The sequence below is a fragment of the Streptomyces sp. NPDC050418 genome (assembly GCF_044458745.1).
Taxonomy (GTDB): Bacteria; Actinomycetota; Actinomycetes; order Streptomycetales; family Streptomycetaceae; genus Streptomyces.
The window spans coordinates 229,038-286,708 of sequence record NZ_JBITIG010000011.1 but is presented as its reverse complement, the minus strand read 5'-3'; the positions used below and the strand labels follow the sequence as shown (position 1 = coordinate 286,708).

Below are 57,671 nucleotides of genomic sequence, written 5' to 3'. Positions count from 1 at the left end.
GCGGTGCTGCTCATCGTCTGCTCGGCGCTGGCCGCCGGGCTCGGGCTCGCGGGTCTGGCCCGGCGCGATCTGCCGGAGCGCCGCTGGCTGGTGCTGACCGTCGTCTCCGTCGTCCTGGTGACGATGGCCGGATACGGGGGTGCGTTCGGCGCCCCGTTCTCCGAGACCTTCCAGGGCTGGCTGGACGGCTGGCTTGTGCCGTTCCGCAACATCTACAAGTTCCAGACCGGTCTCGCGCTCGCGCTCGTGCTCGGTCTGATGCACCTCGTCTCGGTGGCCGCGACCTCCCGCGGCGCCCGTCCGGTCCGCGGCCGGCGCCTCGCGCCCGCCATCGCGGCGGTCCTGGTGCTGCCGGGTCTGGCGCTGCCGTATCTCAACGGGAACATCCTGCAGCCCGGTTCGTTCCGCGAGCTGCCCAAGTACTGGCAGGCGACGGCCGACTGGCTGGAGAAGTACTCGCCGGACTCGCGCGCCCTCGTCGTCCCCGCCACCGCGCACGGCATCTACACGTGGGGCTCGCCGATCGACCAGCCCCTCGACGTGCTCGCCGACTCGCGGTTCGCGCAGCGCGACTACGTGCCCTTCGGCCAGCCCGGCAACCGGCGGGCCATGGACGCGATCGAGCAGGCCCTGATGACCGGCGGCCAAGTGCCCGGTCTGCAGGACTACTTGAGCCGCGCGGGCCTGCACTACGTGGTCGTGCGCAACGACCTCGACCCCGACCAGGTGGGCTACGTCCCGACGGCGACCGTCAAGCGGACCCTGGAGGAATCCGGGTACGAGCGCGTCACCGGGCTCGGACCGCAGACCACCGGCGGACGCATCGCGGACGACACCCCGGTCCAGGTCGAGGGCCTGTACCCGCGCAGCCGCGCCGTGGAGATCTACCAGCCGTCCGCCGCCGCCGAGCGGCCCGGACAGGCGGGGCTCAAGGCGGCCGCCAACACCGCGGTCGTCAGCGGCGGTCCGGAGGCACTGCTTCCGCTGTCCGCCGACCCGGCGATGCGGGACCGCCCGGCCGTCCTGGCCGGCGACAACCACCCCGGCGTGGGCGAACCGCAGCTCCAGGCCGTGGGTGACGGGCTGCGCCGCGCCGACACCCGCTTCGGCCTGGTGAACAACAACACCTCGTACACGTACACCAAGGACGAACGCAACCACAGCGGAAGCCTGCAGGAGCCCGGCGAGGAGCCGCGGCAGATCCTGCCCGCGGAGGGCGCCGAGCACCAGACGACGGCGGTGCTGCGCGGCGCGAAGGAGGTCACGGCCTCCTCCAGCGGCAACTGGTTCTTCTATCTGCCGCAGTACGACCCGGTGAACGCCTTCGACGGCAACCCGACGACCGCGTGGGCCGAGGGCAGCTCCGGCGAGCCCGAGGGCGAGTGGCTGCGGGTCGCGTTCGACGGCGAGCAGGCGATTCCGGGCTCGATCAAGGTGACGCCGCTCGCACAGAACGGTGTGCGGGCCGCGCCGACCCGTGTTCGGGTGGAGACGGACGCCGGTGACAAGGTCAGCACGCTGAAGCCGGACGGCTCCGAGCAGGAGATCGCCGCGCCCGCGGGTACGGCGAGTTGGCTGCGGATCACGGTCCTCGACGTCGAGGAGGCGCGGCCGGGGCTCTCGGGTGCGGGCTTCTCCGAGGTCACGATCCCGGGCGTCGAGGTCCACCGGATGCTCCAGCTGCCCGCGGACTCCGCCGATGTCCAGGCGGCGGCCACCACTTACTCGCTGCACCGTTCCTCGGACCCGGGCGGTCTCGCGCCGCTGTCCGCGGAGGCGGGCCTGAACCGGCAGTTCAAGGTCGCGACGCCCGGTGAGCACACGCTGAAGGCGCGTGCGGTCGCCGTGCCCGGCGAGGCCTACGACAAGCTGCTCTACGAGGTCGCGCCGGAGCAGAAGCAGCAGATCATCGCGTCCGCGGACTCCACGGCCGCGCTCGGCCGCGGTCTGTCGCCGCGCAACCTCACCGACGGTGATCTGACGACGGCCTGGATCGCCGGTGACTCGACGGTCCTGCACCTGAAGTGGCCGAAGAAGCAGGCGATCGACCAGATCGTGTTCGCCGCGGCCGGCGGTCTGTCCACGCGGCCGGTGAAGGCGGAGATCAGCTCCCCGGACGGTGCCACGACCGTGAGCATCGACGAGAACGGCTGGGCCCGCTTCAACGCCATCACCACGGACCGTCTCGACATCAAGATCACCGAGACGGCCCCGATGACGGTCCACAACCCGCTCGCCGACGAGAAGCTGCAGCTGCCCGTCGGTCTCACCGAGGTCTATCTGCCGGCCCTCGACGCCTACCGCACGAAGCAGCCCGACCCGGACGAGCGCTTCGAGCTGGCCTGCGGCAAGGGTCCCGAGCTGACCGTCGACGGTGTCCGGCAGCGGACCGCCGCGAAGGGGTCCGTGAGCGACCTCATGGAGCGCCGTCCGATCGAGGTCACGCTGTGCGGGGCCGAGGAGGGTGCGGCGGGTTCCGCCCAGGACGCGGGCCTCGACCTGAGCGCGGGCACGCACCGCGTCCAGGCCGGTGACGACGGTGCGCTCGCGATCACCGATGTCACGCTGACCCGCGGCACGGTCGCCGAGCCCGCCTCGGACGAGGGCACCCTGGCCGTCAACGACTGGGCGGGCGACCGCCGTTCGGTGACGGTCGAGGCGGGCGCCGCCTCGTATCTGACGATGTACGAGAACTTCAACGACGGCTGGAAGGCCACCCTCGACGGCGAGGAGCTCTCGCCGGTCCGGCTCGACGGCTGGCAGCAGGGCTTCCTGGTGCCCGAGGGCAAGAGCGGCACGATCCAGCTGGAGTTCGAGCCCGCGAAGATCTACGAGATCGGCATCATCGCGGCCGGTGTCGCGGTCCTTCTCCTGGTGCTCGCGCTGGTGATCTGGCGCCGGGACCCCGAGGAGCAGCGGGCCCCGCAGTCGCCGCCGGCCGCAGGGCTTGTCCTCGGCACGGTGGTCCTGACGCTGGTGGCCGCGGTGATCGCGGGACCGTTCGCGCTGCTCGTACCGGCGCTCGCGCTGGTCGCGTGGTGGCGGCACGCGCTGCTCGTCCCGATCGCGTTCGTGGCGATGGCGGGCGCGGGAATCGCGGCCTGCGTCGGGGCCGGGCAGGCGGCGGTCGCGGACGAGGGAGCGTTCTCGCCCGCGGCGCAACTCCTGGCGCTGATCGCGCTGTTCGCGGCTCTTGTGAGCGTCGGCGGCGACAACGAACGGGGACGTACGGCCACGGCCGGAGCGGATCCGTACGCGCCCGCGGGCTATGCGGCGGGCGGTTCGGGTACGACGCTGTCCCTGGGTACGCAGCCGCCGGCCGCCGCGCCGTACGCCGCGAGCCCGACGCTGTCGGCGCGTGGTCCGGGCGTGCTCGGACCGCAGCCCGACGAGGAGCGGCCGACGTTCCGGCTGCCCCGGCGCAGGCGGACGAGTGGGGAGTCGGCGGGGATGGGTGCGGCAGGGGTCTCCGGGGCGGCCGCCCCGGGCGCGCCCGATGCCGGTGCGGGCGAGGCCGCCTGGCCCTTGGACATGGGCTCCCCGCAGACGGAACCGGCGGCGCCCGCGGCTCCACCGGGCTCGGCCCCCACGGGCTCGGATCCGTCCGGCTCGGATCCGTCCGTGTTCGAGGCCGAGGGCTTCGCGTCATCGGAGGCCGCCGCCGAGCCCCAGGCTTCCGACCCGCTCGCGAAGGGCACGCCCGCGTACGGGACCGGCCCTGACCTCGTCGTACGGCCGCTGCCGACCGGCGAGGCGCCCCCGGCCGACACGCCGCCGTCCGACGCGATCCCCCCACAGGGCGGCGACGATCCCCGCGAGACCCGGGACGCGGCCCCGTCGGACAGCGCCGGGCCCAACGACACTCCCCCGTCCGACGAAGCCCCACGCGACCGTCCGGAGGACCGATGACAGCAGTGCAGCAGCCCGCTTCGCGACCCGCGGCGGGGCGTCCGCGCCGGGTGCCGTTCCCGGTGGTGGACGAGGTCGCGCGGCACTGTCTGCAGGAGGAGGAACCAGAGACCGTCCACATCGAGGTGCATCTGCCGGGCCTGCCCGACCGCGAGCGGCTGCGGGAGGCCTTCGTGGAGGCGCTGCGGCGGCACCCGCGGATCCTGATGCGGGAGGCGGCGGGGCGCTGGTACCGGCGGCGCTACGAGTGGGAGCTGACGGACGCGCCGGACGTACCGGTGGTGAGCTTCCCGCCGGCGGGTCCGGACGCGCTCAAGCACGCGCGCGTACGGGCCCTGGCCGAGGCACCGCCGCTGTCGCAGTCGCCTCCGGTGCGCCTGGAGATGGTCGCGGATCCCGAAGTGGCGGGCGGGAGCGTGCTGTTCCTGACCATCAACCACACGGCGCTGGACGGGCCCGCATGTCTGCGGGTCCTCGCGACGGCGGCGGAGGCGTACGGCGGCCGGGACAACTCGCCCGCCGCGCCGCCCGTCCGTACCGAGAGCGCCGCCGCCGCGCCGGTCGGGATGCCGAGCAGCTGGTCGCCGCCCGCGCATGTCGCGGCGGGCAGTCCCGAGCCCTCGCCCGGCAACGGCATGCTGGTCGCCGACCTTCCGGTGCCGCGCCGCGACAAGGGCGTCCCGTACACGGTCAACGACCAGTTGATGGTGGCGACGGCGCTGATGATCGCGCACTGGAACCGCGAGCACGGCAAGGCGCCGCGGCCGATGCGGATCACGATGCCGGTGGACGACCGCCCGCGTGACGCGGGGATGCCGATCGGGAACGGCACCCGGCTGGTCGAAGTGCCGTTTGCGGCCGCCGAGTTGGACGCGTCCCGTATCGAGGAGCTGCTGCGCCTGACCTCCGAACGGACCCGCGCCCTGAAGTCCCTGTCCCGGCCCCAACTGGGCCACGGAGCCACCCTGTTGACCGCGCCGGTCGTGCCGGTGGCGTGGCGGGCCGCGGTGACGCGCGGGCTGCGCAAGGCCGTCGGACCGTGGACCTCGACCACACTGCTCAGCAACATCGGCCGTATCCCCTACCCGCTGGACTTCGGCGACGCGGGCCGCGCGAACGCCGTCTGGTTCTCGGCGCCCGCGCGCATCCCGCGCGGCCTGACCGTCACCACCGCGTCCACGGCGGGCCGCCTGCACGTGGCCTTCCGCTGGTCGAAGACCCTGCTCGGCTCGGGGGACGGGGCCCATCTGCGGGACCTGTTCGAGCATTATCTGCACGCTACGGAACCGGGGCGTGAGGCGTCATGACACCACCGTCGGCCGACACCACGGCCCGTCCCCAGTTGCGGGACTTCTACGAGAACCCGTCCGTCCCCGTCGCCTCCGGCGATGCCCGCAGTCTGCGCCAGGCACGGATGCTCGCCGCGGCCCTCGGCCCGGCCCGCTCGGCCCCCGCCACCGTGCTCGACATCGGTTGCGGCGACGGCTCCGCGGCCCGCACCGCCGCACCGCTCCTGTCCGGCCACCGCGTCATCGGCGTCGACTGGTCCCAGGACGCGCTGCGCCGCGCCCGCTCCCTGATGTCGGACGTCGTGCGGGGCGAACTCACCGACGGCGGCCTGCCGTTGGCGGACGGCTGCGCGGACGCGGTCCTGTTCAGCGAGGTCATCGAGCACCTCGTGGACCCGGACGCGGCCCTCGACGAACTGCGCCGCGTCCTGCGCCCCGGCGGGCATCTGATGCTCTCCACGCCGAACCTGGCCGCCTGGTACAACCGCGCCCTGCTTCTGGCCGGGGTCCAGCCGGTGTTCTCGGAGGTCAGCCTGCGCGGCATCCACGGCCGCCCCGGCTCGGAGGTCGTGGGCCATCTGCGCCTGTACACGGCCCGTGCGCTGCGGGAGTTCCTCACGGCGTCCGGTTTCGAGGTCGTACGGGTGGCGGGCGCGCCCTTCCACGGTGTCCCGCGGCCGTTGCGCGCCCTGGACCGGGCGGCGTGCCTGGCTCCGTCCGCGTCGTCGATCCTGCTGGTGCATGCGCGTAAGCCGGGAGGCTAGCCATGTGGTGGGGGGTGGCTGCGGCACTGCTCGCGAACACGCTCTACAGCGTGGGCTTCGTCCTGGAGAAACGCGCCCTGACCGCCATGCCGTCCCTCTCCATCCAACAGCCGTTCCGCCTGCTCGCCCACGTCCTCAGCAGCCCGCTGTGGGTGGGCGGCGCGGTGGCGCTCGCGGCCGGGTTCGGCGCCCAGCTGATCGTCTACCGGACCCTGCCGATCGCCGCGGCCCAGGGCATCTTCGTCTCGGGCCTGGTGATCCTCGTGATCCTCTCGGCCCGGCTGCTCGGCGAACGCACCTCCGGCCGCGAACGCTGGGCCCTGGGCGCGATCCTGGGCGCGCTGCTCATGGTCGTGCTCTCCCTCAAGGAGGGCGCGGACAAGGTCGGCACGCACGCTCCGGCACTGACCGTCGTCGCCGTCTGCGTCCCCTCGCTCGCGGCGGGCCTGTGGCTGTACGCGGCGGTCGAGGGCCGCGCCCGCAACCGGCACCGGCTCCCGACGAGCGGCGTCGAGTACGGGGTCGCGATCGGGCTCCTGTACGGGGTGAGCTCGCTCGCCATCAAAGGCGTGTCCAGCCATCTGCTCGCCGCCGACGGCCGGCGCTTCATGGACCGTTTCCTCGACCTGCTCATCTCCCCGTACCCGTATCTCCTGTGCTGCACGGGCGTGTTCGGCCTGATCATGTCCGCGGCGGCGCTGCAGCGCTCGCGCGCCTCGCTGATCGTGCCCGTGTGCACGATGGTGACGTCGCTGTTCACGGCGGTCCTCGGCACGCTCGCGTACGGGGAGCCGCTGCCCACGGATCCGGTACGGCTCACGCTGCGGCTCGCGGGGACGGGGCTGGCCGTGGTGGTGCTGCTCGCGCTGCCTCGGCATGACGAGGAGGCGGGGGGTCCGTCGGCGGACGAGGTGGCCGCGGAGCCGCAGCCGGGCGAGGCTCCTCCCGTAGCCGAGGCGGCCGAGGCAGCCGAGGCGGCCACCCCGCCGCCTCCCGCCCCGAAGCCCGCACCCGACACCACACCCGACGCCACACCGGAGGCACCCTCCCCGCGCATCACCCGCCGCCCGCCACCACCCACCACCCCCTCGGGCCGCACCATCGGGACGCACCTGCCCCGCAGGATCCCGCCGCCCAGCACTCCCCCGCGCACCACACTCCGTACGCCCCTCGACAACCGTCGCAACCCAAGGAGTTGACCTTGAAGATGACCCCCGAAGACCCGCTCCTGAAGATCCTCGCGTGCCCGCTCGACAAGGGCCCGCTGCACCTCCTCACCGCCGAGGAGGCCCTCTACAACCCGCGGCTGCGGCTGCGCTACCCGGTCCTCGAAGGCATACCGCAGCTGCTGCCGTCCTCCGGCGAACAGGTCGCGGACGAGGAGCACGCCGATCTGGTCCGACGGATCGAGGCCGCGAAGGAGACGAAGGAGGCCCGATGACCCTCGCCGCACGCGTCGGCCCACTGCTCCCGGAACACGTCGTGGGCCGCATCGCCCAGCTCCTCTACCCACGCTACGAGCCCGAACTGGCGCACCTGGACGACTACTTGCCCCGAGGCTGCCGTACGGCCGTGGACATCGGTGGCTGGTACGGACCGTGGTCGCGGCGGCTCGCCTCGCGGGCCCGTGACGTCGTCACCATCGAACCGGTCCCGCATCTCGCCCGCACCCTGCGGCGGATCACCCCGCCCAACGTCCGGGTGGTGCAGGCCGCGACGAGCGACCGGCCCGGCACCGCGCGCCTCTGGTTCCCGGAGGGCGACGCGGGCACCCGCGGCCTGTCCTCCCTGATCCGCCGCGACCTGCACACCCACGGCGTGGACGTCTCGTGCGTCCCGCTCGACGACCTGGAGCTGAGGGACGTCGACTTCATCAAGATCGACGTGGACGGCAGCGAACTCGCCACACTCACGGGAGCATCCCGGACCCTCGCCCGTGACCGCCCGGCCCTCCTCATCGAACTGGAGGCCCGCATCCAGCCGACGGCCCCGATCATCGACCTGCTCGCCGGCCACGGCTACGCGGGCTGGGTCCTCCCCGAGACGACCTGGCTTCCCCTCAGGGACTTCGACCTCACCACCCACCAGGAGGCGACGTCCCACGTCGCGAGCCACGGCCTGCTGCGCCGCGCGCTCCCCTTCCCGGGCCCGCGCTACGTGAACTCGGTGCTGTTCCTGCCGGAGGGCCGCCGCCCGAGCCCGGCCCGCCTCCCGACGGCCACGCTCCGTCCGCACGGGTGACGTTCCGTCCCCACAGGGGCCGTCCCCGTCCCGGCCGATGAGTTCCGACCGATGAGTTCCGTGCCCCACCACGGTCCTCCCTTGTACAGGGATCCATGCCTCCATGCCCCATGGGTACACGGAAGGACCACCGCACCATGACCGACCAGAAGACTGCGCTGCCGCCCATCGTGGACGCCAAGACCTGGCAGACCGAACTGGACGCGTTGCGCGTACGCGAGAAGGCCGCCACCCGCGAGCTCGACGCGATCGCGGCCCAGCGCCGCCGCCTGCCGATGGTGGAGATGCCCGACTACACCCTGCAGTCGGCCGAAGGACCCGTCCGCCTCGTCGACCTCTTCGACGGCCGCTCGCAGCTCATCGTCTACAACCACATGTGGTTCCCGGACAAGGAATGGCAGTGCCCGGGCTGCACGGGCTACACCTCCCAGTTCACCCGCCTGGACTTCCTGGCCGCGCACGACGCCCGCTTCGTGATCGTCACACAGGGCCCCATCGACGAGGCCCTGGCGTACAAGGAGCGCGTCGGCAACAAGATGACCTGGTACTCCACGGCCGACAGCCCCTTCGGCGCGGACGTCGGCGCCCCGCCGGGCGCGGGCTTCGCGGTCAACGTCTTCCTCCGCGACGGCGACAAGGTCTACCGCACGTGGCACACGGACGGCCGCGGCACGGAACAGCTCAGCCACACCTTCGCCCTGATCGACGTCCTCCCGTACGGCCGCCAGGAGGAATGGCAGGACGTCCCGGAGGGCTGGCCCCAGTCGCCGACGTACAGCCGGTGGCCTTCCTCGAAGGAGATCGCGGGGTGGTACGGGGAGGGCGCCTCCTAGTCCGAGGACGCCCCGCACGCGTATGCCACGAATGCCGTCCAGCCGGCGGGGGTTGTGGTCAGCTGGGCGGCTTCGGGCTGCTTGGAGTCGCGGATGTGGATTGCGTGGGGGCGGGCGGCAATCTCGATGCATTCGCCGCCGCCGCCACCGCTGTGGCTCGACTTGAACCAGACCAGTTCTTCGGTGGTGTTCATCGCTCGCCCAGTTTCCTCTCGATCAGAGCCCGGGACTCACTCGGGGTGAGGGCCATCGCGCGCATGATCCCATAGCGATCCACGATCAGCCTGACCTCCGGCGGATCGGTGATCAGCCTCGGGTACTCCTGAACCTCCGTGTATGCGATGGGATGGTCCTGCCCATTGGGGATCAGCAAGTTGAACGCGCCGTCCAGGTTCGGGTGTTCCCTGCAGCCGGTGGGCATGACCTGCAGTTCCACATTGCGCATCCCCGCCACCTCCAGGATGCGCCTCAACTGCGCGCCATGGACCGCCTGCCCGCCGATCGGACGGTCAAGGATGGCTTCCTCCAGTACGTAACTGATCGGAGGCATCGGCAGACGCTCGAAGACTCTCTGCCGATCGAGCCGGTCCGCAACCCGCTTCTCAATAGTGAGCTCATCAAGAAGCGGTCGCCGATGCGAGAACACCACGTGCGCGTGCTCAGCAATCTGCAGCAGCCCCGGCACCCCCTGATTCGCATAGAAGTGCAGCTCGACCGCCTCCGCCTCCAACTCCGCGTATCCCCGATACCACTCCGGATGCCGCGTCCGAGCCTTCTTCAGCGCCTCCCGCACATCAGGAATCGCACCTTCAACAGCCCACCCGCACGCAGGACTTCATCCACCCGCTCCAGAAAGTCCGGCTGCGGAGTCCGTACGCCCCGTTCGATCGCCGAGACGAGATCCTCGCCGACGTGCACCTCGGCCCCGAGCTGCTTCTGCTGCAGCCCGGCCGCTTCCCGCAGAAGCTTGATCTGCCGCCCCAGTGCGCTGAACAAGTGCGCCGTGCCGTCGGTTTCGGCAGGCCGTTCCGGCCTGCGTTCCCCCTTCGCGTACGCCATATCCGTACCGCCTTCGCGCCCGCCCGAAATGGTCACGCCCGACGAGCCGTACAGCACCCGACCGCACCCGTACGGTCACGCTCCGTCGCCCCGTCACTCCTGGTCAGCGTAAGCGCGACCCACCACGCTCGGTGACATGAACCTCGAAATCCCCACCCCGGCAGCCGACTTGACCTTCACCCAGCGCTTCAGCGCGACCCCACGCGGCGCCCGCCTCGCCAGGCGCCTGACCGTGCAACAACTGGCCGACTGGGGCATCCCCCACGCCACCCCGGCCTCCGACACCGCAGCCCTCGTCGTCGCCGAACTCGCCACGAACGCCGTCACACACGGTCGCGTCCCGGGCCGCGACTTCGAACTCCACCTCACCCTGACCACCACGCACCTGACCGTGGACCTCTCCGACCCCCGCCCCGAACGCCTGCCCCACCCACTCCCGAAGCACCCACTCGCCGAGGAGGGCCGCGGCCTCGTGCTGGTGAGCGCACTCAGCAAGGAGTGGGGCGTCCGTGAACGCAGGGGCGGCGTCACCAAGACGGTCTGGGCGGTCCTGGCACTACCGTCAACGGAGGCCGACAACCGCGAGTGAAAGCTCCCGCCACCGCGTCGGACGGGCGGCTTGAGCAGTCTCAGCCCCTCCACGCCTCCATAACGTCACCGGGCCCCCAGACAAGCCCCGGATCGCCCGGATCAACACCGTCGCCGATCCCACCCAACGAGACGACCACCAGGCCGGATTCGGTCAGTTCGAAGCCCGGGACCTGGGACGCTCCCTGCTGGAGCGACGTGAGGTCGTGGCGGTCGAATGGGGAAGCGAGCCACTTCACGGAGCCCGCGAAGTGGATCCGGCCTGCTACGGGTGAGCGATCCGCACCGATCAGGTCGACCTCCGGGGAGAACTGGCGGTTCCACCAGCCGCCGACGTGTTCCACCTCCGGCCACGGCAACTCTCCTGCTCCTGCTGCGAGTTGGAGCGACTCACGGATCATGGGCTCCACGGCGCGGCCCCGCCAGCTCGCCCAGCGGCGCTCGACGATCCGGAACGCGGCCTCCGGTCTGCCACGGCGGCTCTGTTCCTGTGCAGTGCGCAGTGCCGCGAGATACCAGCGCAGATTGGTGTCCGCGACCCGGTACAGCGCGGGTTTGCCCGGCTTCACCGAGAGCGGTGAGTCCACGGCGAGTACACGCTTCTCGTCCGTCAGCCGGCGCAGTATCGGCGACAGAACGCCCGACGGCAGCGCCCCGGCCTGACTGCCCGCGGTCGCCGCGATGGCCCCATGTGTGCGGTCGCCACTGCCGATGGCCTCAAGCACCCGCCGAGCCTGATCCGGCGCGGGAAACTCCGCCATGAGCGCCGCCTCCGGCACCCCGAAAAGCGGGGAGGCCGGGTCGGCGCACTCGGCCTCGATGAACGGGAGGGCGGGAGTCCCGTGCGGCCAGGCCCGGAGGATGCCGGGCAGCCCCCCGGAGACGAGGTGGGCGTCGATGGCTTCGGCGGGACCGAGCCCGAGGGCGTCCGCGACCTCGGCGGGATTGAGGGGACCGAGCACCAGGCTGTCGGCACGGCCGTAGAAGGGCCGGTCGTACGCCGTGAGCCGCTCCATCATGTGCAGGTCGCTGCCGAGCAGGAGCAGCAGGACGGGACGCTGCGCGAGAAGGCGGTCCCATGCGGTCTGCAGCGCCCCGTCGAACACGGAGTCCTGCTCGGCGAGCCAGGGCAGCTCGTCCAGGACTACGACACAGGGCGATGCGGGCAGCACGGACGCGAGCACCCGGAACGCGTCGGGCCAGGTGACACCGACGCCCACCTCGGGGATCAGGTCGCGTTCGGCGGGGAGCGATGAGGCGCGGAGCTCCGCGAGAAACTCCTGTACGCCTTCGACCGGGGACGCGCCTTTGGTCGCGGTGAAGTACACGTACGGCACTCCGGCTCGGTCGCAGAACTCCTGGACGAGGCGCGACTTCCCGACCTGCCGACGACCACGGAGGGCCACGGCGGCGGCGGACCCGGTCCGGGTGACGCGCTCCATGCGCTTGCGGAGGAGGTTCAGCTCGGTGGTGCGCCCGACGAATGTGGTCGACATGCTCGGTCCGTTTAGGTAGATGGATTCTATGTAGATTCTGTCTACGTAGATCTATTCTACCCAGACCTCGACCGTCGGTCATCAGGTGCAGGCGCCTGCGAAACTGGCCCCCATGCCCCGCCCCTCAGCCACCACCCCACCCCCCTTCGGCCCCCTCGACTTCCAGCTGATCCTCCTCCGGCGCATGGCCGACTACAACCCCGTTCTCGTCGATGAGGCGCGGCGTGAGCTCGGGGTTTCTCAGGCGGAGATGCGGGAGGCCAATCGGCGGTGGCAGGCGATGGTGCGGGCGCCGCGTGGGCGGGGGGCCGTGGCGCGGTATCGGTCGGTGCTCGGGGCGCCCGGGGCCCGGATCCGGCGGCAGGTCGGGGATCTGGAGTGTGAGGCGTTGTTGTGGGCCGTGCAGTTGTGGCCGGAGCTGCGGTTCGAGGTGTTGCTCGCGCCCGGTGGGGCGGCGGTGGGCAATGAGTGGCTGATCAGGGCTCCCGAGGCCGCGGGGCCCGAGCTGCGGACGGTTGAGGATCTGCGGCCCTGGTCGGCCACCGTGGACGAGGTGGGCCGCGCGTTCCCGCCCGCCCGGTTGCTGGAGGGCTCGGCGCCCACGCGCTGGCGGCTTGCGTTCGAGGCGCCGGATGCGGGCGGGGTGCGCAGGCCGTACGTCGGGGACTTCACGTGGGGGTTGTTGCAGGACGTCAGTCACCGGCCGCACGCGTAAACCGATTCCATCGGCCGCCCCACCTGGGAGATAGTCCAGGTCATGGTGGTGAGGCCGGGAATCGGGGACGCGTTGCGGCGGTGTGCCGAGTGCGGTGGGTACGCGTACGGCGGTGCGCCGGAGTGCGAGGCGTGTCGGGATCTGGTCGACGGGATCGTCGAGGAGGAGTGGGGCGCGTTCGTCCGGCGGTGGGGCGGCGAAGGCGAGGAGCGCGAGCTGGCCGGGATGGTCGCCGGGGAGCCGGACCGGTACGACTGGCGCGTGGTCGACGGCGCGTACGACCGGCTGGTGTGTGCGGAGTGCGGGCGGCGGCTGGGGCGCGGGCCCGTGGGGTGCGTCGAGTGCGAGCGGGCGCATGGGTTTCGGTACGCGGCCGTCGAGACGGACCGGCCGGGTGCGCCGCCGGGCAACGAACACGCCGTACGCGTGAATGTGTCCGTCGTACGGCGGCCGCACATGACGTCCGCCACCGAGCTTCTCGTCCGCAGGAAGCTGCTTCCGCTGCTCCTGGTGGGGTTCCTGCCGAGCACGGAGGAGGCACAGCGGCTGAGTGCGGCCGTGAAGCGGGCGGCTCCCGAGGAGCGGGAGCGGGTGATCGACCGGGCCGTGGAGGATGCAGCCGTCCGGTTCAGGGCGGGGAAGCAGTGAGGAGCGAGGGGAACCAGTGAGTACGGAGACGTGGGTTGCGGGTGGGCGGGTACGGCGGGCCCTCGACCATGTGGCGGGGCTGGCGCGCGGCGGGCCGATCGACGCGGGCCTGCGGATCACGCTGAACTTCCACCCCGACCGGCTGACCGCCGACGGCACGCCGATTCTCGACGCGATGGCCGCACAGGGCGCGTACCACTCGCAGTTCGTGACCGGGACCAGCAACGGCGGACTCACCGCGTACAAGGGCGGGGACCGGTGGCGCTGGGAGAGCCGGATCTTCGGCGGCGTCTACGACGACGCCCCGGCCATGGAACGTCCGGTGTACGGCGCGCTCAACTTCCGCGCCCGGCCCACCGGAGCCGCGCCCCGCTTCGGCTCCGCGCACCTGCGCCTGACGGCCGGCGCGCTCGCCCGCACCACGCACTGCTACCCGGACAGCTTCCTGGAGCCGGAGGACTTCGGGGTCGCAGAGGCCTGCGCGCTCATCCCCCTCGCCCTCGCCGACGAACAGGACGCGCTCGATGACTACATCGAGAGTCAGGTGCACGGTCCGGTGCGGTACGCGGGCGACGTGGAGGCACTGGTCCTCGACCCCTGCTTCCGGGGTACGGAGGTGGAGGCGGCAGGACGGCGGCTCGGCTGTCCCGTGGAGTTCCACGGAGGGTTCCGGCTGTCAGCCGAGGAGTTGGCGCGCCATGGGGACTACCGGGGCCAGGAGTTCGTGGACCTCGGCCTCGCGCTCGCGGTCGACGGCTTCCTGGACCCGGCGGTCATCGGGGCGGCGTCCCGGTCGGGTACGCACGATGAGCAGGCGCTGAAGCGGGTCTGGCATCTGCTGGCCCGCTTCGGCGCGCCGCTCCACCAAGGGGCGGTCAGCGAATAGGGCGCGCTCAGCGCACGAAGTCCCGTACCCCCTTCGACACCGCGTCGTCGCCCAGGAAGTCGTTGTGCTCCAGGCAGCCGGCCGCCACGTTCGTCGCGCCCGCGAGCGGGACGCTGCTGTCCGGGTTGATGACCTCGTCGCAGTTGGACCAGAACGTCGCGTACGAGACGGACCCCGGAGTCTCGTCGTCCTCCGCAAGACCGTCCTGCACGTACGAGCCGGGGGTCATGTCGCGGCACGCCTGGGACCAGAGGGCGCAGGCCCACGCGGTGCTGGTGCCGTGGTTGGGTCCGGCGAGCGAGACCCAGTCGTCGACCGCGTCCTCCCCGCCGCCGTGCTTGATGTACCAGCGGGTGACGAGGCTGCCGAAGGAGTGGGCCACGATGTCGACCTGGGAGGCGCCCGTCCGCGTACGGACCTCGTCGACGTACGCGCCGAACTGGCCCGCGAGCGTCTCGTTCACGGACTGGTCCGTGTCGTAACCCCAGGAGAAGAGCTCGGCGTCGGTGTAGCCGGAGGCGGTGAAGTCGGCACGCAGGGAGCCCCAGACGCCGGGGTCGGCGTTGTAGCCGTGGACGAAGATGACGGGGTTGCGGGCGGCGCGGGTCTGGTCCGGTGCGGCTTGGGCCGGGGCGGCACCGGTCAGCCCCAGCAGGGCCGCGGCGAGGACGGACATCAGGGCACGACGGAGGCGGGAACGGGAACGGAAGCGGGAACGAGAACGCAGCACGGACAACTCCCCCTTGGTCAAAGACGGTTACGCACGAGTAGCGGTCCCGTGCATGGTGAGGCCTGTGAGACGCGATGAACAGAGTCGTGCCCGCGCAGGTGTGAGGACGGCCACGTGCTGCCGTCGTGCGCCACTGGTAGTGCCAGGATTCGGCTGATGCGCCCGAGGAAGCCCCGACCCGTCTCCGACGAATGGGAGTACCCCACGTGAGTGACCGCACCCCGCCTCTGTTCCCCGCCCTGGCCGCCGCTTCCGCGGGGAGCGAGCCAACCGCGGCCTCCGCGCGACCCGCCCTCGCCTTCGGTGAACGCACGCTGTCGTATGAGGAGTTGGCCCACTCGGCCGGGGCGTTGGCCACACAGCTGAAGGGGGCAAGCCGGGTTGCCGTGTGGGCGACCCCCACCGTGGAGACCTCGGTCGCCGTCGTGGCGGCCTTGCTGGCCGGGGTTCCGGCCGTGCCGGTCAATCCGAAGGTCGGGGAGCGGGAGCTCACTCATATCGTGGCCGACAGTGAGCCGGCGCTGGTGCTGGCCGGGCGGGGCGACGTACTGCCCGGCGCTCTGGCCGCGTTGCCCCGTATCGAAGTGGAGGCCTCCGGCGCGTACGAGCCGGGCGACGCCTGGCCGGAGCCCGCGCCCGAGCGCCCCGCGCTGATCGTGTACACCTCCGGCACCACCGGCCCGCCCAAGGGCACGGTGCTGCCCCGCCGCGCGCTCGTCGCCACGCTCGACGCGCTCGCCGAGGCGTGGGAGTGGACCGCGGAGGACGTGCTCGTGCACGGGCTGCCGTTGTTCCATGTGCACGGGCTGATCCTCGGGGTGCTCGGGCCGCTGCGGCGCGGTGGGACGGTGCGGCATCTGGGGCGGTTCAGTACGGACGGGGTGGCGCGGGAGTTGAGCGCCGGCGCGACCATGTTGTTCGGGGTGCCGACGATGTATCACCGGATCGCCGAGACCGTCGAGGGCGATCCGGCGCTGGCGAAGGCGCTGTCCGGGGCGCGGCTGCTCGTGTCCGGGTCGGCCGCGCTGCCGCAGCGCGATCACAGCCGGATCCGGGCGGCGACCGGGCGGAACGTCATCGAGCGGTACGGGATGACCGAGACCCTGATGAACACCGCGATGGGGTTCGACGGCGAGAACCGGCCCGGATCGGTGGGCCGTCCGCTGGGAGGGGTCGAGCTCCGGCTCGTCGATGAGGAGGGGAGGGAGTGCGGCGGTGACTACGAGACGGTGGGGGAGGTTCAGGTTCGTGGGGCGAACCTCTTCACCGAGTATCTGAACCGTCCCGACGCGACGGCCGCCGCCTTCACCGAGGACGGCTGGTTCCGTACGGGGGACATGGCGGTGCAGGACGAGGACGGCAACGTACGGATCGTGGGGCGCAAGGCCACCGACCTGATCAAGAGCGGTGGGTACAAGATCGGGGCGGGCGAGATCGAGAACGTCCTCCTGGAGCATCCGGGGGTACGGGACGTCGCGGTGACGGGTGAGCCGGACCCGGATCTCGGGGAGCGGATCGTGGCGTGGATCGTGCCAAGCGATCCCGAACAGCCGCCCTCCGTCGGTGAGTTGGCGGACCACGTCGCCGCGCAGCTCGCGCCGCACAAGCGGCCGCGCGTCGTCCACCACCTCGCCGAGCTGCCCCGCAACGACATGGGCAAGATCATGAAGAAGGCGCTCCATGTCTGAGCCCGGCGCCACGCCCCCTCTTCGCCTCACCGCACGCGAGGCCCTGGCCCTCCTCACCGACGATTTCACCGGACTCCCCGCCCCGGGCGGCCCCGGCAAACCCGACGGCCCCCTGGACTGGCAGGGCTACGGCGCCTCCCTCGCGCGCGCCGCCGACCGCACCGGGGAGCGCGAGTCCGTGGTGTGCGGGCGGGCCGTGGTCGGCGGGGTGGAGACGGTGGTGATCGCGTTCGAGTTCGGGTTCCTCGGTGGTTCGCTCGGCACGCGGACCGGGGATCTGATCGAGGCCGCGTACGAGGAGGCCCGCGCGCACCGTCTCCCCGTCGTCTCGCTGGTGGCGACGGGCGGCAGCCGGATGCAGGAGGGCATGCTCGCCCTCACCCAGCTCCAGCGCGTGGCCCGGCAGTCGGCGCTCACCGCGGAGGCCGGGCTTCCGCAGCTCGCGGTCCTGCGCGACCCGACAACGGGCGGCGGCTGGGCGACCCTGGGCGCCGGCGCGGACATGACGCTGGCGCTGCCCGGCGCGCAGGTGGGCTTCGCGGGGTCGCGGGTGCGGCCCGCGGACGCGGATCCGGCGGCGTACACCGCGGAGGCGCAGTTCGCGCACGGGCATGTGGACGCGGTGGTCCGCGCGGAGGAACTGCGCGCGGAGGTCGCGCTGCGGCTGCGGCTGCTGACCGGGCCCGCGGGTCCGGCGGCCGAGGTCCCACGGGCGCTCGGCGACCTAGGGCGTACGGAGACGGGCTGGGCGGCCGTCGAGGCGGCCCGTGCGCCCGGACGGCCGCGCGCGGACGCCTACTTGGACGCGTACTTCAGCGAGCGCGCCGAGCTCTCGGGCGACCGCGCGGGCGGGCGCGATCCGGGGATGCGGTGCGGGTTCGGGCGGCGCGACGGGCGGACTGTCGCGTACGCCGCGCAGTGCGGCACGGCGACCCGGCCCGCGGGCTACCGCACGGCGGCCCGGCTGATCCGGCTCGCGGAACGGCTCGGATTCCCGGTCCTCACCCTGGTCGACACACCGGGCGCCGCGAACGACGCGGCGGCGGAGGCGGCGGGGGCCGGCCCGGCGATCGCGGAGGTGTTCGCGGCGATGGCCTCGGCGCGGGTGCCGGTGACGACGCTGGTGATCGGGGAGGGCGGTTCGGGCGGGGCGCTGGCGCTCGCGGCGCCGGGCAACACGTGGGCCACACCGTCGAGTTACTTCTCGGTGATCGCCCCCGAGCTGGCGGCCGCGATCCTCAAGCGTCCGCAGAGCGAGGTGCACGCCACCGCCGATGAACTGCGCATCAGGCCACAGGACTTGGTGGACCTGGGTGTGATCCGCGGGATCGCGGAGGGTTAGGGCCTGAGCGGTCCGCGCAGCCCAACTCGCCCGAACACGCGAACAGTTGCTCCCCGGAACAGGTGATCGGCTCGGCTGAGATTGCTTTCACCTTGTGGGATCAACGATGCTTACGGTGCGCAAGCAACGGGCTGCAGACCGTAATTGCGTCCGCCCCGGCGCATGTCCCATACGGCACCGGAGCGCTGTCCCAACTCAGCAGCACCACAAGGAGAACGCATCACCATGAACGTCATCACCAACATCGTCGCCGGTCTCGCCAACTTCCTCGGCTGGCTGGTCTGACCCGACGGTCCGACCCGAGGGCCTGACCGAGATCCGGCCCCTGGAGTCACGCACGGCGCCGCCTCCCCCGTCCCAGGGGAGGCGGCGCCTTCGTGTGCAACGGAACCCGGTCATGCGCCCGTTGGGCCACAATGGGGCATCGATCACAAGCACAATCACCAGCACAGGGTGACGGGGGCCGAGGGCATGGGCGAGTACCTGGAATTCAGCACCGAGGACGGCTCGCTCGTCCCGGTGGACTTCGCAGCCGACGACGAGGGGCAGCAGCTGGTCAGCGGCGCGGACGGGGCGGTGCGCGCCTCCCGTACGTTCGAGGACTCGCTGTCCGGGGTGCGGTCCGCGGCCGAGTCGGCGCTCCGGGTGTTCCGTGACGGGTCGCTGCGGCCGGACTCGGTGGAGATCGAGTTCGGTGTGAAGCTGACCGCGGAGGCGGGTGCGCTGATCGCGAAGAGCGCGATGGAGGGCCATCTCGTGGTGAAGCTGACCTGGTCGCCGGGGCAGCAGAGCCAGTTCACGGTCGTGGGGCAGCCCGTCGCCGCCGCCGACAGCATCGAAGGCGCCGCGATCGTCACCCCGCCCCAGCCGCCCGGCCCTCCCGCGCACACCCCGCCCGCTCCCCCGGCACCGCCCGCCCCACGGGCATGAGCGCGGCCTGGCAGGCCAGGATCCTGTGCGGGAAGGACTTCGGCGCGGGGTTCCTGGTGACCGACCGGCACGTCCTGACCTGCGCGCATGTCGTACGCAGCCATGAGGCCCAGGCCGTCGCCGTCACGTTCCCGCAGGTGTGCGCCGAGCGGCTCGACGCGCGGGTCGTCGCGCACGGAGGCTGGGCGGGCGGGGCGGACCCGGGCGATCTCGCCGTCCTCGAACTCGCGGAGCCCGTGTCCGTGCCGCCCGCCGTGTTCGCCGCACCGTCCGGGGCCTACGCCGACCCGCCGCCGCGCCTGCTCGCCTACGGGTTCCCCAAGTCGTACGAGGAAGGGGTGCTCGCCGAATACCGGGCCACCGGCAGCCAGTTGATCACGCAGGAGTGGGTGCAGCTGGAGGCCTGGGGCCCGGCCGGACAGCCCCTCGCGCCGGGGTTCAGCGGCGCCGCGGTGACGCTGGCGCACAGCGGCGAAGTGGTGGGGATGGTGACGTCCGCGGAGCGCAATCCGCAGATCCGCAACGGGCGGATGCTGCCCGCGCCGATCATGGCGCGCTACTGGCCGCGGCTCGGCGACCTGATCCCGACGGCCGGGTTCACCCCGCCGGAGAAGGAGCGGCTGCGGGGCCTGCTCGACAAGGCGGAGGCGTCCTGCTCCGGTACGGGGCCCACACCCGAGCAGTTGTACCGGCACGCGGTGGGCCCGCACGGGCCGCCGCCTCCCGTACGGCGGCTCGGGTCGCTGTGGGACGCGGCCTGGTATCTGCTCTCCGAGATCGGGGACGCGGCAGTGCTCGCCCGGTTCACGGCACGGCTCGCGGACTACGCGGAGGACGCCCCCACGCGTACGGCCCTGCGGACGGTGGGGCGCGCGCCGGGACGACCGGATTCCGGCGGCGGCCGCTGGTCGCCCGTGCTGGTCGAGGTCGCGCCGAGCGGCTCGGGCGAGGACCGCTTCCTCGTCGAGGTGTCCGCGTACAACGGGGAACACCGCCACATCATCGGCCAGCGCACCCTCACCACGCGCGAGGTGCGGCCCTACATCCTGGAGCGGATCGACGACGCGTACCGCGAAGTGGATCTGGACGGCCGGGAGCTCATCGCGTTCGTCCTGCCGCGCAAGTGGCTCAACACCGATGTCGTGCACTGGCAGCGCAGCGAGGACGATCCGACGCCGCTGGGCTCGTTCGCGCCGGTCGTCGTCGTGGAGCTGGAGCGGCGTCGCAGCGGGATGCTCCAGCACAAGCTGCGGCGCAAATGGCAGGAGCTCGACGGGCGGGCGGACGCGCGGCTCCACCGGATCGGCTGCGGCGCCCCCGCCGGCGACTCGGTGAGCCTGACGATCGGGCTGCGCCGCGGCGTGGACCTGCTCGGCCTCGGCGCACCGCCCGGCCGTGCGCGCGAGGCGTTCCGGGCGGGGCTCAACGCACCGGTGCCCGCGGTGATCTGGCCGCGGAACGGCTGCGGGGGCGGGCCGCACGACGCCTGCTCGGGCAAGGAGTTCCTGGACCGGCTCGCCGAGCGGCTCGCGCATCTTCCGCCCGGGGAACTGCCCGATGCGGTCTACGAGTTGAGACTTGACGCGTTCGACTCCGGACCGCAGGACGGGCCCGCGCACTGGGCGCATGACCTGTCCCTGCTGTGGGAGGACCCGCGGGCACTGCCGGAGACGGCACCGTTCACGGGCTCGCCGGTTGGCTAGGGCCTGTCCGGCGGATCATGCCGCCGTCGGTCCGCGGCGCCTTGAACGGACTGGTGAGGGGCGGTCTGGCGCGTGCAGCTGCAAGGCGGAGGAGGGAGTCGACGCGGAGCGTCGGCGAGTGACGACAACGCAGCAGATGGGCGTGCCAGACCGGCCCGCCCCAGGCATGATCCGCCGGACAGGCCCTAGCCGCTGCCGTCGTCCGTACGCACCGTTCGAGGAGTATTGATGTCGTCCCTGCCGTCCCAGCCGCCCGCACCCGCCGGGGCGTCCCTGTGGCCCGTCTTCACGGGCTCGAACACGCCGCACGACGGCATCGAGGCGCTGCCCGACCCACCGCCGTGGCGCGCGTTCGACGGCGGTCCCGCGCTCGGCACCCCGGCCGAGGGCGAGGACACGGCGGCCTCCTCACCGGACCGCCGGCACCGCGCCCGTACGTACCGGGCGACGGACGAGGCGGTCCAGCTGGTCAACGCCGCGCTGTACCTGCGCCGCCCGCTCCTCGTCACCGGGCCGCCCGGCAGCGGCAAGTCCTCGCTGGCGTACGCCGTCGCGCACGAGCTGCGGCTCGGGCCGGTCCTGCGCTGGAACATCACCAGCCGGTCCGTGCTGCACGACGGGCTGTACCAGTACGACCCGTTGTCGCGGATGTACGCGGCAGGGCGGCAGGCTTCCGCGGTTGAGGGCCCGGCCTCCGCGCCCGCCTCGGTGGCGGGAGACCTGGAGGACCACCTCCGGCTCGGCCCGCTCGGCACCGCCCTGCTCCCCTACCGGCGCCCGCGCGTCCTGCTCATCGACGAGATCGACAAGAGCGACCTCGATCTGCCCAACGACCTCCTGAACGTCCTCGAAGAGGGCCAGTACGACATCCCGGAGCTGGTCCGCGCCGCCCGCCACACCCCCACCGCGTCGGTGCTCGTCGACGGCACGGACGACCGCGCGACGGTCGTGAAGGGCCTCGTCCGCTGCCGGGCCTTCCCGTTCGTGGTCCTGACCAGCAACGGCGAGCGCGAGTTCCCGCCCGCCTTCCTGCGCCGCTGCGTGCGCCTGGAACTGCACCAGCCGCGCGAGGCCCACCTGGAGGAGATCGTCCGCGCCCACCTCGGCGAACCGTCCTCGTACGCCCGCGAGTTGATCTCCCGCTTCCTGGACCGAGGCACCGCGGGCGAACTCGCCACGGACCAGTTGCTCAACGCGATCTACCTGACGAAGGCGGCCGGCCTGGACGGCGCGTCACGCGATGCGCTGGCCGAGCGGCTGATGCCGTATCTGAGCCGCGGGCACCAGGATGACGGCGGGTTCTGATGGCGGTTTCTGAGGACGGTCGGGAGGCGGAGGACCACCCCGCCTCCCGGCTCTCCGCGCTCCTCACCGAGGCCGCCGGGAGTGAGCCTGGCGGCGGGCCGTCCTCCGTCGAGCTGGCCGAACTGCTGTGGCTGGCCCAGCAGATGAGGGTGCGGGACGCGCCCGCTCCCACGGATCCGCGCCCGGAACTCCCCACCCAGGCCACCACCCCAGGCTCCACGCCCGAGGACCTCGGTGACCCGCCCTCCGTACACGAGAAGTCCGCCACCGCCCCGGACCCCGCCGTACCCCCACAACCCGCCCCACGCGTCCCCGTCCACCTGCCCGAGCCGGACGGCGCCGACACCGGCACCGACCCGTCCGACGGCGGCTTCACGTCCCTCCTCGCCCCCGCACCCCCGATGCTCACGCACCCCCTCACGCTCCAGCGCGCCCTGCGCCCGCTGAAGCGGCGGGTGCCCGCGCCCGTCGGGCAGGAGGTGGACGAGGCGGCGACCGCCGAGCGGATCGCGCGGCTCGCGGCGCCGCCGCAGTGGTGGCTGCCGGTGCTGCGGCCGACGGCGGAGCGCTGGCTCAGGCTGCGGATCGTGTACGACGAGGGCCGCACGATGCCGGTGTGGCGCCCCTTGCTGCGCGAACTGCGTACGGTGCTCGGCCAGTCGGGCATCTTCCGCACCCTCGACCTCCTGCGCCTCACCGAATCCGGCGAGGTGCGCGGCGGTGCGGCCGCCCCCGCCGACGGCCGTACGGTCACCCTCGTCCTCAGCGACTGCATGGGGCCGCAGTGGCGTGCGGGGGAGGCGGGTGCGCGCTGGTACGCGGCGCTGCACCGATGGGCCGCGCGCCACCCGGTCGCGATCGTCCAGCCGCTGCCCGAGCGACTGTGGCGCACCACGGCGCTTCCCGCCACGGCCACCACGCTCTCCTCGCCGTGGCCCGCGGCGCCCAACTCGGCGTATACGACACCGGAGCCATTCGGGGCCGGGGTGCCCCTTCCCGTCCTCGAACCCTCCGCGGCCTGGCTCGCCAACTGGTCGGCCCTGGTGGCCGGTTCGGGTCCTGTGCCGGGCGCCGCGGCCCACCTGCCGCTCACGCCGCCCGCCCCGGTGCGCCACGCCGACGTGCAGGATCTCGACCCCGAGGACCTCCTCCTGCGCTTCCGCTCCATCGCCTCCCCGCAGGCGTACCGCCTCGCGGGCCACCTCGCGGTCGGCCGCCCCCACCTGCCGTACATGCGCCTGGTCCAAGCGGCGTTGGAGCCGCGGCCACAGCCCGGGCATCTCGCGGAGGTGATCCTGAGCGGGCTGCTCAGGGCGGTCCCGGGCGGCGCGGCCGGTACGTACGCCTTCCGTGACGGAGTACGGGAGGTCCTCCTCGGCACGCTTCCACAGACGTCGCGGCTGCGGACCCGGGATCTGCTCGCGCGGCTCGGGGCGCCGATCGATGAGCGGGCGGGGGTGGCGGCCGGGGAGATTCCGGTGGTGGTGCCCGGGGGGAACGGGCGAGGGGCGGCGACGGCCGGGGCGGAGGTGGCGTCCGTACGGCCGGAGAGTGTGCGGCGGATGGGCGGGACCGCGGCGGGCCCCTCGGCGTCCCGTCGGCTGATCGCCGGGCAGTACGAGCTGCTGCGGGACCTGAGCAGCGGCGACCGGCACGTGTGGTTCGCGCGCGATGTGCTGCAGGAACGCGACGTCGCGTTGCGGGCGTTCCCGGCGGCGCGGCGCGGCACCGTCGAGGACGAGGACCTGCTCGACCGCGCCCGCGTCATGGCCCAGATCAGGCATCCCAACGTGATCCGGGTCCTCCAGCACACGTACGACGAGGACGTCCCGCATGTGGCACAGGAGTGGGTCCCCGGGGTCAGCCTCGGTGACGTGCTGCGCGGCGCGCGCCACGCGGGCGGCAAGCTGCCGCCGTGGCTGCTGATCCGCCTCGCCGCCCATACGGCGAGGGCGCTGACGGCCTGCCGGATGCAGGGCGTCGAACACGGACCGCTCAAGCCGGGCGATCTGCTGATCGACGCGGCCGACGGTACGGTCCGGCTCTCCGGCTTCATGGACGAGCCGAACCGGAGGGAACTGCGCCGGGACTCCGAACGCCTCCGGGCCATGCTGCAGGAACTCGCCGCCGACAGCTCCTTCGATCCATGGTCACTGGCGTCATGGCACCGCATGGCCGGACTCCCCTTCGACGGCCGGCGTCGCGCACAGGACGGCTCCATCTGGATCCTCGCCTCCGACGACTTCCAGCCCGTCATCCAGTCCGCCGCCGCCTCCGCCCCGCAATTCCAGCTCCTCGGCGCCCAGTTGTGCGAGGGCGCGGACCGGCTCACGCCCGCGGCCCGCGCCTGCCTCGTCGCCCTCCTGGAGCGGCACGGCCGGCATGTCAGCACCGCCGAACTGGCCCGGGACATCTGGGACCGCCCGGCGGACACCTCGGCGGTCCTCGCCGTCATCGACGAACTGTGCCGCGTCCTCGGCCCGGGTGTGATCGCCGTCGGCGCGGAGAGCTTCGCCGTCGTGGCCTGCACCACGCAGGTCGATCTGTACGCGATACAGGGTCTGCTGAAGGACGCCGGACCCGGCGAGGTCCGGCGCGACATGATCCAGTCGGCCCTGTTCGCCTTCGACGACGAGCCCTTGAGCGGTCTCCGCGGCCCGGCGGTCCGTCGCGTCCGCGGCACGATCGAGGAGCTGCGGCTCGGGCTCGTGCTCGCGCGGGCGGAGGCGGACCTGGAGCTGGGTGCGTACGAGCAGGCCGTGGCCGACCTGTCGGACGCGCTCGGGTTCCACCCGCGCCACGTCGGGTTCCGGCGCGCCCACATGCTCGCGTTGCGCGGGCTAGGGCGGATCCGTGAGGCGATCGACTCGTACGAGGAGTACCGGCGCGGAAGCGCAGGCGAGCCCGACCCCGAACTGGTCGCGCTCCACAACGAGCTCCGCAGTCACCTGCTCACCACACCCGAACTCGGCCGTTCCGCCCTCGACTTCGAACTGATCACCGACGAGAGCGAGGACCACGACCGCGCCATGCGCGTCCTCGACGACTACACGACGCATCTGCGCAACAGGGGCATCGTCCACTCGCCCACCCACGAACTGGTGTGGGATCCCTCCGGCTTCCTCGTCACCGCCGACGACTCCCTCTCCGTACTGCCGCTGCTGCGCTCCCTGCTGGCGAACCTCGGCGAGCTCCGCGCGCAACTGCCCGCGCGCGTGAGCATGCGTGTCACGTGCTGGCGCGGCTACCGTCCGGTCGGTCCTCAGATGCGGGAGGCCATGCGCGTGATCGCCCCCGCGCCCGCGGAGTCGGTGGTCGTCCTCTCACCGGAGGTGTACGAGGAGGCGATGGGCGGCTCCGCCCCTCTCCCGATCCACGACTTCACCCCGCTGTCCGTACAGGACGAGGTCGTCGCGTACGTCCACCGGACGTCCACAACGGCCCTCCGCCCGGCGACCGGACCCACCGACACGGAGCCGCCCGCGCCCTCGAACGACCTGGTCCGTGGCCCGTTCCGGTTCGGGAGTCGCGCGCCACTGGAGTGGGCCGACGCGATGACAGCGATCGTGTACGCACAGCTGGACCTTGGCGCCTACGACGGCGAGGACGCCCCGACGCACTACTACAAGGTGAGCCTCACCGTGCAACGCGAGTGGCACGATCTCCTGCTCCCCAGCGCCGAGGCACAGCCCTTCACCGCCTCGATGGAACTCACCTGGCACGTCACGGACCCCGACGCCTTCGTCGCCGCCAACGTGACGACCGTCGTCGCCCAGCTCCTCGACCACGCCCACCGCGTCCTGAGCCGCATCACCCGCCGCCACATCCTCGCCCGCCTGGGCGCGGCCCAACAGGACGTCCAGGCCGTCCGCTTCGAGCCGTGGCCGGTGCCGGGGCTCGCGGTGACCTGTGCGGTGCGGCTGGCCACGGTCCCGCCCATCGCCCAGGGTGCGGGCCTGGCCCAGCCACCGCAGGCACCGCCCGTGGCCACCATGCCTCCGACGACCCAGCCGAACGTCCAGCCGCAAGCCCCGGAAGCCCCCGCCCACCCCACGGACATCCCCCACGCCCTCCGCCGGGCCCGCACCGTCCTCCTCGGCTTCGAGGGTCCGGTCACCCGGCTCTACACCGCCACGGACGCCCGCGAGGTGAGTCGCGAACTGGCAGCCCTGATCGTCGAGTTGCGCCGCCCCGACGAGTCCCTGCGCGGCGACCGGCTCCTCAAGGGCACGAGTCTGCGGCAGTACGAGGGCGACCCGCACCCGCTCGACGTGCTGCGGGCCCTCGGCGGGCACCGCCTCGCCGCATCCGTCGCCGAGCGCCTCACCCGGCTCGAACTGGACGCGGCCGCCGCCACCCACCCGACCCCGCACGCGGACCAGTTGATCCGCGCCCTGCACTCCACGGGCCGCCGCGTCGGTGTCGTCACCGACGTCGCGCCGGTCGTGGCCTCCACCTTCCTCGACTCACGCGGCCTGGGCGGCACCCTGCGCGCCGGTGTGTACGGCCGCGGCCCGGACCTCACCCGCCTCATGCCGCACCCGGAGTGCCTGCGCCGCGCCCTCGACGCCAACGGCACCGCACCGGCCGAGACCCTCCTGGTCACGTCCTCGACGGCCGAGCTCGAAGCGGCCCGCGCGCTGGGCCTGCCGGTCATCGGCTACGCCCGCTCCGAGTCGGCCCGACAACGCCTGGAGGCGGCGGGCTGCCACACGATCACCGACAGCCTCGGCGCACTCGTGGAGGCCCTCCGCACCACGGGCTAGCCCCGGACCAGCCGCCCGTCGGCCTCCTGCCGCACCCGTATCCCCGTACGAAGGAATCCGTCGGCGCTGAAGCGGTCCGTCCCGGACTCCCGGTAGTACCCGCGTACGACGTGCGGTCCGCGCACGAGGAGTTCACCGGTCCCGCCCTCGGCCCCGGCCACCAGCGCGTCATCACCGGGCGGAACCACCCACGCCCCGCCGTCGGTCACGCACAGCACGATCCCCTCGACAGTGCTGTGCACGTGGTCCCGTACGAATCGAACTCCGTTCGACTCGCCGTTCGCGGAGGTACGGGGGGAGTCCGCGACCGTCACCTCTTCGCACACGGCCGCCGGCACGACGTCCTCCGCGAGGACCACCGCCGCCCCGGCAAACAACGCCCCGAGCACTCCCACCACATCCCCGCCGAGATACACGTCCCCTTCGCCGAGCGACACCGCCTCCCCCACCACCCGCACCTGACACGCCAGGTCGTCGTGCGTACGCGGCACCAACCGCACCCGGTCGGCCGCCAGCAGCAACGCCACCTCCCCGGCGCGCACCGCCGGCATCGGCTCGGGCGGCGAGTCCAAGGAAGCGAGCGGGAAGTAGTGGCACCCCGCGCCGTCGACCGTCGCACCTCCGAACGGCGACGACGTGCCGGGCGGCTCCCACGTGAACACCCGCCGCAGGAACGGCCCCCGCGCGAGATCGGCCGCCATCGCCGTGTGGTCGAAGCCCTCGTACGAGGAGGGGCCCACGTATCCGACGGCCTGCGCGAGTTGCACCACCCGCGCCATCTCCTCCGCCCGGTACGCCATCGGGCACATCACCGGCACCACCCCGAGCCGCATCAGGGCGAAGAGGGCCAGTACGGAGTCCGGTACGTCCGGCAGTTGGACCACGACCCGCTGCCGGGCCGTCAGCCCCCGCAGCCGGAAGCCCGCCGCCATCCGGTCGACGCGCCGGTTCAGCTGCCCGTACGTGAGGCGCGTGTCCCCGTGGATCAGGGCGGTGCGGGTCGCGCCCGCGGCCACCTGCTCGCGCAGGAGCCGGTCCAGGGTGTCGCCGCGCCAGTGCCCGCCCATCCAGTACCGGTCGACGAATTCCTCGGGCCACGGCGTGCAGCCGTCCAGCATGGGGCGCCTCTCCGGAGTGCGTACGGGTCCGGCCCACCCCAACCCGGGACGCGCCCCCGCCACAATGCGCCGGACCGACCACGACCGCCCGGGCCCCTCGGCGAAAGCTCCAACGCACGTCGCCCACCAGGCGAAACGGCGGCTCTACGCCTCCGGTGCCCTGGCGTCGTACCGCACGAAGCGCCGCCAGCGCAGGGCCAGGAGGCCCACGGCCACCATGCAGGCGAGGCCGCCGCCGGTGATCGCCGCCGTCGGTGAGGTGAGGTCGGCGACCGAGCCCGCGAGGAAGTCGCCGAGGCGGGGGCCGCCCGCGACCACCACGATGAAGACGCCCTGCAGGCGGCCGCGCATCTCGTCGGGTGTCGCGGCCTGCAGCATCGTCGAGCGGAACACCATGGAGACGGTGTCGGAGGCGCCCGCGAGCGCCAGGAAGAGCATGCCGAGCCACAGTTCGCGGGTCAGTCCGAACGCGGCGATGAACCCGCCCCAGCCGGCCACCGCGAGCACGATCGCGAGCCCGTGCCGGTGCACCTGCCCGAGCCAGCCGGAGAAGACACCGCCGAGCAGCGCCCCGACGGCGAGCGCGCCGACGAGCAGTCCGGTGGTGGTGGCGTCGCCGTGGAACCACACGACGGCGACCGCGGGCAGCACGGCCCGCGGATGCGCGAGGACCATCGCGCACAGGTCGGTGAAGAAGGTCATCCGCAGGTTGGGGCGGGTCGCGAGGAAGCGGAGCCCGTCGAGGACCGAGGCGCGTTTACGGGAGTCCGCGGTCCGGTCCGGCTTCATCGAGGGCAGCCGCCACATCGCGTACAGGGCGGCGGTGAAGGCGACCATGTCGATGAGGTACGCGGCCTGGAAACCCCAGGCACCGACGACGAGGCCGCCCAGCATCGGGCCCGCCATCAGCCCGGAGGTGGTGGTCATGGAGCCGAGCGCGTTGGCGGCGGGCAGCTGCTCGGGCGGCAGCAGGCGCGGGATCATCGAGGTGCGTGCGGGCGACACGATCGCCTGGCACAGGGCCTGCAGCGCGACGATCGCGTACAGGAAGCCGACGCGGTGCCAGTCGGCGAGGGCGGCCGCGGCGAGCGCGAAGGACAGCGCGCACATGCCGGTGGAGGCGTAGAGCCCGAGTTTGCGGCGGTCGACGGTGTCGGCGATGGCGCCGCCGTACAGGCCGAACGCGACGAGCGGGACCAGCGAGAAGAGGCCGACGAGTCCGACGGAGAAGCTGGAGCCGGTGATCTCGTAGACCTGCAGCGAGATGGCCAGTGCGGTCATCGCCTGGCCGGTCCAGGAGATGGTGTTGCCGATCCACAGGCGCCGGTAGTCGGCGGAGGTGCGCAGCGGGGTGATGTCGGCGAGGATGCGCACCCGGCGGCGGGGGCTCTGCTCGGCTATGTCCGGATCTGCGCTGCGGCTCTTGCCGTCGGAGGGGGCACTGGTCACACGGGATGGTAACGCCCGCTCGCCGCAGCACCCCCTACACAACTGTGGCTCCGTGTACCACCCGTCCGGCCGCGCCCCGCCCGGCCCACCCCAACGGGCGGCGGCCCTCGGACCCCCGCACGATGCGAAAAGGGCCGCTGTCCGGCGGTCCACCACGGTCGGTGCTCTCGGGAGGAACCTCGCCATGACCGTCAGCCTGGAGAATCTGCGTCGCTGCCACATCGCCGTCGACCTGGGGGCCGCGCGGACCCGGGTGTTCGTCAAGGGCGCGGGCCTCGTCGTGGACGAGCCGTCCGTCGCCGCCGTCAACACCCGTACGGGAGCGCTGATCGCGGTCGGCGAGTTCGCCGAGCGGATGACGGGCCGCACGCCCGCGTACATCCGTGTCGTCCGTCCGGTGTCGGGCGGGACCGTCGTCGACATCGAGATGTGCCGGCGGATGCTCGGCCACCTCATCGACGACAAGCTGCGCCGCACCCTGCGCCGCAAGCCCCGGCTGCGCGCGGCGGCCTGTGTCCCGCACGACGCCGATCCGCTCGCGCAGCGCGCGGCCACCGAGACGCTGATCGGGCTCGGGGCGCGGCGGGTCGAGCTGGTGGACACGCTGATCGCGGCGGCGGTCGGCTGCGGGCTTCCGGTGGAGCGCGCCGAGGCCACGATGATCATCGTGTGCGGTGCGGCCACCACGCAGGTCGCGGTGCTCTCGATGGGTGCGATCGTCACGGCCGACCGGATCCCGGTGGGCGGTGACGCGATCGACCACGCGGTGGTGCAGCACCTGCGCCAGCAGCACGAGTTGATGCTGCCGAGCCAGTCCGTACGCCCCTTGCAGCTGGCCCTCAGCGGCAACGGTCTGACCCCGCACGGCCCCGAGTCCACGATGATCCACGGCCGTGACGTGGCCACGGGCCTGGCGCGTTCGGTGCAGGTGCAGACCGCGGCGGTACGGGACGCCATCCACACCCCGCTGACGGCGGTGCTCGACGGCATCGGACGGGTCCTGCGCGACTGCCCGCCGGACCTCGTGGCGGACCTCGCGGACCGCGGCATCATGATGGTCGGCGGCAGCGCCCTGCTCCCCGGTCTCGACCAGATGCTGCGCGACGCGACCGGGATGCCGGTGCACATCGCCGAGCGCCCCGACGTCTGCTCGATCCTCGGCCTCGGCGCGATGCTGGAGGGCAGGATCGAGCCGATGCAGCTGAACCCGCTCGCGGACTGACCCCGCCGCTCGCGGACTGACCCCCGCCACTCACGGACCGGCTCCCGCCGCTCGCGGACCGGCTCGGCCCCCCTTCCCCGACGCCCTGGAGGCGCCCACGTGTCGCAGTCCGTGCAGTTCATCGGCGCCCTGCTGGTCCTGGCGTCCTGTCTGCCCGTCCGCCTCACGGGGCGCCTCGAACCCGGTGCGACCGTGCGGCTGTGGCTGCGGTTCGTGGGGGCGTCGCTGATCACGATGGACGCGTTCGCCGAGCAGCAGTGGGGTTTTCTGCTGCTCGGCCTCGCCTGCGCCCTGTACACGCTCGCCGGTCTGGTGGACTGGGCCCGCGGCCGCCCGGCAGCGGGCCGCGGGCCCGCCTGATCCGGCGGGTCCGGTCCAGCACACAGGAGGCGTACGGGGATGACGGCCGAGGACGACGGCTCTGCGGGCCCGGGCTCCGGCGGGGCGGGTGACCCGGCCGGGACCTCGGTCGAGCCCCTCCTCGAAGCGGTCCTCAGCGTCGGCGCCGACCTCGAACTCCGCTCCACGCTGCAGCACATCGTGGACGCGGCGACCCGGATCACCGACGCGCGGTACGGGGCGCTCGGCGTCGTCGACCCCGAACAGGACCGGCTGACCGAGCTGTTCACGTGCGGCATCGACGACGAGACCCGCGCCGGCATCAAGGAGCTCCCGCACGTCGACCGCGGCGTGCTCGGCGCCCTGGCCGCCCACGGAGGCCCGCTGCGGCTCGACGACCTGAGCAAGCACCCCGCGTCGAGCGGCGTCCCGGACGGGCATCCGCCGATGAAGACGTTCCTGGGCGTCCCCGTCCTCGTACGCGACGAGATCTTCGGCAACCTCTATCTGACCGAGAAGCGCGGCGGCGGCCCCTTCACGCTCGGCGACGAGCAGGCCATCCGGATCCTCGCCGCCCAGGCCGGTATCGCGATCGGCAACGCCCGGCTGTTCGAGAACGCCCGGCAGCGGGAGCGCTGGATCGAGGGCTCGGCCACCGTGACCACCTCGCTGCTCGGCGGCGACACCCCCGACGACGCCCTGATGGTGGTCGCCGAACAGGCCCGCAGGCTCGCCGACGCCGTGGCCGGAGTGATCCTGCAGCCCACCCACGAGGGCGGCATGGAGATCGTCACGGCCTCCACGCACAGCGACCCCGGCGACCTCGTCGGCACCGTGATCCACCCGGGCAGCGCGGTGCTCGCCCAGCTCCTCGGCGGTGAGCCGGTGTTCGTCGAGGACTCGGCGACCGACGCCCGGATGACCACCGCGGTCAGCCGGCGCTTCGGACCGAGCATGCTGCTTCCGCTGCAGAGCGACGGCCGGCTGATCGGCACCCTCGCCCTGCCCCGCGCCCGCGGCGCCCGCCGCTACACGGCCCTCGAGCGGCTGCTCGCGGCGCAGTTCGCGCACCAGGCCGCGCTCGCGCTCGTCCTCGCGGACGCCCGCGTCAGCCGCGCGAGGCTCGCGGTCTTCGAGGACCGCGACCGGATCGCGCGCGATCTGCACGACCTCGTCATCCAGCGGCTCTTCGCGACCGGGATGATGCTGGAGTCCGCGCAGCGCCGCGCCCAGGTGAGCGAGGTGCAGGGAACGATCGGCAAGGCGGTGGACGAGCTGGAGTCCACGATCCAGGAGGTCCGTACGGCGATCTTCGCGCTCCAGCAGCCGCCCGCCGACGCCCCGACGACCTTCCGCGGCAAGGTGCTGCGCGAGGCGGCGGGCGCGGCGGCCGCGACCGGCGTCACCCCTTCGGCGCACTTCAACGGGCCCGTGGAGGCACGGGTCGGTGAACGCAACGCCGGCCATCTCCTCGCGGCCCTGCGCCGCGCCCTGGCCGAGGCGTCCCGCCGCCCGGGGATCTCCCGCATCGACATCACGGTCGACTGCGAGACCACCCTCCCGGACGGACGCCCGGCGGTCCGCCTCACGGTCTCGGACGACGGCGAACGGGACGCGGAGTCGTCGCCCGGTGCCGACGGCACGGACGACACAGGCGGCACAGACGGCACAGGCGACACGGACGGCACAGGCGGCACGACGACTACGTGGCAGGCGCCGCTCTGACGGTCGCTGCGGCGAATCGCCCAGCGCCCCTACGGAGCCCCGATCAACTGCCCGAGCCTGGACGCGAGCCAGGGCTTACGGCCGCCGGCGCGCATCTTCCCCGTGAGCGCGGCCTTCCAGGGTGCCGTCCGCTCGAACGACACCAGCAGGAACGCCACGGGATCCGCCGTGATCCGGCAGTCGTAGCGTCGCGGCCCCGCGTCCCGTACGACCGTCGCGGCGCCGTCCTCGATCTCCACGGCGAGCCGCGGTCCGCCCTTGACGGCGAGGTCGAACGCGATGCGCACGCCGCGCGCCTGCTCCGCGTTCACGGTCATCGGCATCATCGCCGGCATCACCTGCCCGAGCACGAGCCGCGCGTGATCCGGCTCGATCGGCCACGGCACCTTCGCTCCGCGCGCGAAGTCGAGCCCGTGCACCAGGCTCTCGCTGAGCATCAGCCCTGTCACGGTCCCGAGGTCGAGCGTCACACCGGACCCGTACCACGGCGTGCTGACCGGCGTCTCGGGCGCCATCCCTTCCGTGGCCTGCAGGAACGCCTCACCTCGCTGCCGCAGCAGCTCCCCGAGCCCCTCCCGCTCCCCGGGCCCGACGAGCTGCACGGACGCGGCGTTCAGCACGGCGATCCGTTCGGCGAGCGGCGCGTTCTCGTCCTTCGGCAGCACCAGATCCCAGGGCACGCTCTCCCCGGTGAACCCGGCCCCGCAGGCCAGATACACGGCGGCCAGATGCGCCCCGACGTCCCCGACGGACCACCCGGGCAGCCCGGACCGCACGCTCGGATCCGGCGCCTCCCGCACCATCCGGGCCACGCGCCCGACGACATCCCCCAGCGCGGCCCGCGCCCGCGCATGCTCAACAGCCGGATCAACCCGCACGACGGCCCCCATCGCTCTCCCCCTCAACACGGCGGACGGCCCCGAACGTTACCGCTCGGTAGCGAGGGCGCACAGAGTTTCTCCGCAACCGACGGCAACCCCGGCCACGTACGCCCCGCGTATCATGAGGGAACAACGACATCCCTGGCCGGACCGCGGCTCGGCGTCCCCCTGTCCCCTCTCCGACCCCTGACGGGAAGGAGAAGGCGATGACCACGGACACTGTCGACCTCGCGCGGCAGGAGGAGTTCGCGGGCCGGATGGTGCAGGTGCTGAACGACGGCTGCCTCGGCTACCTGTGCAGCATCGGCCACCGCACCGGCCTCTTCGACACCCTGGCGGAGCTGCCCCCGTCCACCAGCACCGAGATCGCCACGGCCACCGGCCTGAACGAACGGTATGTACGGGAGTGGCTGGGCGGGATGACCGCCGGCGGCATCACCGAGTACGAACCCGGTGCAGGCACGTACCGGCTCCCGCCCGAGCACGCGGCCACCCTCACCCGCGCCGCCGGACCCGACAACCTGGCATCGTTCATGCAGTACATGGCACTCATCGGCAACGTCGAGGACGAGGTCCTCGACGCGTTCCGCAAGGGTGGCGGCGTCCCGTACTCCTCGTACCCGCGCTTCCAGGAGCTCCAGGCCGAGGAGACCGCGCGGGTGTACGACACCGCCCTGACCGACGCGATCGTCCCGCTCGTCCCCGGCCTCACCGAGCGGCTGCGCGAAGGCATCGACGCCCTGGACATCGGCACCGGGCAGGGGCACGCCGTCAATCTGCTGGCGCAGGCCTTCCCGAACAGCAGGTTCCGCGGCCTGGACATGTCGGAGACGGGCATCGCGGCGGCCCGGGAGGAGGCCGAGCGCCTGGGTCTGGCCAACGCCCACTTCGACCTGGCCGACAGCGCCGGCCTGACCGGCTCCTACGACCTGATCACCGCCTTCGACGTCATCCACGACCTGGCCCGGCCCGCCGAGACCCTCGACGCGGTCGCGGCCGCGCTGCGGGACGGCGGCACGTTCCTGATGGGCGACATCGACGCCTCCAGCAAGCTGGAGGAGAACCTCGACCTCGCCCTCGGCCCCGTGCTCTACACGTTCTCCGTCTTCTACTGCATGACGGTCTCCCTAGGCGAGGGCGGCGCCGGACTCGGCACCGTCTGGGGCCGCCAGACCGCCCAACGCATGCTGAACCAGGCCGGGTTCACCGACGTCTCGTTCCGCCACGTCGAGGGCGACATCCTCAACGTGTACTACGTGGCCCGGAAGACACCGGCCCCCGCGCCAGGCGAACAAACGGGCTAATCGCTAGAATTGCGACATGGCGGAGCGGCCCCTCGCGCCGACAGCGCCCGAAGTCGTCCTGGAGACCGAGGCGGGCTCCACGGTGATGAGCCCGGGCCACGAGTACCACGTCGGCCGCGATCCACTGAGCGACATCGTCATCGACGATGCCCGGGTCTCGTGGCACCACGCGGTGCTACGGACCGAGGACGGCCACTGGACCCTGGAGGACGAGCACAGCACCAACGGCACGTTCGCCGACGGCCACCGGGTGCACACCTGGGACGTCGGCCCCGGCTCCGAGATCCGCTTCGGCAGCGTGGCCGACGGCCCCCGCGCCACCCTGCTCGGGCCCCCCGAGCCCGCCCCCGAGCGCCCCTCCGCCGTCTCCATGCCCGCGCTCACCGGCACGTTCCGGCAGCCCACGACCGTACGGCCGCTGCCCACCGCCACCGTCAGGATCGGCCGCGCCCCGGACAACGACCTGATCGTCGACGACCTCGTCGTCTCCCGCAGGCACGCCGAGCTGCGCGCCCTGCCGGACGGCACGTACGAGATCGTCGACCTCGGCAGCCACAACGGCACCTTCCTCAACGGCCTGCCCGTGACCCGCGCCCCGCTCCGCGAGGGCGACATCGTCGGCATCGGCCACTCCGCGTTCTCCCTGGTCGGCGACCAATTGCAGGAGTACGTCGACACCGGCGAGGTCTCCCTCGACGTGCAGGACCTCGGCGTCACCGTCGACCGTGGCCGTAAGACCCTGCTCGACCAGGTGTCGTTCCCGGTCGGCGAGAAGTGCCTGCTCGCGGTGGTCGGCCCGAGCGGCGCCGGCAAGTCCACGCTGCTCAACGCCCTGACCGGACAGCGCCCCGCCGACCGCGGCACCGTCCTGTACGACGGGCGCGACCTCTACCGCGACTACGCCGAGCTGCGCCAGCGCATCGGCCTCGTACCGCAGGACGACATCCTGCACGCCCAGCTGACCGTCCGCAGCGCCCTGTCGTACGCCGCCGAACTCCGCTTCCCGCAGGACACCGCGAAGGCCGAGCGCCGCGCCCGGGTCGACGAGGTGATCCGCGAACTCGGCCTGGAACAGCGCGCGGGCCAGCCCGTGCACAGCCTCTCCGGCGGTCAGCGCAAGCGCGTCAGCGTGGCCCTCGAACTGCTCACCAAACCGTCGCTGCTCTTCCTCGACGAGCCCACCTCGGGCCTCGACCCGGGCATGGACCGCTCCGTGATGCACATGCTGCGCGGCCTCGCCGACGACGGCCGCACGGTCATCGTCGTCACCCACAGCGTCCTCAGCCTCGACGTCTGCGACCGGCTCCTGGTGCTCGCGCCCGGCGGCCGGATCGCCTACTACGGGCCGCCCGACGAAGCCCTCGGCTTCTTCGGCTACGAGCAGTGGCCGGAGGCCTTCGAGGCGTTCGAGCGGGACACCGCACGCGACTGGGCGACGGAGTTCGGCGGCTCGCCCCTGCACCGCAGGTACATCGCCGACGCGAGCGCGCAGCCCCGCCTCGACGGCACGGACCGGCGCACCGTGGCCCCACCGCCACGGCCCCGCAGCAACGGCGCCCAACTGCGCACCCTGATCCGCCGGTACACCGCCGCGCTCAGCGCCGACCGCACCTTCCTGGTCATCATGATCGCGCTGCCGTTCGTGATGGGCGCCATGGCCCGCGCCCTGGCCGGCAGCAAGCTCACGCAGGAGACGGCGATGAACGCGCTCCTGATCCTCTGCGTCGGCGGCGTCCTCACCGGCGCGGCCAACGCCGTGCGCGAACTCGTCAAGGAACGCGTCATCTACCGGCGGGAACGGGCCGTCGGCCTGTCCAGATCGGCGTACCTGCTGTCGAAGGTCGTCGTACTCGGGACCATCACCGTCCTCCAGGCGATCGTGCTCACCCTGGTCGGCCTGGCCGGCGTCGACCTCGACGCACCGGGCGGCGAAGGCGTGTTGATGCCCCCGCTCGTCGAGATCACGGTCGCCGTGGCGCTGCTCTCGTTCACCGCGATGATGCTCGGCCTCCTCGTATCGGCCCTGGTGCGCAAGGAAGAGGTGACGATGCCGCTGCTCGTGCTGCTCGCCATCGTCCAAGTGGTGTTCTGCGGCGCCCTGTTGAAACTCGACGGCGTGCCCGGCCTGGAGCAGCTCTCCTGGCTCGTGCCCTCCCGCTGGGCGCTCGGCGCCATGGCCGGCACCGTCGGCCTGGCCCGGATCGTCCCCGGCGAACTGACCGCCGACCCGCTGTTCCAGCACTCGGCGAGCGTGTGGCTCCTGAACATCGGCATGCTGCTCGTGCTCTCGGCCGTCTTCGGATACGTGGTGTCCCGGCTCCTTCGCCGGCACGAACCCGTCGTGATGCGGAAGTAGCGGAAGCAGGCGCCCCCGATGACGACCCCCGACTTCCGGCCCACCCACGTCGTCCCGCAGCACGGGATGCCCGCCTGGGAGGAGCCCGACCCGGCCCGGCCCACGGCCCCCCTCGACCCGCTCCTGCCGGTCCAGCTCGTCGAGCGGCGCGGCGACTGGGGACGGATCCGCTGCGCCAACGGCTGGTCGGCCTGGGTCGACGGCCGCCACCTCGTCACCGTACCCCTGGACCCGCCGCCGCCCGGCGGCCCGTTCACCCCCGAGGACGACCCGCGCCCGCTGCTCGCGCGGGCCGAGCGTGCCCTCGGGCATTACCGCACCGCGGTCGAGGAGCACGCGTCCGGCGCCCTGGACGGCGAGACTTTCCGCAGCCGTACGCGCGGGCTGCGCATCGGGGTCGTCGTCGACGGCGAGCAGGTGTGGCTCTACGACGTCGAGCGCGCCCGGTGGGTCCACTCCGACGGCACAGGGGCCGGGACGTACGCCACGGACGACGGGCCCCGCGTCGCCGCCGAGTCCCCCGGCCACGAACCGACGCAGGTCGTGAGCCCCGATGGCCCCTGACCCGAGCGGCTCCGCCGGCCGGTCGTCCGAGATGATCGGCCGGCAGCTCGCGGGCTACCGCATCGAGGGCGAGATCGGCCGCGGCGGCATGGCGGTGGTCTACCGCGCCCTCGACCTGCGTCTGGAACGCACCGTCGCGCTCAAGCTGCTCGCCCCGGAACTCGCCCGCAACGACACCTTCCGGCGCCGCTTCACCCACGAGTCCCGGGCGGCTGCCGCGATCGACCACCCGCACATCGTCCCGGTCTTCGAGGCGGGCGAGACCGACGGCGTCCTGTACATCGCGATGCGCTACGTGTCCGGCAGCGACCTGCGCCATCTCCTGGACGGGCAGGGCCGGTTGGAGCCCGCGACGGTGCTGCGGGTCGCCGCGCAGATCGCCTCCGCGCTCGACGCGGCGCACGAGCACGGCCTCGTCCACCGGGACGTGAAGCCCGGCAACATCCTCATCTCCCGAGGCACCGACAGCGACCACCCCGAGCACGCGTACCTCACCGACTTCGGCCTGACGAAGAAGTCGCTCTCCCTGACCGGCTTCACGACCGTCGGCCAGTTCGTCGGCACCCTCGACTACGTGTCGCCGGAACAGATCTCCGGCAAGCCGGTCGACGGACGGTGCGATGTGTACGGCTTCGCCTGCGTCGTCTACGAGTGCCTGGCCGCCCGCCCGCCGTTCCAACGGGACGACGACATGGCGCTGCTCTGGGCCCACCAGTACGACGAGCCGACGCCGCTGACCGAGACCCGACCGGACCTCGCCCCGCAGGTCGACGCGGTGTTCACCAAGGCCCTGGCCAAGAGCCCTGACGACCGGTACGACTCCTGCCTCGGCTTCGTCGCCGCCCTGCGCGCGGCCGTGCACGGCGGCCAGGAGTCGGGGCACCCGCCGACCGAGGTCGGGCTGCGCGTGCCGATGCCGCCCGGGTGGGCGGTCCCGGTCCTCGGCAAACCTGCCTGAGCGGTATCCGGCGGCACCTACGGGATGTCGCCCCGTCGCCGTACCGGACGGGCCAGGAGAGCCCCGAGGAAGCCGGTGACCAGGCCCCACAGCAGTGCGAGCCCAAGCGCCGACCACAGCTCGGGCACCAACGACAGCTCGCCGCCCAGGTCGCCGCCGAGGTCGCCGATGCCGAGTACGGAGAGCCCGAAGTGCGCGGTGATCCGGCCGGCCAGGCAGATCATGAGCACCGTCAGGACAAGGGCGACCGCCATGTGCACGGCGTGCTGCCAGGCCCGCATCTGGCGCGGCGAGCGGGCCGCGAGCACGAACCCGGCGGCGAGCAGCATCAGGGCGGCGACCACCACGAGCCACCACACCCGGCCGTCCTGCTCGGCGAGCGTGCGCACGTTGAGCGTGGACACGTCCGGGCCGCGCAGCACCTCGTCGAGCACATGCGGCATGGGCAGTCCGAAGGGCCCTTCCACCTGGCCGTTCCAGGTCGCCCCGAGGCCGAGCGTGAGCGAGAGCCAGACGAGGTTGGGCAGCCCGAGCAGCACCACCGCGAACGTCTCCGCCGCGTGCCCGCGCGTCACGGCGACGATGACGGCGATGACGACGCCGAGGGCCACGTACGCGAGCAGCAGACCGACCATGGCGTACGCGGCCGGGCGCACCGACTCCTGGAAGCGCAGCAGCTTCGGCGGCAGCGGCGCGCCGCGCGAGACGAGCAGCGCGAGCACGAGCACACCGGCCGCCCACAGCGCCCCCCACAGGAGCGTCAGCGGAATGTCGGCCTCGAAGCCGATCTTCGGCGATACTCCGAACTCCTCGCCGATATCGCTGAGTTGGCTGTCCCCGAGGGTGAGCGAGAAGGTCTGCCGGGCGGCCAGCGAGAAGCCGGTGAGGGCGAGCAGCCACAGCCCGAGCAACCCACCGGCCCAGCCCGCGAGTTCGCGCGTACCGGCCACCGCGCGGTGCCGCAGCGGCCGCAGGAATCCGGCGGCGAGGACGAGGGCGCCGACGAGGGTGACCGACAGCGGGATCACGCTGAGCCCGGCCGAAGTGTCCGCGAGCCCACCGGCGTTGCCGGACATTTCGACGGTGCCGCCGACGGCGGTGACGACAGTCGCCGCGACGACCCGGGGGAACGCCCCGTCCGGCAACCCGGCCGCACCGGCCGCCCACAGTCCGAGCGCGGCCGTCACGACCATCGCGAACAGCGCGGCGAGCACCGTCACCACGGCCTGGGGCCAGCCGTGCCGGGCGCCGGCCTGGTCGGTGTCGGTACGAGGGCTCACACTGCCACGCTAAGCAGGACCGGCACGCCTCGCCCGCCGAGCGGCTTCGGCTTGCGGGCGGCTCCGGCTTGCGGGCGGCTCCGGCTTGCGGGCGGTGCCTGTCCGGGGCACACAATGAGGGGATTGCGGCCGTGCCGGGGGTGGCCGCAAGGATCCGGACCACGCACCCGCAGTACGCATCGGCGGTACGCATCGCAGTACCGCGTCGGAAGAAGGCGTCGTGAGCGTCGAACCTCCGCCCTCAGGCCGCCCGACAGCCCCGGCCGCAGAACCGCCCACAGGACCTCCGTCGGGACCGTTGTCGGGCCCTTCGCAGCCACCCACGGGACCGCCCTCCCAGCCGCCGGGCAGTTCCGGCGGCTCCGGCGGTTCGGGCGGTTCGGGCGGCTCCGGCGGGACACCCGGGCCGCCGGAACCACCGGAGCCGCCAGGCCCGCCCGAGCCCCACCGGCAGTGGTGGCGGTCGGCGCCCCGTATCGCCGTGGTGACGACGGCGGTGGTGGCAGCCGTGGTCCTCGCCGTCGTCCTGACCAGCCCCGACGACGGCTCGGGCGGCACAGCCAAGGGCAGCGAGGTCTTCCTGCAGTCCGCCGCGAAGACGGGCCCCGACCCCTTCACGGAGTCCACGGCGAAGGAGAGCTCCGCCCCACCGATCTCACCCTCGCCCGACCAGTCGGCCCCCGCGAACACGGTGCGCGGCGTCGACGGCGGTGCGCCCGGCCTGTACGGCGGTACCCGCAACGTCGCCGCCTGCGATGTGGAGAAGCAGATCAAGACGCTCCAGGCGGCCCCGGACAAGAACAAGGCGTTCGCCTCGGTAGCGGGTGTCGCTCCGTCCGCGGTCCCCGGTCACCTGCGCTCGCTCACTCCGGTGCAGTTGCGCGTGGACACCCGCGTCACCAACCACGGCTTCCGCGACGGCGCCGCGACCGGCTACCAGGCGGTGCTGCAGACCGGCACCGCCGTCCTGGTCGACGACCGCGGCGTACCCAGGGTCCGCTGCGCCTGCGGCAACCCGCTGACCCCGCCGGTCGCCCAGCGCACCACCCCCCGGCGGACCGGCGACTCGTGGCCGTCGTACAACCCCTCGAACGTGGTGGTCGTCGCACCGTCGACGACGGTCGTCAACGTCTTCGTGATGTTCGACCCCGACCAGGACGACTGGTTCACCCGCGTCCCCGGCGACACGGGCACGAAGGACGAGAAGACGACCGCACCGGCCACCCCCACCCCGTCCCCGAGCACCAGCACGCCGACGCCGAGCGAATCGTCCACCTGCGGCGACGACTCCACGTCGTGCCCGCCGAGTTCGACACCGCCGACCTCCGAGCCCCCGAGCTCCGAGCCGCCTCCTTCGGAGCCCTCGCCACCGTCGGAGCCCCCGCCGAGCAGCGCCTCCGCGGCTCCGTAACGCAGAAAAGCGGCCTGACACGCACGGAGAAACGTTTCCGCAGGTCAGGCCGCTTTTTGCAGGGTGGGGCGGGTGGGACTCGAACCCACGGCCGACGGATTATGAGTCCGCTGCTCTAACCGGCTGAGCTACCGCCCCTTAGCGGCGTGTCGCGTACACATGTACGCGCCGTCTGCCGCAGCATAGCCGGTCATACGATCTCCCGCGTCGGATGGCCCGCTCTGCCCAAGTGCCTGGTCCGGCTGCGGACGACGGTCCACATCTGCACAGGACTTGGATCCTTCGCGCCCGGTTCCCCCGGACATGAAAAAGGACCCGCAAGGGGTCCTCTTCCGCTGCTCTCCCGACTGGACTCGAACCAGTAACCTGCCGGTTAACAGCCGGCTGCTCTGCCAATTGAGCTACAGGAGATCGAGCTCCCCCGACTGGACTCGAACCAGTAACCTGCCGGTTAACAGCCGGCTGCTCTGCCAATTGAGCTACAGGGGAATGCATCGTCTGCAACAAGCTCACCTACCTGGGTGTTCCCTGGGCGGCGTGTGCTCGCTGCGACACATACATTAGCGCAAGCAGGGGGGTGCTCCGCCAATCGGTTCCGGGTAGGGGCGCAGCACCGGACGCTACGAAAGGGTGGCAGCCATGCGTTACAAGCTCACGTTCGTCGCCGGACTGGCCCTCGGCTACGTGATCGGCACCCGTGCGGGCCGCGAGCGTTACGAGCAGATGAAGAAGTCGGCTCGCCAGTTCGCGCAGAATCCCGCGGTGCGCAACACCGTCGAGTCCGCGGCCCAGACCGGCCGCGATGTGGCGGGCAAGGCCTTCGCCTCGGTGAGCGAGAAGGTCGGCGACAAGATGCCGGACTCGGTGGCGGACCGGGTGCGGTCCCTGCGCGAGAAGTCGGCGAACGGCGCCGATGACGACTGGGGCACCAGCAACACATAGCCGAGCCCCTCCGGGGCGGAGCCCCATGCCTCGCGTAGGGCAAAATCGTGAGGCATGGGGATAGTCGCCGGGCTGGACAGCTCTTCCGAGTTCACACGCATCGTGGTCTGCGACACCGACACCGGTGCCGTGGTCAGGCAGGGCTATGCCCCGCATCCACTGGACAGCGCCGGCGGCAAGCCGTCCGATGTCGATCCGCAGGCCTGGCTGCTCAGCCTCGGCGACGCGGCGACCGGCGGGCTGCTCGAAGGGGTGCAGGCCATCGGGGTCTCCGCCCAGCAGAACGCCCTGGTCGCGCTGGACGCGCAGGGCAACACCGTGCGGCCCGCACAGGTCGGCGGTGACAAGCGGGCGCAGGTGGCCGCCGCGGATCTGATCGACGGGTTCGGCGGCCGGCACGCCTGGGCCGAGGCCGTGGGCTGTGTGCCGCAGGCCCAGCACCCCGTGACGAAGCTGCGCTGGCTGGCGCGTACGGAGCCCGAGAACGCCCAGCGTGTCGCCACCGTCATGCAGGCGCACGACTGGCTGGTGTGGCAGCTCCTGGGGCGGCCCGCGCGCCGGACCGCGGATCGCGGCGGCGCTTCCGGTACGGGGTACTGGTCGGCCGCGACCTCCTCGTACCGCCCGGATCTCGTGGAGCTCGCGCTCGGGCATCAGGCCGCGCTGCCCGAGGTGCTCGGTCCGGCGGAGGCCGCGGGGACGACGCCCGAGGGGCTGCTGATCTCGGCCGGTACGGGCGAGACGATGGCCGCCGCGTTCGGTCTGGGGATCGGGGTCGGGGACGCCGTGGTGTCGCTCGGCGCGTCCGGTTCGGTGATGGCCGTGCATCACGAGGCGCTGGTGGATCCCAGCGGAATGATCACCTCGCTCGCCGACGCGACCGGGATGCACCTTCCGGTGGTGCACACGCTCAATGCCGTACGGGCCCTGCGGGGGACGGCCGATCTGCTGTCCACCGATCTGGAGGGGCTCAGCGAACTGGCGCTGAAGTCGACTCCGGGGGCGCACGGTCTGGTGCTGCTGCCGTATCTGGAGGGCGAGAAGACGCCGCACCTGCCGCACACCGCCGGGTCGCTGCACGGGCTGCGGCGCGAGTCGATGAAGCCGGAGCATCTGGCACGGGCCGCGTTCGAGGGCATGCTGTGCTCGCTCGCGGACGCGCTCGGGGTGCTGCGGGCGCGCGGTGTGGAGGTGCGGCGGGTGTTCCTGCTCGGGGCGGCCGCCGAGCTGCCGGCGGTGCAGGCGGCGGCGCCGATGCTGTTCGGCGCGCAGGTCGTGGTGCCGCAGCCCGCGGACTACGCGGCGCTGGGCGCGGCCCGGCAGGCCGCCTGGGCGCTCGGGGTGCGGCAGGGCACGCTGCATCCGTCCGCTCCCCCGGCCTGGCAGGGTGCGGCGACGCAGGTCTTCGAGCCGGGCGAGGATCTCGCCGTGGGGCAGGCGCTGCGCCAGCAGTACACGGCGGTGCGGGAGCAGACCCATCCGGGTGCGTTCGGGCCGGGCGGAGTCTGAGCGGCGGTCGGGCCGGGTCCGGGGCCAGGCCACGGGGGTACGGCCCGGTTTCTTGACCCGGGCTTGGGAAAAACGGTTGAGCTCCAGCCGGTGGAGTGTCGCAGGATGGCGGGGACTGAAACGTTGCCTCCGGCTACTGCGATAGGTATCGCGTGCTCATACGACTCCTGCGGGAACATCTCGCGCCGTACAAGAAACCCATAGCAATCCTGGTGCTGCTGCAGTTCCTGCAGACCTGCGCCACGCTCTACCTGCCCACCCTGAACGCGGACATCATTGACAACGGTGTCGTGAAGGGGGACACGGGCTACATCCTCGCCTTCGGTGCCCTGATGATCGGGATCACCGTCGTGCAGGTGGTGTGCAACATCGGCGCCGTCTTCTACGGCGCACGGACCGCCGCGGCGCTCGGCCGTGACGTACGGGCCGCGATCTTCGACCGCGTGCAGTCGTTCTCGGCCCGTGAGGTCGGGCACTTCGGGGCGCCCTCGCTGATCACCCGTACGACAAATGACGTCCAGCAGGTGCAGATGCTGGTCCTGATGGCGTTCACGCTGATGGCCTCCGCGCCCATCATGTGCGTCGGCGGCATCGTGATGGCGCTCAGCCTCGACGTACCGCTGTCCGGGATCCTCGTCGCGGTCGTGCCGGTGCTCGGTATCGCGGTCTCGCTGATCGTGCGCAGGCTGCGCCCGCTGTTCCGCACCATGCAGGTGCGGCTCGACACGGTGAACCGGGTGCTGCGCGAGCAGATCACCGGCAACCGTGTGATCAGGGCCTTCGTGAAGGACGACTACGAGAAGGACCGTTTCAGGAAGGCCAACGAGGATCTGACCGAGGTCTCGCTGGGGACCGGGCGGCTGCTCGCGCTGATGTTCCCGATCGTGATGACGGTCGTGAACATCTCGTCGATCGCCGTGGTCTGGTTCGGTGCGCACCGTATCGACAGCGGCGGGATGCAGATCGGTGCGCTGACCGCGTTCCTCGCGTATCTGATGCAGATCGTGATGAGCGTGATGATGGCCACGTTCATGTTCATGATGGTGCCGCGCGCCGAGGTCTGTGCCGAGCGTATCGAGGAGGTGCTCGACACCGAGTCGAGCGTCGTGCCGCCGAAGGATCCGGTGCGGGAGCTGCGGGCGCACGGGCATCTGGAGATCCGGGACGCGGGCTTCCGCTACCCGGGTGCCGAGGAGCCGGTACTCAAGGCCGTCTCGCTGGTCGCGCGGCCCGGTGAGGTGACCGCGGTGATCGGGTCGACGGGCTCGGGGAAGTCGACGCTGCTCGGGCTTGTACCGCGGCTGTACGACGCGACCGAGGGCCAGGTCCTGGTCGACGGCGTGGACGTGGACACGCTGGAGCCGCAGCTGCTCGCGCGGACCGTCGGGCTCGTACCGCAGAAGCCGTATCTGTTCTCCGGGACCGTGGCGACGAATCTGCGGTACGGGAATCCGGACGCGACCGACGAGCAGCTGTGGCACGCGCTCGAGGTGGCGCAGGCCGCCGACTTCGTGCGGGAGCTGGAGAACGGGCTCAACGCGCCCATCGCGCAGGGCGGTACGAACGTCTCCGGTGGTCAGCGGCAGCGGCTCGCGATCGCGCGCACCCTGGTGCAGCGGCCGGAGATCTATCTCTTCGACGACTCGTTCTCGGCGCTCGACTACGCGACGGACGCGGCGCTGCGGGCGGCGCTCGCGCGCGAGACCTCCGAGGCGACCGTCGTGATCGTCGCCCAGCGGGTGTCGACCATCCGTGACGCCGACCGGATCCTGGTCCTCGACGAGGGCCGGGTCGTCGGGGTCGGGCGGCATGAGGAACTGATGCAGGACAACGGGACGTACCGGGAAATCGTCCTTTCCCAGCTCACGGAAGCGGAGGCTGCCTGATGGCGGGGCCGGCAGGGCGGATGATGGCCGGTGGCGGGCCCGATCAGCGCTCCATGGACTTCAAGAAGTCGGGCAAGCGGCTGATCGCGCAGTTCAGGCCCGAGCGCTACACGATGTACGCGATGATCACGGCGGTCACGCTGAGCGTGGGCCTGTCCGTGGTGGGTCCGAAGATCCTCGGGCACGCCACCGACCTGATCTTCGGCGGGATCGTCGGGCGGGACATGCCCGCGGGTGCCACCAAGGCCGAGGTCCTGCAGCAGATGCGGGACGCCGGTGACGGGCGGCAGGCGGACATGCTGTCCGGGATGGACTTCACGCCCGGTCAGGGCATCGACTTCGACGCGGTGGGCGAGACGCTGCTGCTCGCGCTGACGGTGTTCCTGATCGCCGGTGCGCTGATGGCGGTGGCGACCCGCCTGGTCAACCGGGCCGTGAACATGACGGTCTACCGGATGCGCGAGGATCTCCAGGCGAAGCTGTCGCGGCTTCCGCTGTCGTACTTCGACAAGCGGCAGCGCGGCGAGGTGCTGAGCCGGGCGACCAATGACATCGACAACATCGGTCAGACGCTGCAGCAGACCATGGGGCAGCTGGTGAACTCGCTGCTCACCATCGTCGGTGTCCTGGTGATGATGTTCTGGATCTCGCCACTGCTCGCGCTGGTGGCGCTGATCACCGTGCCGCTGTCGTTCTTCGTGGCGACGAAGGTCGGCAAGCGCTCGCAGCCGCACTTCGTGCAGCAGTGGAAGTCGACGGGCAAGGTCAACGCGCACGTCGAGGAGATGTACACCGGGCACAACCTGGTGAAGGTCTTCGGGCGGCAGGACGAGTCGGCGCAGCAGTTCGCGGAGCAGAACGAGGCGCTGTACGAGGCCTCGTTCAAGGCGCAGTTCAACAGCGGGGCCATGCAGCCGCTGATGTTCTTCATCTCCAACCTGAACTACGTGCTCGTCGCCGTGGTCGGCGGTCTGCGGGTGGCATCGGGTGCGCTGTCGATCGGTGACGTGCAGGCGTTCATCCAGTACTCGCGCCAGTTCTCGATGCCGCTGACGCAGGTCGCGTCGATGGCGAACCTGGTGCAGTCGGGTGTGGCCTCGGCCGAGCGGATCTTCGAACTCCTCGACGCCGACGAGCAGTCGGTGGACCCGCAGCCGGCCGAGCGTCCGGACGTGCTGCGCGGCGAGGTCTCCTTCGAGGACGTGGCCTTCCGGTACGAGGAGGACAAGCCGCTCATCGAGGACCTGTCCCTCACGGTGGAGCCCGGGCACACGGTCGCGATCGTCGGTCCGACCGGCGCGGGCAAGACGACGCTGGTGAATCTGCTGCTGCGGTTCTACGACGTCACCGGCGGGCGCATCACGCTCGACGGCGTGGACATCGCGAAGATGTCCCGCGACGAACTCCGGTCCGGGATAGGGATGGTGCTCCAGGACACCTGGCTGTTCGGCGGCACGATCGCGGAGAACATCGCCTACGGGGCCGCGAAGGATGTCACGCGGGACGAGATCGAGGACGCGGCCCGCGCTGCGCACGCCGACCGGTTCATCCGGACGCTGCCCGACGGCTACGACACGGTGATCGACGACGAGGGCACGGGGGTGAGCGCCGGTGAGAAGCAGCTGATCACCATCGCGCGGGCCTTCCTGTCCGACCCGGTGATCCTGGTGCTCGACGAGGCCACCAGCTCCGTCGACACCCGTACCGAGGTGCTGATCCAGAAGGCGATGGCGCGCCTCGCGCACGGCCGTACGTCCTTCGTGATCGCGCACCGGCTCTCCACGATCCGGGACGCGGACACGATCCTGGTGATGGAGAACGGCTCGATCGTCGAACAGGGCACGCACGACGCCCTGTTGGCGGCAGGCGGTGCGTACGCGCGGCTGTACAAGGCGCAGTTCGCCGAGGCCGTCGTCGAGGTGGAGTAGGACCTGGCAGGTGGGCGCTCCCGCACGGGGGCGCCCACCGCATCAGTCCAGATAGCCCCTGAGCTGGTCCGCGAAGGCGTGGTCGCGCAGCTTGTTGAGGGTCTTCGACTCGATCTGGCGGATCCGTTCACGGGTCACGCCGAAGATGCGGCCGATCTCCTCCAGGGTGCGCGGACGGCCGTCCGCGAGGCCGTAGCGCAGCTGCACCACCTTGCGTTCGCGCTCGCCGAGCGTGGAGAGCACGGCCTCGAGGTGTTCGCGAAGAAGCAGGAACGCGGCGGATTCGACGGGCGAGGCCGCGTCGCCGTCCTCGATCAGATCGCCGAGCGCGACATCGTCCTCCTCGCCCACCGGGGCATGCAGGGACACGGGCTCCTGCGCGAGCCGCAGGACCTCGCTGACCCGCTCCTCCGGCAGGTCGAGATGGCCCGCGACCTCCTGCGGCGTGGGCTCGTACCCGCGTTCCTGCAGCATGCGGCGCTGCACGCGGACGACCCGGTTGATCAGCTCGACCACATGCACCGGCACCCGTATGGTCCGGGCCTGGTCGGCGAGAGCGCGGGACATGGCCTGGCGGATCCACCAGGTCGCGTACGTCGAGAACTTGTAGCCGCGCGCGTAGTCGAACTTCTCGACTGCCCTGATCAGGCCCAGGTTTCCCTCCTGGACGAGATCCAGCATGGTCAGCCCGCGGCCCACGTACCGCTTGGCGACCGAGACGACGAGGCGGAGGTTCGCCTCGATGAGCCGGCGCTTCGCCATCCGGCCCATGACGACCAGCTTGTCGAGGTCAAGGGCGAGCTGGGTGTCCAGGTCAGGGGTGTTGGCGAGCTTCTCCTCGGCGAAGAGCCCGGCCTCGACGCGCCGTGCGAGCTCGACCTCCTCGGCCGCGGTGAGCAGCGGGATCCTGCCGATCTCGCGTAAGTACTGACGGAACAGGTCGGACGAGGGGCCGCTGGTGTCGGCGCGTGCGGGGCGCCGTTCGGGCGGCTCGGGCAGCTCCGCGGGCTCGGCCTCGTCCGTGGCCTGCGGTTTCGTGGCGGGGCGGCCCTGCGCGGGGACGGCGTCGAGCAGGTCGGAAGCGGGGTCCGCGGCGGCCTGGGTGCCGTTCTGCGCACCGGAGTTGGCGGACGGGGCGGCCTTGCTCAACGTCTGGGTCTGGGTCTGCACCGGGGCGACCTCCAGGGTGATCGCGGCCGCTCGGGGGATTCGCGGCAGCGGTACGGCGGGGACTGGACCGGCGGCCAAGCCGCCGTGCGTCCCGTGATCTGTGAGCGGATCCGCGGGGGTTTCGGGCCCACGCCCGGTGGTCCTGCCGCGCTCCGAGGACTCAGGCACCGCACCCAGTGTGGAGTACGACACATCCCCGCCACGAGGGGCGTGCGGTGACTTTTTGAGTCCGGTCCGTGACCGGTCGGTTACCCGCAGAACAAACTCGTATGCCGGTTCGGTCCGGCTCTGTCAGGATCGAACGGTGTACGAGCCCATGTCCGGGCCGGCTCTGTCCGGTCCCCCAACTGCCCTGTACGAAGCGCATGTCACCGTGCGGTGCGCCGGTGCCGGGGAGCTGGCGCGGTTCGAGCGGTGGGCGGCGCGGGAGGGTCTGAAGGCGACGCACATCGTGCTCGCCCGTGGCCGGATGTGCTCGCAGCCGATGCTCACGCTGCGCGAAAGCGACGGTTTCGCCGCACAGTTGGCGGCCGCGCGGGAGGTCGCGGGGCGGTTGCGGGCGGCGGGCCTCGATCCCGTACGCATCAAGGTGGAGTCGACGCCCTGGGCGCCGGAAGTGCCCGCTCTGCCCACGGGACGTGAGCACTTCGAGCATCATGTGAAGCTGCTCCTCGACGCGGACACGGACCGCGCCGCGCTCACCCGGGTGGCGCTCGCGCACGGGGCGCACCTGTCGTGGAACGCGCGGCGGGTGCGGTCCTGCGGGCGGCACGAGCGGTTCGTGACGCAGCGGTGCTTCGGGGTGCCGCGCGCGGCGGCGGAGCAGGCGCTGGGCGCGCTGCTCGCGGATCTCGCGCGGTACGACGTGCTGTCCGTGGAGCGGGAGTTCGTGCTGTACGACAGCGATCTGACGGTGGACGACGGGTGGATCAGGGGCGGGCATGAGTAAGGCGTGGCGCAGATTCAGCTGGGGCGACATCCATCATGTTCCGAGCGAGGAGCTGACCGAGGAGGAGCGCACGGACCTCGATCTGCCGCGCACGCTGCTGCCCTCGGACAGCCGGGTGATCCAACAGGCCGTGTTCGAGCCCGCGTTCAAGCATCTCGACCGGGCCTTCCGCGCGCTCGCCCCCGCGTTCATGGACGAGGAGGAGGCCGCCGCGTGGCGTGCCGCCCGGCAGCGGGCGCAGCACACGGTCCTCGCCTCGATCGCCGCCTCCCCGTGGGCGGACGCCCTCGTGCTGCGCGGCAGTGTGCTGCTGCCCGTGTGGCTGGGTGAGCAGGCGCGGGAGCCGGGCGACCTCGACTTCGTGGTGGTGCCCGAGGACTGGGGTCTCGAGCAGGGCCGCACCGAACGGATGCTGGAGGGCATCGCGGAGGCCGCGCAGCGTACGGCCGAGGAGCAGGGCGGCCCGCTGCGGATCACGGCGCGGGACGCGGTCGTCGAGCAGATCTGGGCGTATGACCGGGTGCCGGGCCTGCGGATGATGCTGCCGTGGTCCGTGCCCGAAATGCCGGGCGGGCAGGTGCAGTTGGACTTCGTCTTCAACGAGAAGCTGGCCGTCGCTCCCGAGCCCGTACGCCTGCCGGGCGATGTGGTCGTCCAGGCGGCGACGCCCGCGCTGTCCCTCGCGTGGAAGGTGATGTGGCTGGTCAGCGATTCGTACCCGCAGGGCAAGGACCTGTACGACGCGGTGCTGCTCGCCGAGCGCCATCCGCTGCCGTGGCCGCTGCTCGACACGGTGTTCCGGCTCGCGGAGGCGGAGCCGTATCCGCAGCGCACGGTCCGGATGGCGGATGTGGAGGCGATCAGGGAGTACGTGGAGTGGCCCGACTTCCGGCGCGAGTACCCGCAGCTCGGGCCGGACGGCAATCCGTACGTCGACCGGCTGCTCGTCGCGCTGGCGCCGACCTTCCTGGACGCGCCCGCCTGAGACGCGCCCGCCTGAGGAGGCCGGTCGTCACAGCGCCCCGGGGCCGCGGTCCTGGAGGTCCCGGTTGTAGCGCTGGAGCACCATCAACTCCTCCTGCACGGCCGCGTACCGGGCCGGATCCGCATGCTGGCCGAGGCGGGCGAGCGAGCCCTGCACATCGCGGATGCGGCGGTCGACCGCGCGGCGGCGCACCCACACCAGCTGCTCCCCCGCATACGCCTCGTCGACGGTGCGGCGCAGGATCGCCTCGACCGCCAGCTCGGTGACCATCGCGCGCACACCGTCGTCCGGCGCCGCCTCACGGACCCGGACGAGATACTCCTGCGGACCCTGCGCCCCGTACTCGGCGCCGCCCGCCTCCAGGATCGCCTGGCGCACGGCGGCGTACGGCGGGGCGGTGAACTCGTCGACCCCGTACGCGTCGAAGGCCGGGGAGACCAGCTCGGGGCGCTGCAGGGCGAGCTTGAGCAGCTCGCGTTCGGTGGCGTAGGCGGGGTTGCGCAGGTTGAGGGGCGCGCCGGACGGCGTACGGGGCTGTGGCTCCTCGTACGAAGGCTGGGGACGCCGGTCGTTCTGCGGCCGTCCGCCCTTGTCCCGGGCCCAGCGGGCGAGCTGGGCGACGCGCTTGACGACGAACTGCGTGTCGAGGATGCCGAGCATCCCGGCCAGCTGCACCGCGACCTCGTGCTGCGCCCCGGTGTTCTTGATCCGGGCGACGACGGGCGCGGCCTCGTCGAGCGCGGAGGCGCGCCCTGCCGGGGTCTCCAGGTCGTAGCGCGAGACGATCTGGCGCAGCGCGAACTCGAAGAGCGGGGTGCGGGGCTGGACCAGGTCCGCCACCGCGTCGTCGCCCTTCGCCAGCCGCAGGTCGCAGGGGTCCATGCCGTCGGGGGCGATGGCGATGAAGGTCTCGGCGGCGAACTTCTGGTCGTCCTCGAAGGCGCGCAGGGCGGCCTTCTGACCGGCCGCGTCACCGTCGAAGGTGAAGATCACGCGCGCCGAGCCGTTGTCCATGAGGAGGCGGCGCAGGATCTTGATGTGGTCGCTGCCGAAGGCGGTGCCACAGGTGGCGATGGCGGTCGTCACCCCGGCGAGGTGGCAGGCCATGACATCCGTGTAGCCCTCGACGACCACCGCGCGCGACGACTTCGCGATGTCCTTCTTCGCGAGGTCGATCCCGTACAGGACCTGGGACTTCTTGTAGATCGCGGTCTCGGGGGTGTTGAGGTACTTCGGCCCGTTGTCGTCCTCGCGCAGCCTGCGCGCGCCGAAGCCGACGACCTCGCCGCCGATGTCGCGGATCGGCCACATCAGACGGCCGCGGAAGCGGTCGATGGGGCCGCGGCGGCCGTCCTGCGAGAGGCCGGAGGTGATCAGCTCCTTGTCGGAGAAGCCCTTGCCGCGCAGATAGCGGGTGAGGTGGTCCCAGCCCGCCGGGCTGTAGCCCACGGAGAAGTGCTCGGCGGCGGCCTGGTCGAAGCCGCGCTCCGCGAGGAAGACCCGGCCGGTCTCGGCCTCGGGGCTGGTGGCCAGCTGCTCCTGGTAGAACTGCGCGGCGATCTTGTGGGCCTCGATGAGGCGGATGCGCTCGCCGCGCTGATGCGACGGGTTGTACCCGCCCTCCTCGTAACGCAGCGTGATGCCCGCCTGGCCGGCGAGACGCTCGACCGCCTCCGAGAAGGTGAGGTGGTCGATCTTCATCACGAACGTGATGGTGTCGCCGCCCTCCTGGCAGCCGAAGCAGTGGAAGAACCCCTTGCTCGGGCTGACCTGGAAGGACGGCGACTTCTCGTCATGGAAGGGGCAGAGCCCCTTGAGGTTTCCGCCGCCCGCATTGCGCAGCTGCAGATACTCGGACACCACGGCGTCGATCGGGACCGCGTCCCGTACCGCCTTCACGTCCTCGTCATTGATCCTGCCTGCCACGCATGAAGTCTACGGGTCGCCTGTGACAGTCCCGGCCGGTGCCTCGCAGACCTCCGGCCGGTGCCTCGCAGACCTCCGGACGGTACCTCTCAGTCCCCCAGAAGTGACTCCAGGGGGACCGTCGGGTCCGCGAGGCGTTCCTGGTCCGGGCGGACGCCGGTGCGGATGAGCTGCTGAATGTGGTCCGTCACATCCCATACGTTCACATTCATCCCGGCCAGGACGCGTCCCTCGGACATCCAGAACGCGATGAACTCCCGCTTCACCGCGTCCCCGCGGATCAGCACCTGGTCGTACGAGCCCGGGGGCGCCCAGCCCGAGTACTCGAGGCCCATGTCGTACTGGTCGGAGAAGAAGTAGGGGACACGGTCGTACGCCACCGTCTGTCCGAGCATCGCGCGGGCGGCGGCCGGGCCGCCGTTGAGCGCGTTGGCCCAGTGCTCGACGCGCAAGCGGGTGTTCAGGAGCGGGTGCTGGGCGGCGGCCACGTCACCGGCCGCGTAGATGTCCGGGTCGGAGGTGCGCAGCGAGGCGTCGACCGCGATGCCGCCGCCGTGCGAGCGGTCGACGAGGGCGAGCCCGGCGGCTTCCGCCAGGGCGGTGCGCGGCGCGGCGCCGATCGCGGCGAGCACCGCGTGCGCCGGGTGCTCGTCGCCGTCGTCGGTGCGGGCCGCCAGGACCAGGCCGTCCTGGCCGACGATCTCCGTGAGCTTCGCGCCGAAGTGGAAGCGCACCCCGTGCTCGCTGTGCATCTGCGTGAACACACCGCCCAGCTCGGGGCCGAGGACGCTGTGCAGCGGGGTCGGCTCGGGCTCCACGATGGTGACCTCGGCGCCGAAGCCCCGGGCCGCGGCGGCCACTTCGAGGCCGATCCAGCCGGCGCCCGCGATCACCAGATGCCCGTTGTCCCGGCCGAGCGCGCCGAGGACGCCCTTGAGGCGTTCGGCGTGGGCGAGGCGGCGCAGGTGGTGGACGCCGGTGAGGTCGGTGCCGGGGATGTCGAGGCGGCGCGGCTCGGCGCCGGTGGCGAGCAGCAGCTTGTCGTAGCCGACGACGGTGCCGTCGCCGAGGCGGACCTCGTGCCGCTCGCGGTCGACGGCGACGACGGGCTGGCCGAGGTGCAGCTCGACGTCGGCCTGCGCGTACCAGGCGGGTTCGTGGACGAAGACGCTCTCGCGCTCGTCCTTGCCGATCAGGAACCCTTTGGACAGGGGCGGACGCTCGTACGGCCGGTCGCGTTCGTCGCAGAGCAGTATCACCCGCCCGGTGAACCCTTCGGCGCGGAGGGTCTCGGCCGCCTTCGCTCCGGCGAGACCGCCTCCGACGATGACGAACGTCTGATCCGCGTCGACCACTTGGTGCCTCCTGTATCTGTGCGTATTGCTCATGGGAGCGTCCCGCACGGAGCGTGAGGGGGGAAGGGGGCATGACCCGATCAGGCCGGTATTCGTCACTCCGGGTGTGCGCGGGGCGCGATGGAGCATGCTCGGGGCATAGTCGCGGCGGGTGTGGAGTTCAGGAGCGCGGAGCAGTGAGCCGTGCGTGCAGGGAGCGGGCCGAGGCGTCGGTGAGCGCGGCGATCTGGTCGACGATCACGCGGGAGCGGGCCCGGTCGTCGGCGGCCGTGTCGAACAGGGCGCGGAACTGCGGGTCGAGTCCCTCGGGGGCGCGGGCGGTCAGCGCTGCGGCCAGTTCGGCGATCACCACGCGCTGGTCGGCGCGGAGCCGCTCCTGCTCGTCGCGCTGCATCACATAGCGGTCGGCGACGGCCTTCAACACGGCGCATTCGTAGCGGGTTTCCTCCGGTACGACGAGCTCGGCGCCGTAGCGCGTCAGCCGGCCCGGGCCGTACCGCTCGCGTGTGGCGCCCTCGGCGGCCAGACAGAAACGGCCGATCAGCTGGCTGGTGGCGTCCTTGAGCCGGGCTTGCGCGACCGCACTGCCGTCGTAGCCGTGCGGCCACCACTCCTGGTCGAGCAGCCGGTCGAGGGCGGCGGCCAGCGCGTGCGGATCGGTGTCCTCGGGCACGTACCGGCCGATGGCCACCTCGAAGACGGCCTGCCGTTCGGGTTCGGCGTGCAGGCAGTTGGGGTCGATATGACCGGCGTGCAGTCCGTCCTCGACGTCGTGCACGGAGTACGCGACGTCGTCCGACCAGTCCATGACCTGCGCCTCGAAGCAGGTCCGCCGGCCCGGCGCCTCCTTGCGGACCCACTCGAAGACGGGCAGGTCGTCGTCGTACACGCCGAACTTCGACGAGGCGGGGTCGGTGGGGTGGGCGCCGCGCGGCCACGGGTACTTGGTGGCGGCGTCGAGGGCTGCGCGGGTGAGGTTGAGGCCGACGCTCACCAGGTCGTCGGAGCCCGGCGGGTGGACGAAGCGCTTGGGCTCGATGCGGGTGAGCAGGCGCAGGGACTGGGCGTTGCCCTCGAAGCCGCCGCAGTCCGCGGCGAATTCGTTGAGGGCCTGCTCGCCGTTGTGACCGAACGGGGGGTGGCCCATGTCGTGCGCCAGGCAGGCGGTCTCGACCAGGTCGGGGTCGCAGCCGAGCGCGGCGCCGAGTTCGCGGCCGACCTGGGCGCATTCGAGCGAGTGCGTCAGACGGGTGCGGGGGCTCGCGTCCCAGGCCTGGTTGCGGGTGCCCGGGGTGACCACCTGTGTCTTGCCCGCGAGGCGGCGCAGCGCCGCCGAGTGCAGGACGCGGGCGCGGTCGCGCTGGAAGGCGGTGCGGCCGGGGCGCTTGTCGGGCTCGGGGGCCCAGCGCTCCAGGGCGGCATCCTCGTAGCCGGGGGGTGTGCTGCGGGATTCATGCGGGACGGATGTGTGCGGGTCGCTGCCTTCCATGGCTCGACAGTAGCCCGAGTGTCCCGCCGGCCAGGGGTTACGCCGGGACCAGCCGGAGGTGGCCGGTGGGGGCGTGGGCGGAGACGTCCGCGGAAGTGTGCGCGGCGTGCAGGGCCTGGTCGTAGCGGTGCAGGAGGAGGCGGGCGACCGCGGGGTGGGTGCCGAGCGGGGCCGAGGCGATCCACGGGGCGGCCTGCGCGGCCTGGGCGGCGAAGCGGCCGGGGGCCGTGAAGCAGGACGCGATGGCGACGCGGTGCCGGCCGCGGGCCGCGAGGGCGCGGACGGCCGCGGGGACGGCGGGGGCCGCGGCGCAGGCGTAGGCGGCGACGACCGGGACGCCGAGGCGTTCGGCGAGACGGGCCGCGGTCCTGCGGGTGCCGGCCGCCGACTCCGGGTCGCGCGAGCCGGCCGCGGCGAGGACGACACCGCTGCCGCGCCGGATCCGCTCGGTCATCCCCTGCTCGCCGGGCCAGCCCGCCTCGACGAGGCGGTCGTACAGCGCCTCGATCAGCAGCGGATGCTCGCCGAGCGGTGCGGCGATCCGGGTGTGCAGGGAGGTGCCGCGGGCGGCGGACGGCAGATCGTGCTTGACGTGGAAGCCGCGGGCCAGGAGCAGCGGTACGAGGACGGCCTCGGTGGTGCCTTCGCGGGCGAGGGCGTCGAGGGTCTCGGGCAGCAGCGGCTCGTCGATCTCGATGTGCCCGAGCCGCACCGTCAGACCGGGCCGCTGCTCCCTGATCCGCTCGCGCAGCGCCTTCACGGTGGCGAGGGTGCGGGGGTCGCGGCTGCCGTGGCCCACCAAAACCAGGGCGGGCGCAGGTGCGGGGTGCGGACGGCCGTCGAGGCCGACGTGGCTGAGGCGGGTGCCGAGTTCGGCGGTGATGCGGTGCATCAGCTGGGCGGTGGTGGCGAGGGGGGTGGGGTCGGTGAGGGGGGTGGGGTCGGCGGCGGTGAGTGCGGTGGGGTCGGCGGCGGTGAGTGGGCTGCCTTTGGGCGGAGGCGTCATACGTCAAGGGTGGTGGGCGCAGATTGCAGGGTCGTTGCGTGGCGGTGACGGGTGGTTTCGGGGCGTTCACCGGTGAGCCCGGTGGGGGTGCCGGTGACGGGCGGGCGGACCGTCAGCGGCGCGTGCTCAGCGCCCGCCGCACCCCGTCCTCCCGCTCCCCGAGGAACCGCGGATCGCGCCCGAGCGCCGCGTCGCCCGCCCCCTTGCCCGAGGCGAGCAGCTCCCGTACGCCGCCGAAGTACCAGGTCGCGTCGTGCGGCTCGGCGACCGAGACCCCGTACGACGCGACGCCGGCGCGCTCGCACAGCGCGACGGCCCGGCGGATGTGGAAGCCCTGGCTGATCAGCACGGCCCGGTCCAGCCCGAAGATCTTCTTCGCGCGCACGCACGAGTCCCAGGTGTCGAAGCCCGCGTAGTCGCTGACGATCCGCCGGTCCGGCACGCCGTGCTCCGTCAGATAGCGCCGCATCGCGTCCGGCTCGTCGTACTCCGCCCTGCTGTTGTCCCCGGTGACAAGGACGACCTCGATGCGCCCGGCCCGGTACAGCTCCGCCGCCGCGTCCAGCCGGTGCGCCAGATACGGCGACGGCTCCCCGTCCCACAGTCCGGCCCCGAACACCACCGCCACCGGCGTCTTCGGTGCCCCCGCGACGTCACCGACGCGGCCGGCCGCCGCCGCGTGCATCCACGTGGACGGCAGCAGCGCCAGCACACAGCCCAGCATCAGCCCCTGTACGGCCCGCCGCTGCCCGCGCCGCGTCCGCAACGCCTTCAGCGCCCGCGACCGGGCCCGGGCTGCCCGCAGCCGTCCCTGCACAGCCCGCACCACACCACTCACGCGCCCGGCTCCCGGCACCCGCACGTCCACCCCCGTCATCCCGTCTGCCCATTGGTCACGCCTGGCACCGCACCCCCGGTTCCCGTCGCGGCGCTGACAACGTGGCCGGTGGCTGCGACACTGGCACGACCCGATCGATATGACTAAAAGTCATATGGCGAGTCTGCCGTCGGGGTCGAAACGGAGGTG

Annotated in this window: 44 protein-coding genes, 3 tRNA genes and 2 pseudogenes (1 of these 49 only partly in view); 32 read left to right on the top strand and 17 right to left on the bottom strand. The window is 72.2% G+C overall.

Going from position 1 to position 57,671, the window contains the following annotated elements; genetic code table 11:
* From ACIBI4_RS26920 to ACIBI4_RS26890, 7 genes and pseudogenes are all read left to right on the top strand, one after another.
* Positions 1–3,909 carry the 3' portion of an alpha-(1->3)-arabinofuranosyltransferase family protein gene (locus ACIBI4_RS26920; protein WP_399206657.1) on the top strand. It extends 924 nt beyond the left edge of the window, so the window shows 3,909 of its 4,833 coding nt (coding positions 925–4,833); the start codon falls outside the window, past its left edge; its stop codon occupies positions 3,907–3,909.
* Positions 3,906–5,216: a condensation protein gene (locus tag ACIBI4_RS26915; protein ID WP_399206623.1), complete on the top strand. Its 1,311-nt coding sequence runs from the start codon at positions 3,906–3,908 to the stop codon at positions 5,214–5,216. Before ACIBI4_RS26920 ends, ACIBI4_RS26915 begins: the two co-directional genes overlap by 4 nt.
* The gene (locus ACIBI4_RS26910; protein ID WP_399206622.1) at positions 5,213–5,962 is read left to right on the top strand and encodes a class I SAM-dependent methyltransferase; all 750 of its coding nucleotides are present in this window, start codon (positions 5,213–5,215) and stop codon (positions 5,960–5,962) included. The genes ACIBI4_RS26915 and ACIBI4_RS26910 overlap by 4 nt, the downstream gene beginning before the upstream one ends.
* 14 nt (positions 5,963–5,976) lie before the next feature.
* Positions 5,977–6,861: pseudogene (locus ACIBI4_RS26905) on the top strand (hypothetical protein); the annotation flags it as partial.
* A 308-nt stretch (positions 6,862–7,169) separates the two neighbouring features.
* Complete coding sequence (locus ACIBI4_RS26900; RefSeq protein ID WP_399206621.1) at positions 7,170–7,403, top strand: Trm112 family protein; 234 nt, start codon at positions 7,170–7,172, stop codon at positions 7,401–7,403.
* Positions 7,400–8,203 (top strand): FkbM family methyltransferase, encoded by an 804-nt coding sequence (locus ACIBI4_RS26895; RefSeq protein ID WP_399206620.1) that lies wholly within the window; start codon positions 7,400–7,402, stop codon positions 8,201–8,203. The genes ACIBI4_RS26900 and ACIBI4_RS26895 overlap by 4 nt, the downstream gene beginning before the upstream one ends.
* A gap of 137 nt (positions 8,204–8,340) precedes the next feature.
* Positions 8,341–9,036, top strand: a complete 696-nt coding sequence (locus tag ACIBI4_RS26890; RefSeq protein WP_399206619.1) for a DUF899 domain-containing protein — start codon at positions 8,341–8,343, stop codon at positions 9,034–9,036.
* On the opposite strand, the gene ACIBI4_RS26885 is transcribed toward ACIBI4_RS26890, so the two are convergent.
* Both ACIBI4_RS26885 and ACIBI4_RS26880 read right to left on the bottom strand, forming a co-directional pair.
* Positions 9,033–9,230 carry a DUF397 domain-containing protein gene (locus ACIBI4_RS26885; protein ID WP_399206618.1) on the bottom strand — a complete coding sequence of 66 codons (198 nt, stop codon included), beginning with the start codon at positions 9,228–9,230 and terminating at the stop codon, positions 9,033–9,035. The two genes, ACIBI4_RS26890 and ACIBI4_RS26885, sit on opposite strands and share 4 nt — an antisense overlap.
* Positions 9,227–10,095: pseudogene (locus ACIBI4_RS26880) on the bottom strand (Scr1 family TA system antitoxin-like transcriptional regulator). The gene ACIBI4_RS26885 and the pseudogene ACIBI4_RS26880 overlap by 4 nt, the downstream one beginning before the upstream one ends.
* Before the next feature lie 136 nt (positions 10,096–10,231).
* Between ACIBI4_RS26880 and ACIBI4_RS26875 the strand changes: the two are divergent.
* Entirely contained in the window at positions 10,232–10,684 is a 453-nt protein-coding gene (locus ACIBI4_RS26875; RefSeq protein ID WP_399206617.1) for an ATP-binding protein, read from the top strand.
* A gap of 40 nt (positions 10,685–10,724) precedes the next feature.
* On the opposite strand, the gene ACIBI4_RS26870 is transcribed toward ACIBI4_RS26875, so the two are convergent.
* Positions 10,725–12,179: an ATP-binding protein gene (locus tag ACIBI4_RS26870; protein WP_399206616.1), complete on the bottom strand. Its 1,455-nt coding sequence runs from the start codon at positions 12,177–12,179 to the stop codon at positions 10,725–10,727.
* A 112-nt stretch (positions 12,180–12,291) separates the two neighbouring features.
* On the opposite strand from ACIBI4_RS26870, the gene ACIBI4_RS26865 reads away from it, so the two are divergent.
* From ACIBI4_RS26865 to ACIBI4_RS26855, 3 genes are all read left to right on the top strand, one after another.
* Positions 12,292–12,894, top strand: a complete 603-nt coding sequence (locus ACIBI4_RS26865) for a hypothetical protein (protein ID WP_399206615.1) — start codon at positions 12,292–12,294, stop codon at positions 12,892–12,894.
* 42 nt (positions 12,895–12,936) lie between these two features.
* Entirely contained in the window at positions 12,937–13,542 is a 606-nt protein-coding gene (locus tag ACIBI4_RS26860; protein ID WP_399206614.1) for a hypothetical protein, read from the top strand.
* Between the two features lie 97 nt (positions 13,543–13,639).
* Positions 13,640–14,428, top strand: a complete 789-nt coding sequence (locus tag ACIBI4_RS26855) for a DUF3626 domain-containing protein (protein WP_399206656.1) — start codon at positions 13,640–13,642, stop codon at positions 14,426–14,428.
* Between the two features lie 7 nt (positions 14,429–14,435).
* Here ACIBI4_RS26855 and ACIBI4_RS26850 read toward each other — a convergent pair whose 3' ends face one another.
* A complete protein-coding gene (locus ACIBI4_RS26850) occupies positions 14,436–15,104 on the bottom strand; it encodes an esterase/lipase family protein (protein ID WP_399206613.1) in 669 nt (222 codons plus the stop codon).
* Between the two features lie 260 nt (positions 15,105–15,364).
* On the opposite strand from ACIBI4_RS26850, the gene ACIBI4_RS26845 reads away from it, so the two are divergent.
* From ACIBI4_RS26845 to ACIBI4_RS26815, 7 genes are all read left to right on the top strand, one after another.
* Positions 15,365–16,846: an acyl-CoA synthetase gene (locus ACIBI4_RS26845; RefSeq protein WP_399206612.1), complete on the top strand. Its 1,482-nt coding sequence runs from the start codon at positions 15,365–15,367 to the stop codon at positions 16,844–16,846.
* Entirely contained in the window at positions 16,839–18,188 is a 1,350-nt protein-coding gene (locus ACIBI4_RS26840; RefSeq protein WP_399206611.1) for a carboxyl transferase domain-containing protein, read from the top strand. The genes ACIBI4_RS26845 and ACIBI4_RS26840 overlap by 8 nt, the downstream gene beginning before the upstream one ends.
* A 162-nt stretch (positions 18,189–18,350) precedes the next feature.
* On the top strand, positions 18,351–18,473 hold the full coding sequence (locus ACIBI4_RS26835) for a hypothetical protein (protein WP_399206610.1): 123 nt from the start codon (positions 18,351–18,353) through the stop codon (positions 18,471–18,473).
* Between the two features lie 168 nt (positions 18,474–18,641).
* Positions 18,642–19,118, top strand: a complete 477-nt coding sequence (locus ACIBI4_RS26830; protein ID WP_399206609.1) for a CU044_2847 family protein — start codon at positions 18,642–18,644, stop codon at positions 19,116–19,118.
* On the top strand, positions 19,115–20,821 hold the full coding sequence (locus tag ACIBI4_RS26825; RefSeq protein WP_399206608.1) for a trypsin-like peptidase domain-containing protein: 1,707 nt from the start codon (positions 19,115–19,117) through the stop codon (positions 20,819–20,821). Before ACIBI4_RS26830 ends, ACIBI4_RS26825 begins: the two co-directional genes overlap by 4 nt.
* Before the next feature lie 228 nt (positions 20,822–21,049).
* Positions 21,050–22,126, top strand: a complete 1,077-nt coding sequence (locus ACIBI4_RS26820) for an AAA family ATPase (protein ID WP_399206607.1) — start codon at positions 21,050–21,052, stop codon at positions 22,124–22,126.
* Complete coding sequence (locus ACIBI4_RS26815; protein ID WP_399206606.1) at positions 22,126–26,892, top strand: SAV_2336 N-terminal domain-related protein; 4,767 nt, start codon at positions 22,126–22,128, stop codon at positions 26,890–26,892. The genes ACIBI4_RS26820 and ACIBI4_RS26815 overlap by 1 nt, the downstream gene beginning before the upstream one ends.
* On the opposite strand, the gene ACIBI4_RS26810 is transcribed toward ACIBI4_RS26815, so the two are convergent.
* Positions 26,889–28,010 carry an AMP-binding protein gene (locus tag ACIBI4_RS26810; RefSeq protein WP_399206605.1) on the bottom strand — a complete coding sequence of 374 codons (1,122 nt, stop codon included), beginning with the start codon at positions 28,008–28,010 and terminating at the stop codon, positions 26,889–26,891. The two genes, ACIBI4_RS26815 and ACIBI4_RS26810, sit on opposite strands and share 4 nt — an antisense overlap.
* A gap of 144 nt (positions 28,011–28,154) precedes the next feature.
* Positions 28,155–29,411 carry an MFS transporter gene (locus ACIBI4_RS26805; RefSeq protein WP_399206655.1) on the bottom strand — a complete coding sequence of 419 codons (1,257 nt, stop codon included), beginning with the start codon at positions 29,409–29,411 and terminating at the stop codon, positions 28,155–28,157.
* A gap of 232 nt (positions 29,412–29,643) precedes the next feature.
* On the opposite strand from ACIBI4_RS26805, the gene ACIBI4_RS26800 reads away from it, so the two are divergent.
* The 3 genes from ACIBI4_RS26800 (at position 29,644) to ACIBI4_RS26790 (ending at position 32,745) form a co-directional block, all read left to right on the top strand.
* Positions 29,644–30,681, top strand: a complete 1,038-nt coding sequence (locus ACIBI4_RS26800; protein ID WP_399206604.1) for a rod shape-determining protein — start codon at positions 29,644–29,646, stop codon at positions 30,679–30,681.
* A gap of 99 nt (positions 30,682–30,780) precedes the next feature.
* Positions 30,781–31,041 (top strand): hypothetical protein, encoded by a 261-nt coding sequence (locus ACIBI4_RS26795; protein ID WP_399206603.1) that lies wholly within the window; start codon positions 30,781–30,783, stop codon positions 31,039–31,041.
* 39 nt (positions 31,042–31,080) lie between these two features.
* Positions 31,081–32,745 carry a GAF domain-containing protein gene (locus ACIBI4_RS26790; RefSeq protein ID WP_399206602.1) on the top strand — a complete coding sequence of 555 codons (1,665 nt, stop codon included), beginning with the start codon at positions 31,081–31,083 and terminating at the stop codon, positions 32,743–32,745.
* A 29-nt stretch (positions 32,746–32,774) separates the two neighbouring features.
* Here ACIBI4_RS26790 and ACIBI4_RS26785 read toward each other — a convergent pair whose 3' ends face one another.
* Complete coding sequence (locus ACIBI4_RS26785) at positions 32,775–33,635, bottom strand: maleylpyruvate isomerase N-terminal domain-containing protein (protein ID WP_399206601.1); 861 nt, start codon at positions 33,633–33,635, stop codon at positions 32,775–32,777.
* A gap of 197 nt (positions 33,636–33,832) precedes the next feature.
* Here ACIBI4_RS26785 and ACIBI4_RS26780 point away from each other — a divergent pair, with 197 nt between their 5' ends.
* The 4 genes from ACIBI4_RS26780 to ACIBI4_RS26765 are packed head-to-tail and all read left to right on the top strand — an operon-like array spanning position 33,833 to position 38,808.
* Positions 33,833–34,930, top strand: a complete 1,098-nt coding sequence (locus tag ACIBI4_RS26780; RefSeq protein WP_399206600.1) for a class I SAM-dependent methyltransferase — start codon at positions 33,833–33,835, stop codon at positions 34,928–34,930.
* A gap of 16 nt (positions 34,931–34,946) precedes the next feature.
* Positions 34,947–37,286, top strand: coding sequence for an FHA domain-containing protein (locus tag ACIBI4_RS26775; protein WP_399206599.1), 2,340 nt, complete (start codon positions 34,947–34,949; stop codon positions 37,284–37,286).
* An 18-nt stretch (positions 37,287–37,304) separates the two neighbouring features.
* Positions 37,305–37,850 carry a hypothetical protein gene (locus tag ACIBI4_RS26770; RefSeq protein ID WP_399206598.1) on the top strand — a complete coding sequence of 182 codons (546 nt, stop codon included), beginning with the start codon at positions 37,305–37,307 and terminating at the stop codon, positions 37,848–37,850.
* Positions 37,840–38,808, top strand: a complete 969-nt coding sequence (locus ACIBI4_RS26765) for a serine/threonine-protein kinase (protein ID WP_399206597.1) — start codon at positions 37,840–37,842, stop codon at positions 38,806–38,808. Before ACIBI4_RS26770 ends, ACIBI4_RS26765 begins: the two co-directional genes overlap by 11 nt.
* A 17-nt stretch (positions 38,809–38,825) precedes the next feature.
* Here ACIBI4_RS26765 and ACIBI4_RS26760 read toward each other — a convergent pair whose 3' ends face one another.
* Positions 38,826–40,088 carry a streptophobe family protein gene (locus ACIBI4_RS26760; RefSeq protein ID WP_399206596.1) on the bottom strand — a complete coding sequence of 421 codons (1,263 nt, stop codon included), beginning with the start codon at positions 40,086–40,088 and terminating at the stop codon, positions 38,826–38,828.
* A gap of 220 nt (positions 40,089–40,308) precedes the next feature.
* Between ACIBI4_RS26760 and ACIBI4_RS26755 the strand changes: the two genes are divergently transcribed.
* A complete protein-coding gene (locus ACIBI4_RS26755) occupies positions 40,309–41,499 on the top strand; it encodes a DUF6777 domain-containing protein (RefSeq protein WP_399206595.1) in 1,191 nt (396 codons plus the stop codon).
* Positions 41,500–41,563: 64 nt separating this feature from the next.
* On the opposite strand, the gene ACIBI4_RS26750 is transcribed toward ACIBI4_RS26755, so the two are convergent.
* The 3 genes from ACIBI4_RS26750 to ACIBI4_RS26740 all read right to left on the bottom strand — a co-directional run bounded on the left by ACIBI4_RS26750 (position 41,564) and on the right by ACIBI4_RS26740 (position 41,988).
* Positions 41,564–41,637 (bottom strand) — tRNA-Ile (locus ACIBI4_RS26750).
* Positions 41,638–41,837: 200 nt separating this feature from the next.
* A tRNA-Asn gene (locus ACIBI4_RS26745) sits at positions 41,838–41,910 on the bottom strand.
* A gap of 5 nt (positions 41,911–41,915) precedes the next feature.
* Positions 41,916–41,988, bottom strand: a tRNA-Asn gene (locus ACIBI4_RS26740).
* Between the two features lie 150 nt (positions 41,989–42,138).
* Between ACIBI4_RS26740 and ACIBI4_RS26735 the strand changes: the two genes are divergently transcribed.
* From ACIBI4_RS26735 to ACIBI4_RS26720, 4 genes are all read left to right on the top strand, one after another.
* The gene (locus tag ACIBI4_RS26735) at positions 42,139–42,441 is read left to right on the top strand and encodes a YtxH domain-containing protein (protein WP_399206594.1); all 303 of its coding nucleotides are present in this window, start codon (positions 42,139–42,141) and stop codon (positions 42,439–42,441) included.
* 54 nt (positions 42,442–42,495) lie between these two features.
* Complete coding sequence (locus ACIBI4_RS26730; RefSeq protein WP_399206593.1) at positions 42,496–43,950, top strand: FGGY family carbohydrate kinase; 1,455 nt, start codon at positions 42,496–42,498, stop codon at positions 43,948–43,950.
* A 152-nt stretch (positions 43,951–44,102) separates the two neighbouring features.
* Complete coding sequence (locus ACIBI4_RS26725) at positions 44,103–45,836, top strand: ABC transporter ATP-binding protein (protein ID WP_399206592.1); 1,734 nt, start codon at positions 44,103–44,105, stop codon at positions 45,834–45,836.
* A complete protein-coding gene (locus tag ACIBI4_RS26720) occupies positions 45,836–47,764 on the top strand; it encodes an ABC transporter ATP-binding protein (protein ID WP_399206590.1) in 1,929 nt (642 codons plus the stop codon). The genes ACIBI4_RS26725 and ACIBI4_RS26720 overlap by 1 nt, the downstream gene beginning before the upstream one ends.
* Before the next feature lie 42 nt (positions 47,765–47,806).
* Here ACIBI4_RS26720 and ACIBI4_RS26715 read toward each other — a convergent pair whose 3' ends face one another.
* Positions 47,807–49,102 carry an RNA polymerase sigma factor gene (locus tag ACIBI4_RS26715; RefSeq protein ID WP_399206589.1) on the bottom strand — a complete coding sequence of 432 codons (1,296 nt, stop codon included), beginning with the start codon at positions 49,100–49,102 and terminating at the stop codon, positions 47,807–47,809.
* A 148-nt stretch (positions 49,103–49,250) separates the two neighbouring features.
* Between ACIBI4_RS26715 and ACIBI4_RS26710 the strand changes: the two genes are divergently transcribed.
* Complete coding sequence (locus ACIBI4_RS26710) at positions 49,251–49,883, top strand: hypothetical protein (protein ID WP_399206588.1); 633 nt, start codon at positions 49,251–49,253, stop codon at positions 49,881–49,883.
* Positions 49,876–50,868 carry a nucleotidyl transferase AbiEii/AbiGii toxin family protein gene (locus tag ACIBI4_RS26705; protein WP_399206587.1) on the top strand — a complete coding sequence of 331 codons (993 nt, stop codon included), beginning with the start codon at positions 49,876–49,878 and terminating at the stop codon, positions 50,866–50,868. The genes ACIBI4_RS26710 and ACIBI4_RS26705 overlap by 8 nt, the downstream gene beginning before the upstream one ends.
* A 27-nt stretch (positions 50,869–50,895) precedes the next feature.
* Here the strand turns inward: ACIBI4_RS26705 and dnaG are convergent, their stop codons facing one another.
* The 5 genes from dnaG to ACIBI4_RS26680 form a co-directional block, all read right to left on the bottom strand.
* Positions 50,896–52,794 (bottom strand): DNA primase, encoded by a 1,899-nt coding sequence (gene dnaG, locus ACIBI4_RS26700; protein ID WP_399206586.1) that lies wholly within the window; start codon positions 52,792–52,794, stop codon positions 50,896–50,898.
* Between the two features lie 89 nt (positions 52,795–52,883).
* A complete protein-coding gene (locus ACIBI4_RS26695) occupies positions 52,884–54,149 on the bottom strand; it encodes an NAD(P)/FAD-dependent oxidoreductase (protein ID WP_399206585.1) in 1,266 nt (421 codons plus the stop codon).
* Between the two features lie 160 nt (positions 54,150–54,309).
* Entirely contained in the window at positions 54,310–55,638 is a 1,329-nt protein-coding gene (locus ACIBI4_RS26690; RefSeq protein ID WP_399206584.1) for a deoxyguanosinetriphosphate triphosphohydrolase, read from the bottom strand.
* Positions 55,639–55,675: 37 nt separating this feature from the next.
* On the bottom strand, positions 55,676–56,530 hold the full coding sequence (locus tag ACIBI4_RS26685; protein ID WP_399206653.1) for a sirohydrochlorin chelatase: 855 nt from the start codon (positions 56,528–56,530) through the stop codon (positions 55,676–55,678).
* A gap of 226 nt (positions 56,531–56,756) precedes the next feature.
* Positions 56,757–57,368, bottom strand: coding sequence for a vancomycin high temperature exclusion protein (locus ACIBI4_RS26680; RefSeq protein ID WP_399206652.1), 612 nt, complete (start codon positions 57,366–57,368; stop codon positions 56,757–56,759).
* Between the last annotated feature and the right edge of the window lie 303 nt (positions 57,369–57,671).

Bases quoted from the DNA above. Each gene is read 5' to 3' on its own strand.
- ACIBI4_RS26915 (WP_399206623.1), top strand. From the start codon at position 3,906: ATGACAGCAGTGCAGCAGCCCGCTTCGCGACCCGCGGCGGGGCGTCCG.
- ACIBI4_RS26910 (WP_399206622.1), top strand. From the start codon at position 5,213: ATGACACCACCGTCGGCCGACACCACGGCCCGTCCCCAGTTGCGGGAC.
- ACIBI4_RS26900 (WP_399206621.1), top strand. From the start codon at position 7,170: ATGACCCCCGAAGACCCGCTCCTGAAGATCCTCGCGTGCCCGCTCGAC.
- ACIBI4_RS26895 (WP_399206620.1), top strand. From the start codon at position 7,400: ATGACCCTCGCCGCACGCGTCGGCCCACTGCTCCCGGAACACGTCGTG.
- ACIBI4_RS26890 (WP_399206619.1), top strand. From the start codon at position 8,341: ATGACCGACCAGAAGACTGCGCTGCCGCCCATCGTGGACGCCAAGACC.
- ACIBI4_RS26885 (WP_399206618.1), bottom strand. From the start codon at position 9,230: ATGAACACCACCGAAGAACTGGTCTGGTTCAAGTCGAGCCACAGCGGT.
- ACIBI4_RS26875 (WP_399206617.1), top strand. From the start codon at position 10,232: ATGAACCTCGAAATCCCCACCCCGGCAGCCGACTTGACCTTCACCCAG.
- ACIBI4_RS26870 (WP_399206616.1), bottom strand. From the start codon at position 12,179: ATGTCGACCACATTCGTCGGGCGCACCACCGAGCTGAACCTCCTCCGC.
- ACIBI4_RS26865 (WP_399206615.1), top strand. From the start codon at position 12,292: ATGCCCCGCCCCTCAGCCACCACCCCACCCCCCTTCGGCCCCCTCGAC.
- ACIBI4_RS26860 (WP_399206614.1), top strand. From the start codon at position 12,937: ATGGTGGTGAGGCCGGGAATCGGGGACGCGTTGCGGCGGTGTGCCGAG.
- ACIBI4_RS26850 (WP_399206613.1), bottom strand. From the start codon at position 15,104: ATGTCCGTCCTCGCCGCGGCCCTGCTGGGGCTGACCGGTGCCGCCCCG.
- ACIBI4_RS26840 (WP_399206611.1), top strand. From the start codon at position 16,839: ATGTCTGAGCCCGGCGCCACGCCCCCTCTTCGCCTCACCGCACGCGAG.
- ACIBI4_RS26835 (WP_399206610.1), top strand. From the start codon at position 18,351: ATGTCCCATACGGCACCGGAGCGCTGTCCCAACTCAGCAGCACCACAA.
- ACIBI4_RS26825 (WP_399206608.1), top strand. From the start codon at position 19,115: ATGAGCGCGGCCTGGCAGGCCAGGATCCTGTGCGGGAAGGACTTCGGC.
- ACIBI4_RS26820 (WP_399206607.1), top strand. From the start codon at position 21,050: ATGTCGTCCCTGCCGTCCCAGCCGCCCGCACCCGCCGGGGCGTCCCTG.
- ACIBI4_RS26815 (WP_399206606.1), top strand. From the start codon at position 22,126: ATGGCGGTTTCTGAGGACGGTCGGGAGGCGGAGGACCACCCCGCCTCC.
- ACIBI4_RS26810 (WP_399206605.1), bottom strand. From the start codon at position 28,010: ATGCTGGACGGCTGCACGCCGTGGCCCGAGGAATTCGTCGACCGGTAC.
- ACIBI4_RS26800 (WP_399206604.1), top strand. From the start codon at position 29,644: ATGACCGTCAGCCTGGAGAATCTGCGTCGCTGCCACATCGCCGTCGAC.
- ACIBI4_RS26790 (WP_399206602.1), top strand. From the start codon at position 31,081: ATGACGGCCGAGGACGACGGCTCTGCGGGCCCGGGCTCCGGCGGGGCG.
- ACIBI4_RS26785 (WP_399206601.1), bottom strand. From the start codon at position 33,635: ATGGGGGCCGTCGTGCGGGTTGATCCGGCTGTTGAGCATGCGCGGGCG.
- ACIBI4_RS26780 (WP_399206600.1), top strand. From the start codon at position 33,833: ATGACCACGGACACTGTCGACCTCGCGCGGCAGGAGGAGTTCGCGGGC.
- ACIBI4_RS26775 (WP_399206599.1), top strand. From the start codon at position 34,947: ATGGCGGAGCGGCCCCTCGCGCCGACAGCGCCCGAAGTCGTCCTGGAG.
- ACIBI4_RS26770 (WP_399206598.1), top strand. From the start codon at position 37,305: ATGACGACCCCCGACTTCCGGCCCACCCACGTCGTCCCGCAGCACGGG.
- ACIBI4_RS26765 (WP_399206597.1), top strand. From the start codon at position 37,840: ATGGCCCCTGACCCGAGCGGCTCCGCCGGCCGGTCGTCCGAGATGATC.
- ACIBI4_RS26735 (WP_399206594.1), top strand. From the start codon at position 42,139: ATGCGTTACAAGCTCACGTTCGTCGCCGGACTGGCCCTCGGCTACGTG.
- ACIBI4_RS26730 (WP_399206593.1), top strand. From the start codon at position 42,496: ATGGGGATAGTCGCCGGGCTGGACAGCTCTTCCGAGTTCACACGCATC.
- ACIBI4_RS26720 (WP_399206590.1), top strand. From the start codon at position 45,836: ATGGCGGGGCCGGCAGGGCGGATGATGGCCGGTGGCGGGCCCGATCAG.
- ACIBI4_RS26710 (WP_399206588.1), top strand. From the start codon at position 49,251: ATGTCCGGGCCGGCTCTGTCCGGTCCCCCAACTGCCCTGTACGAAGCG.
- ACIBI4_RS26705 (WP_399206587.1), top strand. From the start codon at position 49,876: ATGAGTAAGGCGTGGCGCAGATTCAGCTGGGGCGACATCCATCATGTT.
- ACIBI4_RS26690 (WP_399206584.1), bottom strand. From the start codon at position 55,638: ATGGAAGGCAGCGACCCGCACACATCCGTCCCGCATGAATCCCGCAGC.
- ACIBI4_RS26685 (WP_399206653.1), bottom strand. From the start codon at position 56,530: ATGCACCGCATCACCGCCGAACTCGGCACCCGCCTCAGCCACGTCGGC.
- ACIBI4_RS26680 (WP_399206652.1), bottom strand. From the start codon at position 57,368: ATGCTGGGCTGTGTGCTGGCGCTGCTGCCGTCCACGTGGATGCACGCG.